Below are 57,671 nucleotides of genomic sequence, written 5' to 3' on the forward strand. Positions count from 1 at the left end.
CTCAATGAAAATGATAATTGTTATGCTAAAGTAGCCACTCTGTAAGCTGACAACACTCAATATGCAACGAATCATTTTAATCATCATTGGCTGGCTGGCGGTAGTGTTGGGTACGCTGGGCGTGGTATTACCGGTATTGCCGACTACGCCGTTTATCCTGTTGGCGGCCTGGTGCTTTGCGCGCTCTTCCCCGCGTTTTCACGCCTGGCTGTTGTACCGCTCATGGTTTGGCAGCTATTTACGTTTCTGGCAGAAATACCATGCAATGCCGCGTGGCGCAAAACCACGGGCGATTTTATTGATACTCGTGACTTTTGCTATTTCACTATGGTTTGTGCATATGGTGTGGGTACGCATTTTGTTGCTGGTGATCCTCACTTGTTTGCTGATTTTTATGTGGCGAATCCCGGTGATTGATGAAAAGCAAGAAAAGCACTGAAGCACAACAATCGCTGTTGCAATTATCGCGCACAGCCAGTACATTCTGGCGTTTTCGAGCACAGGCGCAGGCGGTCAAAGGTTAAACAAAAGTTACTTTTGATACGTTTAAAACGCGCCGTGAGTACCACCGTAACAAGCAGGCATACACTTATGACCGCGACTGCACAGCAGCTTGAGTATCTCAAAAATAGCATCAAAAGCATTCAGGACTACCCAAAACCCGGCATTCTGTTCCGCGATGTCACCAGCTTACTGGAAGACCCGAAAGCTTACGCTCTCAGCATCGACCTGCTGGTTGAGCGTTACAAAAATGCGGGTATTACCAAAGTTGTCGGCACCGAAGCACGTGGCTTCTTGTTTGGTGCTCCGGTAGCATTGGGTCTGGGCGTAGGTTTTGTACCGGTACGTAAACCGGGCAAACTGCCGCGCGAAACCATCAGCGAAACTTACGAACTGGAATACGGCACCGATAAGCTGGAAATCCACGTTGATGCCATTAAACCAGGTGACAAAGTATTGGTAGTCGACGATTTGCTGGCAACTGGGGGCACCATTGAGGCGACTGTGAAACTGATCCGTCGTCTGGGCGGTGAAGTCACTGACGCTGCATTCATCATTAATTTGTTCGACCTCGGCGGTGAACAGCGTCTCGAAAATCAAGGCATTACCTGTTATAGCCTTGTCCCGTTCCCGGGCCACTAATTTTCGACAGCCCGCGCCATGGGCAGCACAAGATGTACATTCAGCCTCGCCGTTCTGACGGGGCTGTGTTAGCATTACCCCTTCGTGAATCCACCTTCCAGCGTTTCAGAGCCTGCCAATGAGTTATCAGGTCTTAGCCCGAAAATGGCGCCCACAAACCTTTGCTGACGTCGTCGGCCAGGAACATGTGCTGACCGCACTGGCGAACGGCTTGTCGTTAGGGCGTATTCATCATGCTTATCTTTTTTCCGGCACCCGTGGCGTCGGAAAAACCTCTATCGCCCGACTGCTGGCGAAGGGGCTAAACTGCGAAACAGGCATTACCGCGACGCCGTGCGGCGTATGCGATAACTGCCGCGAAATCGAACAGGGGCGCTTTGTTGATCTGATTGAGATCGATGCCGCCTCGCGCACCAAAGTCGAAGATACCCGCGACCTGCTGGATAATGTTCAGTACGCGCCAGCGCGCGGTCGCTTTAAAGTCTATCTGATCGACGAAGTGCATATGCTGTCGCGCCACAGCTTCAACGCACTGTTAAAAACCCTTGAAGAGCCACCAGAGCATGTGAAGTTTCTGCTGGCAACCACCGATCCGCAGAAATTGCCGGTGACGATTTTGTCGCGCTGTCTGCAATTTCATCTCAAGGCGCTGGATGTCGAGCAAATTCGTCATCAGCTTGAGCACATTCTCAACGAAGAACATATCGCCCACGAGCCTCGGGCGCTGCAACTGCTGGCGCGCGCCGCTGAAGGCAGCCTGCGAGACGCGTTAAGTCTGACTGACCAGGCGATTGCCAGCGGTGATGGTCAGGTTTCGACCCAGGCGGTCAGTTCGATGCTCGGTACGCTCGACGACGATCAGGCGCTGTCGCTGGTAGAAGCGATGGTCGAAGCCAACGGCGAGCGCGTAATGGCGCTGATTAACGAAGCCGCTGCCCGTGGTATCGAGTGGGAAGCGTTGCTGGTGGAAATGCTCGGCCTGCTGCACCGCATTGCGATGGTACAGCTTTCGCCTGCTGCGCTTGGCAATGACATGGCTGCCATTGAGCTGCGGATGCGTGAACTGGCACGTACCGTGCCGCCAACAGATATTCAGCTTTACTACCAGACGCTATTGATTGGTCGCAAAGAATTACCGTATGCGCCGGACAGACGGATGGGCGTTGAAATGACGCTATTGCGCGCGCTGGCGTTCCATCCGCGTATGCCTCTACCCGAACCGGAAGTGCCGCGCCAGTCCTTTGCGCCAGTCGCGCCGACGGCGGTAATGACGCCAATGCAGGTGCCGCCACAGCCGCAATCAGCGCCGCAGCAGGCACCGACCGTACCGCTCTCAGAAACCACCAGCCAGGTGCTGGCGGCGCGCCAGCAACTACAGCGCGCACAGGGAGCAACCAAAGCAAAAAAGAGTGAACCGGCAGCCGCTACCCGCGCGCGGCCGGTGAATAACGCTGCGCTGGAAAGACTGGCTTCGGTCACCGATCGCGTTCAGTCGCGTCCGGCACCATCGGCGCTGGAAAAAGCGCCAGCCAAAAAAGAAGCGTATCGCTGGAAGGCAACCACCCCAGTGATGCAACAAAAAGAAGTCGTCGCCACGCCGAAGGCGCTGAAAAAGGCGCTGGAACATGAAAAAACGCCAGAGCTGGCGGCGAAACTGGCGGCAGAAGCCATTGAGCGCGATCCGTGGGCAGCACAGGTGAGTCAACTTTCGCTACCAAAACTGGTTGAACAGGTGGCGTTAAATGCCTGGAAAGAGGAGAACGGCAACACGGTGTGTCTGCATTTGCGCTCCTCTCAGCGTCATTTGAATAACAGCGGTGCACAACAAAAACTGGCTGAAGCGTTGAGTACGTTAAATGGCTCAACGGTTGAACTGACTATCGTTGAAGATGATAATCCAGCGGTGCGTACGCCGCTGGAGTGGCGTCAGGCGATATACGAAGAAAAACTTGCGCAGGCGCGCGAGTCCATTATTGCGGATAATAATATTCAGACCCTGCGTCGATTCTTCGATGCGGAGCTGGATGAAGAAAGTATCCGCCCCATTTGATCGTAAGCACAGCTTACGATCGTCATCCTTAACGTGATTGAGAGAGAAACCTATGTTTGGTAAAGGCGGTCTGGGCAACCTGATGAAGCAGGCCCAGCAGATGCAAGAAAAAATGCAGCAGATGCAGGAAGAAATCGCGAAGCTGGAAGTGACCGGCGAATCCGGCGCAGGTCTGGTGAAAGTGACCATCAACGGCGCACACAACTGCCGTCGCGTTGAGATCGACCCAAGCCTGCTGGAAGATGACAAAGAGATGCTGGAAGATCTGGTTGCTGCGGCATTCAACGATGCGGCGCGTCGTATCGAAGAAACTCAGAAAGAAAAAATGGCCTCTGTTTCCTCCGGAATGCAGTTGCCGCCAGGCTTTAAGATGCCGTTCTGATGCAAACCAGCCCGCTGTTAACACAGCTTATGGAAGCACTGCGCTGTCTGCCGGGCGTTGGCCCGAAGTCAGCGCAGCGTATGGCGTTCACGCTGCTTCAGCGCGATCGTAGCGGCGGGATGCGTCTGGCGCAGGCGCTCACCCGGGCGATGTCGGAAATCGGTCACTGCGCCGATTGCCGCACCTTCACTGAACAGGAAGTCTGTAACATCTGTTCAAACCCGCGTCGTCAGGAAAACGGTCAGATTTGCGTGGTAGAGAGTCCTGCGGATATCTACGCCATTGAGCAGACGGGGCAGTTTTCCGGTCGTTATTTTGTGTTGATGGGGCACCTGTCACCGCTGGACGGCATTGGCCCGGATGATATCGGACTTGATCGTCTGGAACAGCGTCTGGCGGAGGAAAAAATCACCGAAGTGATCCTCGCCACCAACCCAACGGTCGAAGGTGAAGCCACCGCTAACTACATTGCCGAGCTTTGCGCGCAGTATGACGTGGAAGCCAGCCGTATTGCCCACGGCGTACCGGTTGGCGGCGAACTGGAAATGGTCGATGGCACCACGCTGTCGCACTCACTCGCCGGGCGTCATAAGATTCGTTTTTAAGCAAACGAGAGCAGGATCACCTGCTCTCGCTTGAAATTACCCCCCCTTGTCCCCATCTCTCCCTCATCCTGTTTTTAACCTTAAAATGGCATCATTGAGGTAGACCTACATGAAAGGACAAGAAACTCGTGGTTTTCAGTCAGAAGTGAAGCAGCTTCTGCATCTGATGATCCATTCTCTCTATTCCAATAAAGAAATCTTCCTGCGTGAGCTTATCTCTAACGCCTCCGATGCGGCGGACAAGCTGCGTTTCCGCGCGCTCTCTAATCCGGATCTGTACGAAGGTGATGGCGAACTGCGCGTTCGTGTCTCTTTCGATAAAGACAAGCGCACGCTGACTATTTCCGACAACGGCGTGGGGATGACCCGCGACGAAGTGATCGACCACCTGGGGACTATCGCTAAATCCGGCACCAAATCGTTCCTCGAATCTCTGGGATCTGATCAGGCGAAAGACAGCCAGCTGATCGGTCAGTTTGGTGTTGGTTTCTACTCCGCATTTATCGTGGCCGATAAAGTGACCGTGCGTACTCGCGCGGCAGGCGAAAAACCAGAAAACGGCGTGTTCTGGGAATCGGCTGGCGAAGGTGAATACACCGTTGCCGACATCACCAAAGAAGATCGCGGTACTGAAATCACCCTGCATCTGCGTGAAGGCGAAGACGAGTTTCTCGATGACTGGCGTGTGCGTTCCATCATCAGCAAATACTCCGACCATATCGCGCTGCCGGTAGAGATCGAAAAACGCGAAGAGAAAGACGGCGAAACCGTTATCTCCTGGGAGAAAATCAACAAAGCGCAGGCGCTGTGGACTCGTAACAAGTCGGAAATCACCGATGAAGAGTACAAAGAGTTCTACAAACACATCGCCCACGACTTTAACGATCCGCTGACCTGGAGCCACAACCGCGTTGAAGGTAAGCAGGAGTACACCAGCCTGCTGTACATCCCGTCCCAGGCTCCGTGGGATATGTGGAACCGCGATCATAAACACGGCCTGAAACTGTATGTTCAGCGTGTGTTCATCATGGACGACGCAGAACAGTTCATGCCGAACTATCTGCGCTTCGTGCGTGGTCTGATTGACTCCAGCGATCTGCCGCTGAACGTTTCCCGTGAAATCCTCCAGGACAGCACGGTAACGCGTAACCTGCGCAATGCGCTGACCAAGCGTGTGCTGCAAATGCTGGAAAAACTGGCGAAAGACGACGCGGAAAAATACCAGACCTTCTGGCAACAGTTTGGTCTGGTACTGAAAGAAGGTCCGGCGGAAGATTTCGCTAACCAGGAAGCGATCGCCAAACTGCTGCGTTTTGCTTCTACTCATACCGACTCTTCTGCGCAGACCGTGTCTCTGGAAGACTATGTTTCCCGCATGAAAGAAGGGCAGGAGAAAATCTACTACATCACCGCAGACAGCTATGCGGCAGCGAAGAGCAGCCCGCACCTGGAACTGCTGCGTAAGAAAGGCATCGAAGTTCTGCTCCTTTCTGACCGCATCGATGAGTGGATGATGAACTATCTGACTGAGTTCGACGGTAAACCTTTCCAGTCTGTGTCCAAAGTTGACGAGTCGCTGGAAAAACTGGCTGACGAAGTTGATGAGAGCGCGAAAGAAGCGGAGAAAGCACTGACTCCGTTTATCGACCGTGTGAAAGCCCTGCTCGGCGAGCGTGTGAAAGATGTCCGTCTGACTCACCGTCTGACCGATACGCCAGCGATTGTGTCTACTGACGCGGACGAAATGAGCACTCAGATGGCGAAACTGTTCGCTGCGGCGGGCCAGAAAGTGCCAGAAGTGAAATATATCTTCGAACTGAACCCGGATCACGTACTGGTGAAACGTGCGGCAGATACTGAAGATGAAGCGAAGTTCAGCGAGTGGGTAGAACTGCTGCTGGATCAGGCGCTGCTGGCAGAACGCGGTACGCTGGAAGATCCGAACCTGTTTATTCGTCGTATGAACCAGCTGCTGGTGTCGTAAGCCTTTTACCCCCTTACCCTAACCCTCTCCTCAAAGGGGAGAGGGGATCGATCGTGCAGATATTAAAGAACTGCGCTGGTTTTCACCCTCGCCCCTTTGGGGAGAGGGCCGGGGTGAGGGGCTTCAACCGCACTTTCCCCCAAACTTTCTCCCCTTAACCGTTTCAGCCCCATGTGCCTTTCTTGAGGCAATTGCCTGTTGGTGGTATCGTTTATCGCTTTTTCAAAAAATTCGACACATTTTAAGGGGATTTTCGCAATGCGTATCATTCTGCTTGGCGCTCCGGGCGCGGGGAAAGGGACTCAGGCTCAGTTCATCATGGAGAAATATGGTATTCCGCAAATCTCCACTGGCGATATGCTGCGTGCTGCGGTCAAATCTGGCTCCGAGCTGGGTAAACAAGCAAAAGACATTATGGATGCTGGCAAACTGGTCACCGACGAACTGGTGATCGCGCTGGTTAAAGAGCGCATTGCTCAGGAAGACTGCCGTAATGGTTTCCTGTTGGACGGCTTCCCGCGTACCATTCCGCAGGCAGACGCGATGAAAGAAGCGGGCATCAATGTTGATTACGTTCTGGAATTCGACGTACCGGACGAACTGATCGTTGACCGTATTGTCGGTCGCCGCGTTCATGCGCCGTCTGGTCGTGTTTATCACGTTAAATTCAATCCGCCGAAAGTAGAAGGCAAAGACGACGTTACCGGTGAAGAACTGACTACCCGTAAAGACGATCAGGAAGAAACCGTGCGTAAACGTCTGGTTGAATACCATCAGATGACTGCGCCGCTGATTGGCTACTACTCTAAAGAAGCGGAAGCGGGCAACACCAAATACGCAAAAGTCGACGGCACCAAACCGGTTGCTGAAGTTCGCGCGGCTCTGGAAAAAATCCTCGGTTAATTCGAAAGCGCGCACGGATAGTCCCCTTGCCCTCGGGGAGAGGGTGAGGGTGAGGGGAACAGGCTCGCACAAGCAAACTTATCAGCAATCTCAGGCCGGATTTTCATTCGGCCTTTTACAAAAACCTCAATCTGCGTTATTCCTTTTTCTGATTTGACCTCTCACAGCAATTAGTTCTTCTTCCTCACTTTTCCGCTACAATTATCAACAAGTTGAATCGATAAGAGGCGGTAATGCGTCAGACAAAAACCGGTATCCTGCTGGCAAACCTGGGCACACCCGATGCCCCCACACCTGAAGCGGTAAAACGCTACCTGAAACAATTTTTAAGCGACAGACGCGTAGTCGATACTTCACGGCTGTTGTGGTGGCCATTGCTGCGCGGCGTGATTTTGCCGCTGCGCTCGCCGCGTGTGGCGAAGCTGTATGCCTCTGTCTGGATGGAAGGTGGCTCGCCGCTGATGGTTTACAGCCGCCAGCAACAACAGGCGCTGGCACAACGTTTACCGGAGACGCCCGTGGCGCTGGGAATGAGCTACGGCACGCCATCGCTGGAAAGCGCCGTAGATGAACTACTGGCTGAACATGTTGATCATATCGTGGTACTGCCGCTCTACCCGCAATACTCCTGTTCAACGGTCGGTGCGGTGTGGGATGAACTGGCTCGCATTCTGGCGCGCAAACGTAGCATTCCGGGGATATCGTTTATTCGCGATTACGCCGATAACCACGATTACATTAATGCGCTGGCGAATAGCGTTCGCGCCTCTTTCGCTAAACATGGCGAACCGGATCTGCTGTTGCTTTCTTATCATGGCATTCCGCAACGTTATGCGGATGAAGGCGATGATTATCCGCAACGTTGTCGCACAACGACTCGTGAACTGGCTTCCGCACTGGGGATGGCACCGGAAAAAGTGATGATGACCTTTCAGTCGCGCTTTGGTCGGGAACCCTGGCTGATGCCTTATACCGACGAAACGCTGAAAATGCTCGGAGAAAAAGGCGTAGGTCATATTCAGGTGATGTGTCCGGGCTTTGCTGCGGATTGTCTGGAGACGCTGGAAGAGATTGCCGAGCAAAACCGTGAGGTCTTCCTCGGTGCGGGCGGGAAAAAATATGAATATATTCCGGCGCTTAATGCCACGCCGGAACATATCGAAATGATGGCTAATCTTGTTGCCGCGTATCGCTAAAGCTGGGCGGTAAAGAACTGAGCGCCGTCGCGAAGAGCCTCGTCGGCGGTTTTCATCATCCGTGAATAATGCAAAAAGGCGTGCAGTGTGCCTGGGTAGAGTTTGAACTCACAGGGCTGCTGATGCGCCGCTAACGTCTGGTAAAGCAAGCGACTGTCATCCAGCAGCGGATCGAACTCTGCGCCGGCGATATAGCAGGGGGGCACATCGCGAGTGAGATCGTTATTAAACAGGCAGTAATACGGCGACTCGCGGTCTGCTTCGTTGTTTAAATATGCCTCTTCATACATCTGCAAATCTTGTTGCGTTAAGCCATCCCAGTCACCCCCCAACAGACGACGAGTCACGGAATCGCGTAATCCGTAAAGCCCATACCACAGCAAAACACCCACAACTTTGCCGCAATCGATCTGCTTTTCACGCAACCATAAAGCACTGGCGAGCGCCAGCATGGCGCCAGCGGAATCACCGGCAAAACCAATGCGTGACATATTGATCTGATAATCGCCCGCCTGCTGGTGGAAGTGACAACAAGACGCCACGATTTCCTCTATCGCTTGCGGAAAACGCGCTTCTGGCGAAAGGGTGTAATCAATGCCAATCACCGTACACTGGGTGTACTTTGCCAGCAGACGCATAATGCGATCGTGGGTATCGAGATTGCCGAGAATAAAACCGCCGCCATGTAGATAAAACAGCGTCGCCGGGCTATCCGGGTTCGGACAAAATTGCCGTGCTTCTACCTGACCATATTTTGTCGGAACCGCGTAAGCTCTGGTTTCCATTTCTGGAGCGTCAGCGTTCCAGAATCGGCGCTCAAGCGTATAATGCTGGCGTTGTTCGGCAATCGTTCCCGTTGCGGGCCAGGGCGGTAAATCGGGCTGATGAGTATTAACAACCGCCTTCATTTCGGCAGAGATTAGCTCCAGCACGGGTAGTTTGTTTTCCGGCTTCATGCAAAAACTCCTTTCAAATTGCGTCATTGTAAGGAACATCTCCCATGAAAATGCGATCCCGTCGGCTGATATTGAAACTGCCTGCGTCTCGCGCGTTCAGGCATGATTGTGTTAACATTCGCCGCTCAGTTAACCACCCGTAAAAACAACCATGAAATTTCCCGGCAAACGTAAATCCAAACATTACTTCCCCGTAAATGCACGCGATCCGCTGTTGCAGCAAATCCAACCAGAAAACGAAACCAGCGCAGCCTGGGTGGTCGGTATCGACCAGACGCTGGTGGATATTGAAGCCAAAGTGGAAGACGATTTTATTGAACGTTATGGATTAAGCGCCGGGCATTCACTGGTCATTGAAGATGATGTTGCTGAAGCACTTTATCAGGAGCTGAAACAGAAAAACCTGATTACTCATCAGTTTGCAGGTGGCACTATTGGCAATACCATGCACAACTATTCTGTACTGGCAGACGACCGTTCGGTGCTGCTGGGCGTGATGTGCAGCAATATTGAAATTGGCAGCTACGCCTATCGTTACTTGTGCAATACATCCAGCCGTACCGATCTTAACTATCTGCAGGGTGTGGATGGCCCGATTGGTCGTTGCTTTACGCTGATTGGCGAGTCTGGCGAACGTACCTTTGCTATCAGTCCAGGTCATATGAACCAGTTACGGGCAGAAAGCATTCCGGAAGATGTTATCGCCGGAGCGTCGGCTCTGGTATTAACGTCCTATCTGGTGCGTTGCAAGCCGGGTGAACCGATGCCGGAAGCGACCATGAAAGCCATTGAGTATGCGAAGAAATATAACGTACCGGTGGTGCTGACGCTGGGCACTAAATTTGTCATCGCCGAGAATCCGCAATGGTGGCAGCAATTCCTCAAAGAACACGTCTCCATCCTTGCGATGAACGAAGAAGAAGCTGAAGCGTTGACCGGAGAGAGCGATCCGCTGCTGGCATCTGATAAGGCGCTGAACTGGGTTGATCTGGTGCTGTGCACCGCCGGGCCAATCGGCTTGTATATGGCGGGCTTTACGGAAGACGAAGCGAAACGCAAAACCCAGCATCCGCTGTTGCCGGGCGCTATCGCGGAATTTAACCAGTATGAGTTTAGCCGCGCCATGCGCCACAAAGATTGCCAGAATCCGCTGCGCGTCTATTCGCACATTGCGCCGTATATGGGCGGGCCAGAAAAAATCATGAACACTAACGGTGCCGGTGATGGGGCGCTGGCGGCGCTGTTGCATGACATTACCGCCAATAGCTATCACCGCACTAACGTGCCAAATTCCAGCAAGCATAAATTCACCTGGCTGACTTATTCGTCGTTAGCGCAGGTGTGTAAATATGCTAACCGTGTGAGCTATCAGGTACTGAACCAGCATTCACCACGTTTAACGCGCGGTCTGCCGGAGCGAGAAGACAGCCTGGAAGAGTCTTACTGGGATCGTTAAGCCATTGAACCAATGACAGTCGGATGCGGCGTAAACGCCTTATCCGACCTACGGAAGATGGCACCTGTGGGCCGGATAAGATGCGGTAGCATCGCATCCGGCAATGGCGTCAATGTATTACCCCGTCACCACTTCACCCGCCGGTGGCGTTTCCAGCAGTTCCAGCATAGTACGGGCGATTTCACGTTCACCCATCACTACCTGATTCGCGCCACGTTCGGTGATATACGCCACCTCATCGTCATAATGGGCGCGGGCGATAATCTCAATATCCGGGTTTTTGGCGCGAGCAGAGGCCACAATCTCGCCAGCTTCGTAACCGTTAGGAATGGTCAGAATCAGCCATTTCGCGCACTCCAGATGCGCCAGTTGCATGATCTCTTCATTCGCCGCGTTGCCCAGTACCGCGCGAACGCCGCGCTCACGCAGTTCATCGACGCGGGTTCGTGATGTTTCAATCACCACTAACGGAATATCAGAGGCGAGTAATTTCTCCCCCAGCAGACTGCCTACACGACCGTAGCCCACCAGTAGCGCATGGTTGCAAATATCCACCGGGATCTGCTTCTCTTCTTCGATAGCTTCTTCCAGCGTCTGTTCTTCCAGCGTTTCGGTTTTTGCCAGATATTTCTCCAGCAGCGCGAACAGCACCGGGTTGAGCATAATCGACAGGATCGCGCCTGCCAGTACCAGGTTCTGTCCGGCCTGCGGCAGTAAATTCAATGCCATTCCCAGTCCCGCCAGGATAAACGCGAACTCACCAATCTGCGCGAGGCTGGCGGCGATGGTTAACGCCGTGCGCTGGGAGTGACCAAACAACCGAACGAGGAACAGTGCCGCGACAGATTTACCAAACAGAATAATTGCCAGCGTTGCCAGCACTGCCAGCGGTTGCTGAATCAGAATTAACGGATCAAATAACATCCCGACGGAGACAAAAAACAGCACCGCAAAGGCGTCGCGCAATGGCAGCGTATCGTGTGCGGCGCGGTGGCTAAGTTCGGATTCATTCAGCACCATCCCGGCGAAGAATGCACCGAGCGCAAAGGAGACGTCAAACAGTTCTACCGCACCAAAAGCAATGCCTAACGCCAGTGCCAGCACCGACAGAGTAAACAGTTCACGCGAACCGGTTGCCGCGCTGCGTGCCATAATCCACGGCACCAGACGGCGACCCACTAACATCATTATGGCGATAAATGCTACCACCTTGCCGATGGTGATCCCCATATCAACCGCCAGCGTCGCGAAGCCCACATCGCCCTGTTCCAGCATCCCTGCCACTGCGGGCAGCAACACCAGCGTCAGAACCATCACCAAATCTTCCACAATCAACCAGCCGATGGCGATTTGCCCGCGCTGACTGTCTATTAATTGCCGTTCTTCAAGTGCGCGCAGTAACACCACGGTACTGGCGGTGGAAAGACATAAACCGAACACGATACCGGTCATTAACGACCAGCCCAGCACGGCAGAGAGCGCCATACCCAGCAGCGTCGCCACGGCTATCTGGGCGATCGCGCCGGGAATGGCAATGGACTTTACCGCCATCAAATCCTTGAGCGAAAAATGCAAACCGACGCCGAACATCAGCAAAATAACGCCCAGCTCCGCCAGTTCCGGCGCAAGCTTGGTATCGGCAACAAACCCTGGAGTGAATGGCCCTGCCAGCACGCCCGCTAACAGATATCCCACCAGAGGAGAAATACGCAGTTTATTAGCAATCATGCCGAGGATAAAAGCGAGCACAAGGCCGCCAACAATGGTGGTGATAAGCGGGGTGGCGTGATGCATTCCGTCTCCTGTTCCTGGTGGTTGTTGTCCATTTTTGGCTGGGAAAACCAAAATTACAGGTAATAGTTTATGACAATTTCATGGTTGATGTTTATGAATAATTGTTGAATTTTGCAGAAAAATGGAATTAACCGCAAAAAAGGCACGGATCGGAAAAGTGATAAGGTGTATGAAGAGGAAAGGCTTATGGCTACTGCAAAATGAAGCAGCCAAAGTTTACCTTTGGCTGCATGGAAATCAGGATTTATGCCGGTTATCAGGCAGGAATATGGTCAACATACCAAGAAGTGGAAGGAAAGCACAGATTTTATAAACTAACTCGATACTGGTATGATCGGCGATAAGCCCCAGAACCGCAGCGCCCAGCCCCCCCATACCGAAAGCAAAACCGAAAAACAGTCCAGAAACCATGCCGATACGTCCCGGAAGTAGCTCCTGAGCGTAGACCAGAATGGCGGAAAACGCCGAGGCGAGGATAAATCCAATAATCACCGTTAAAACCCCCGTCCAGTACAGGCTGGCGTAGGGTAAAATCAAGGTAAATGGCGCAACGCCGAGGATAGAGCCCCAAATCACATATTTTCGACCGATTTTATCGCCTACAGGCCCGCCAATCACCGTACCCGCCGCGACGGCAAACAGGAAGGCAAACAGATGAAGCTGGGCATTCTGGATAGATAATCCGAATTTTTGCATCAGATAAAAGGTGTAATAGCTGCTGATGCTCGCCATATAGAAATATTTCGAGAAAATCAGCACTAACAGCACACAAACAGCCAGCACGACCTTATTACGCGGCAGTGGATTGATTATTATTGCTTTCGGTTTGCCTTTACTCATCCGATGCTGTGCAGAGTACCAACGGCTGATTTGCGCCAGTACCACGATAGCCAGCAACGCCGCCAGCACAAACCATGCAACGTTGCCTTTGCCGTAAGGGGCGATGATCACCGCCGCCAGCAATGGCCCCAACGAACTACCAAAGTTACCGCCTACCTGGAAGATAGATTGCGCCAGGCCATGACGTCCACCAGACGCCATACGCGCCACGCGGGAAGATTCCGGGTGAAAGACCGACGAACCCGTACCGACCAGCGCCGCCGCCAGCAGAACCGTGCCAAAACTACCCGCCAGCGCCAGCAGTATCAGGCCGCTCATGGTAAAGCACATGCCAATCGGTAATGACCACGGCATTGGGTATTTATCTGTCCAGTAACCGACTACCGGTTGCAACAGCGAAGAGGCGAGCTGAAAGGTGAGGGTAATCATCCCAATCTGCATAAATGTCAGAGAAAATTCAGACTGGAGCAGAGGATAAATCGCCAGAATCAGCGATTGGATCATGTCGTTCAGCAGATGCGAAAGGCTGATTGCGCCTAAAATACCAAATGATGTACGAGCCTTAGTGGTCGATGCAGCCGCGCCCGCCGCAGGCTGGGTTTGTTCACTCATTGCCATAGGAAAGTCACTTTTTCAGAGTTGCGATGTAAAGAATGATCTTATTTGTGATTATTACCCGACTAACATACCTGTATGCGCTGTCTGAAGGAAGTCTCAATGCTTAATACAGAATTTCCATTTTTGTATGTAGATTTACCATCACCGAACACAGACTTGTCTATTATGTCGCGTCATACTAATTTTCAACACGTTGATATCTGGTCAGGGAGAGAGAAATATGAAGTTTTTGCAGCGGGGTGTGGCATTAGCACTATTAGCCGCATTTACACTGGCGAGTGAAACCGCCCAGGCTTATGAGCAGGATAAAACCTACAAAATTACGGTACTTCATACCAACGACCACCACGGTCATTTCTGGCGTAATGAATATGGCGAATATGGTCTGGCGGCGCAAAAAACGCTGGTGGATGGTATCCGCAAAGAAGTCGCGGCTGAAGGCGGTAGCGTGCTGTTACTTTCTGGAGGTGACATTAACACTGGTGTTCCAGAGTCTGATTTACAGGACGCCGAACCGGATTTTCGCGGCATGAATCTGGTGGGTTATGACGCGATGGCAATCGGTAATCATGAATTTGATAACCCGCTCACCGTATTACGTCAGCAGGAAAAATGGGCAAAGTTCCCGTTGCTCTCCGCCAATATCTATCAAAAAAGTACCGGCGAGCGTTTGTTTAAACCCTGGGCGTTGTTTAAGCGTCAGGATCTGAAAATCGCGGTAATTGGTCTGACGACCGATGACACGGCGAAAATTGGTAACCCGGAATATTTCACCGACATTGAATTTCGTAAACCTGCCGACGAAGCGAAGCTGGTGATTCAGGAACTGCAACAGACAGAAAAGCCGGACATTATTATTGCAGCTACGCATATGGGGCATTACGACAATGGCGAACACGGTTCAAACGCACCGGGCGATGTAGAGATGGCGCGCAGCCTGCCTGCCGGATCGTTGGCGATGATTGTCGGCGGTCACTCGCAAGATCCGGTCTGCATGGCAGCAGAAAATAAAAAACAGGTCGATTATGTGCCGGGTACACCTTGCAAGCCGGATCAACAAAACGGCATCTGGATTGTCCAGGCGCATGAGTGGGGCAAGTATGTGGGACGAGCCGATTTTGAGTTTCGCAATGGCGAAATGAAAATGGTCAATTACCAGTTGATTCCGGTGAACCTGAAGAAAAAAGTGACCTGGGAAGACGGAAAAAGCGAACGCGTGCTGTACACCCCGGAAATCGCCGAAAACCAGCAAATGATCTCGCTGTTATCACCGTTCCAGAACAAAGGCAAAGCACAGCTGGAAGTGAAAATTGGTGAGGTTAGTGACCGTCTTGAAGGCGACCGCAGCAAAGTTCGTTTCGTACAGACCAATATGGGACGGTTGATTCTGGCAGCACAAATGGATCGCACCGGAGCCGACTTTGCGGTGATGAGCGGAGGCGGAATTCGTGACTCCATCGACGCGGGTAACATCAGTTATAAAAACGTGCTGAAAGTGCAGCCGTTCGGCAATGTGGTGGTGTATGCCGACATGAGCGGTAAGGAAGTGATTGATTACCTGACCGCCGTTGCACAAATGAAGCCGGATTCCGGTGCCTATCCGCAATTTGCCAACGTCAGCTTTGTGGCGAAAGATGGCAAACTTAACGACCTGAAAATCAAAGGCGAGCCGGTCGATCCGGCAAAAACTTACCGCATGGCGACGTTAAACTTCAATGCCACCGGCGGTGATGGTTATCCGCGCCTTGATAACAAACCGGGCTATGTCAATACCGGCTTTATAGATGCTGAAGTGCTGAAAGACTATATCCAGAAAAACTCGCCGCTGGATGCGAGCGCGTATGAGCCGAAAGGTGAGGTGAGCTGGCAGTAATCTGAAAGTGCCGGATGTTTGCATCCGGCACAATACTTAATCCCGGCGGGCGATATCGGCAAATTTCGCATCGAGGATCTTCGCCAGATCGCCTGCCGCAAGTTCAATATCCAGTCCGCGCTTGCCACCGGAAACATAAATAGTGGCAAATTCTTGCGCGGGGGCATCAATAATCGTCGGCAGACGTTTTTTCTGTCCTAGTGGGCTAATTCCCCCAACTAAATATCCCGTCGAACGCTGTGCCACCATCGGATCGGCCATCTCTACCTTTTTGGCACCCAGCGCCTTTGCCACCTTTTTAAGATCCAGTTGACCGGCGACCGGCGTAACGGCCACCGCCAGATGTTTCATATCGCCGTTCACTGCGACCAGCAGCGTTTTGTAGACCTGATCTGCATTCAAGCCTAATTTTTTGACCACTTCATCGCCAAAGTTGGTTTCAGCCGGATCGTGATCGTAGGTATGAATCTGGAATGAAATTTTGTTTTTTTCGAGTAATTTAACTGCGGGTGTCATCGTAATTTTCCTGCCTTAAACAAAAAAACGGAGAAAGCATACGCCTGATGGCGGCTCAAAAAAAAGAGTCATCTTGCCTAATAGTATTGGCAGGATGGTGAGATTGAGCGACAATCGAGTTACACCGTCGCTTAAAGTGACGGCATAATAATAAAAATATGAAATTCCTCTTTGACGGGCCAATAGCGATATTGGCCATTTTTTTTAGCGCAACATTTGTGGCAAATTCCCTTCTCCATACAGATGTAACGCACCGACCGCGACCACATAGCGCCCCGGTGGCATGGCCCGTAATTTATCCCGCCAGGCAAGATTTCGCTGATGCATCAACACGTCGTACAGCGACTGGCTGAACGTATTGGGCAGCGTTATTTCATTATTTTGCGGCGGCGCATTCAGCCACCAGCTCATCATTTGTTGTAGTAGCCGTGCGTTGGTATGCCAGTGGGTCAGCGTATCGTCCAGCAGCGCCAGTCCTTTGTCGGGGAGCTGGAGCAACATGGCAATCTGATTTTCTGCCCCTTCCAGTTCAATCACGGGCTTATGTTGTTGTTTCGCCGCCTGCAATAGCTGGTAATCGATACCATATTCTGCCCGCAGCCCCAGTTTTTGCGCCTGCGTCGCCTGGAGAACCATCGCGATTTGCCACAGTGGTTGGGTAGAAAAGAGCGACGGAGAAATGCCCATTTCCTGGCTGATGTGCTGCAGATTTTGTAATTGTTCTTCGCTGATGCGCTCTTCCAGCGCCTCGCAGGCAGGCAAATTAGCAAAAGGCGTATCGCTGGTGGAAACATCTGCCTCGACAATCAGCGCATCGGCTTGTTTGAGCTTTTTAAGCAAACGGGCGGGTAGAGGAGCCATATCGTGGCTACCCATATGAATACTGCCAATCAGATGAAAATGGCGATTGCCGGGGAGGGAGATATCGATGGCAGGCCAGGTGTAATGATTACCGCGCAGCGCGGCCCAAAGTGTTTTTACCCGGTACAACAGATCCATACGACCTCCCTTTGTGAAATATCATGCTAGCGCGCGGGGAGGGATGGCGCAAATGGAGTTGATTGTTGCACTTGTGCACAGTGCTTGTGTGCGTTGTAATGATTAAATAATGGACAAGGAGATGAGAATGGAATGGCTCAAAAAATCAACATAAGGAGTTTTCGTGATCCCTGGCTGGCTTTTTTGTCCACTCAACGCCACATCGAAAGATCCCTGCTGAAATCCATAACGCGTTATCAAGAAAATTGGACATCATTAATGCTGCCACTTCCCATCGGGATTTACGTTCCCCACCAGGGAACCGGTACGAAGAGTTATCGGGGAAATTGCAGGAATACTCCTCCATTAGAGTGAATAAACAGTACCGACTGATATTTAAATGGGTTAATGGCAAGGCCGAAGAATTGTTTTTAGATCCACACAACTACTAAAACATAGCTGTCGTATTGACGAGAAAGGTAAAACCATGAAACAGGCAACAAGAAAACCGACGACACCCGGAGATATTCTTCTCTATGAATATCTGGAACCGCTCGATTTGAAAATCAATGAGTTAGCAGAGTTGCTGCATGTTCATCGTAATAGCGTCAGTGCACTGATCAATAATAATCGTAAACTCACCACTGATATGGCATTTCGTCTGGCGAAAGTTTTTGATACCTCAGTCGATTTTTGGCTAAACCTCCAAGCGGCAGTTGATCTTTGGGAAGTTGAAAACAACATGCGCACCCAGGAAGAATTGGGACGGATTGAAACAGTGGCTGAATATTTGGCACGCCGTGAAGAGCGTGCAAAAAAGGTCGCGTAGAATCATTTCCCTATAACGGATGCGCCACCCTAAAGCAGCGCATCCGCAATGACATACTTATTCCTTCGGTTTAAACCGCAGCAATCGGTTAGCGTTACTCACCACCGTAATCGACGAGAGCGCCATTGCCGCTCCGGCGACCACCGGGTTAAGCAGTGTTCCGGTGAACGGCCACAAAATACCGGCGGCGACCGGAATACCGATACTGTTATAGATAAACGCGCCAAGCAGATTCTGCTTCATATTGCGTAGCGTCGCGCGGGAGATGGCGAGTGCGTCTGCAACCCCCATCAGGCTATGGCGCATCAGGGTAATCGCCGCTGTTTCAATGGCAACATCACTCCCGCCACCCATTGCAATACCGACATCCGCCTGGGCCAACGCTGGCGCGTCGTTAATGCCGTCGCCCACCATCGCTACCTGGCGTCCCTCGCTTTGCAGACGTTTAATCGCTTCGGCTTTACCATCCGGCAATACACCCGCAATCACTTCATCAATCCCTGCTTCTTTGGCGATCGCATTGGCGGTGGTTGGGTTATCGCCGGTTAACATTACCAGACGATATCCCGCTTTATGCAGACGTTGCAGCGCCGCCACGCTATCGCTACGCAATGGATCGCGTACCGCCAACAGAGCCACCGCTTTGCCATCAACGGCCAGTAACACCGGCGTTGCGCCTTGTGATGCCTGGGCTGAAATATCAGCTTCAATCGCTTTCGTATCGACTTGCTGGTCATTTAACAGAGCCTGATTCCCCAGCAGCAGTGAATGGCCTTCCGCTTCGCCACTTACCCCCAGTCCGCGCAATGTACGGAAGCTATTGACCTGTGGCAGCGTGATATCGCCTGCTTTATCGAGGATTGCCCGCGCCAGCGGATGGCTGGAACCTTGCTCCAGTGCCGCCGCCAGACGCAATGCCTGCGCTTCATCAATATCAGCAAACGTTTTTACTGCGACAACCTGTGGTTTACCTTCGGTCAGCGTCCCGGTTTTATCGAACACCACGGTGTCGAGCGTACTGGCGCGTTGCAGCGCGTCGGCGTCCCGCACCAGCACCCCAAATTCTGCCGCGCGCCCGACGCCGGAAATAATCGACATCGGCGTCGCCAGCCCCAGCGCACAGGGGCAGGCAATAATCAGCACCGTGGTGGCAATCACCAGGGTATAAACAATTTGCGGTGCGGGTCCAAAGAAATACCAGATTGCCGCACTGATCAACGCAATCACCACTACCACCGGCACAAACACGGCAGAGATTTTATCCGCCAGTTGACCGATTTCTGGCTTACTGCTCTGAGCCTGGCGCACCATGCGAATGATCCGCGACAGCGTGGTATGGCTGCCGACTGCGCTGGCGCGAAACAGCACACTACCGTCCTGTACCACTGTCCCGGCATGAACGCTATCGCCTTCGCCTTTTTGCTGTGGAATAGGTTCGCCCGTTAACATCGCCTCATCCAGCCACGCTTCGCCCTGAGTGATTTCGCCATCCACCGGCACACGGTCACCGGTTGTCAGGCGCAGCAACATACCTGGCTGAACGTCTGCCAGCGGCACACTCTTTTCACCTTCGTCAGTAACCAGTCGCGCCGTCGGCGGGGTTAAATCGAGTAATTTCTCCAGCGCCTTCGATGAACGCTGGCGCGCACGCGCTTCCAGCATATGACCGAGGTTGATCAGACCGATAATCATCGCGCTGGCTTCGTAATAAAGATGTCGCGCTTCCATCGGGAACCACTGCGGCCACAGGTTAACGCTCATTGAATAGAGCCATGCCACGCCAGTACCCAGCGCCACCAGCGTATCCATCGTCGCCGCGCCGTTGAGCAGGCTCTTCCATGCACTGCGGTAAAAATGTCCGCCAGCGAAAACCATAACCGCCAGGGTTATCAGCCCAATAACCAGCCACAGGCTGCGGTTGTCGGCGGTGACCATCATGTTATCGCCGATCATCCCCCAGACCATTACCGGGATACCCACCGCCAGAGCGACAATTGCCTGCCAGCGGAAGCGTTTCATGGTAGCGACGGCTGTTTCCTGCTGGCGCTCACGTCGTTTAGCGTCATCTTCAATCGCTTCTGCGCCGTAGCCCGCTTTTTCCACCGCCTGCACTAAATCTTGTGCGGAGGCACTGCCCATCACCAGCGCAGTGCGCTCCGCCAGGTTTACCCGTGCCTGGGTGACGCCCGGTACGCTTTGCAGCGCATTTTGTACGCGGGTGACACAACTGGCGCAGCTCATGCCGCTCAACAGCAACTGCTGGCTATCGTCGTCATCGGCGGTTGCTGCCGGAAGCTCATCAGAAACCGCTGTCAGTGCTTCCGACGGGATTGATGACTCCGCCAGCGGTTTAGCCTTTGGGTGGCTTACAGATGCGTCATAACCCGCTTGCTTGATGGTTTCGATAAGCTGTTCCGCGCTGGCAGTACCGGTGACGTGCGCTTCAGTAATTGACACATCTGCCTGCTCAACGTCCGGGCGCTGTTCGAGACTTTCTTTCACGCGTTTAACGCAGTGACCGCAGGACAGGCCGTCCAGGGTCAGGTCGATAGTTTGTGACATAACGTACTCCTTTAAGACAGTTTTGACTGACTGTGATAAAGGGTAAACCTTCCAGCAAGGGGAAGGTCAAGAAATTATTTCGTAGCGCAATGAAAACGCGGTGGAGATTAAAAGATTGGCTCAATTTGCATCAGGATTAGACATTTATCTCTTTGTTTTCCTTTGGTTAAGTTGCGGGTGCTAAGTTAAATCAGGATGCCTGAAAATTGGCATCGGGATGAGGAATAGCCTCCCGCATCTATAAAAAGGAGTTAACAACAGATGTCAGATGCAAAAAATTTACAGCAGGCAGTGGATCAGGCATATGTCCAATTTCACTCACTTAGCGGCGGGCAAAATGCCGATTACATTCCCTTTCTGGCGAATGTCCCCAGCCAACTGGCGGGGGTAGCTATTGTGACTTGCGATGGCAACGTCTATCGCGCGGGTGATAGTGATTACCGCTTTGCGCTGGAATCCATCTCGAAAGTCTGTACTTTAGCCCTCGCGCTGGAAGATGTCGGCCCGCAGGCGGTGCAGGACAAAATTGGCGCTGATCCGACCGGATTACCTTTTAATTCAGTCATTGCCTTAGAACTTCATGGTGGCAAGCCGTTGTCGCCGCTGGTAAATGCAGGCGCTATCGCCACTACCAGTCTGATCAAAGCCGATAATGCTGAACAACGCTGGCAGAGAATTTTACACATCCAACAACAACTTGCTGGTGAGCAGGTGGCGCTTTCTGAGGAAGTGAACCAGTCGGAACAGACCACCAACTTCCACAACCGGGCAATTGCCTGGCTGCTGTATTCCTCTGGATATCTCTATTGCGATGCGATGGAGGCCTGTGATGTGTACACCCGCCAGTGCTCCACGCTTATCAATACCGTTGAGCTGGCTACGCTTGGCGCGACACTGGCGGCGGGCGGTGTTAATCCGCTAAGCCAAAAACGCGTTCTCCAGGCTGACAATGTGCCGTACATCCTGGCCGAAATGATGATGGAAGGGCTGTATGGTCGCTCCGGTGACTGGGCGTATCGCGTTGGCTTACCCGGCAAAAGCGGCGTCGGTGGCGGCATTCTGGCGGTAGTGCCTGGCGTGATGGGGATTGCCGCGTTCTCGCCACCGTTGGATGAAGAAGGCAACAGTGTTCGTGGACAAAAAATGGTGGCATCGGTCGCTAAACAACTCGGCTATAACGTGTTTAAGGGCTGATCATGATGAACACGGAAGGTAATAACGGTGACAAACCTCTGGGACTATGGAATGTGGTTTCCATAGGTATCGGGGCGATGGTGGGGGCGGGGATCTTTGCCCTGTTGGGGCAAGCGGCGTTGCTAATGGAAGCCTCGACCTGGGTCGCTTTTGCTTTTGGCGGCATTGTGGCGATGTTTTCCGGATATGCCTATGCGCGCCTTGGTGCAAGTTATCCCAGCAATGGCGGGATTATTGACTTCTTTCGCCGGGGGTTAGGCAACGGTGTTTTTTCGCTGGCGCTCTCGTTGCTGTACCTGATGACGCTGGCGGTGAGTATCGCGATGGTTGCCCGTGCCTTTGGTGCTTATGCTGTGCAGTTTTTGCATGAGGGCAGCCTGGATGAGCATCTTATTTTGCTCTACGCGCTGGCGATCATTGCCCTGATGACGCTGTTCAACTCCTTAAGCAACCATGCGGTAGGGCGACTGGAAGTGATCCTTGTCGGCATCAAAATGATGATCCTGTTGTTGCTGATTATTGCGGGCGTCTGGTCGCTGCAACCGGCGCATATTTCCGTCTCTGCGCCCCCCAGCTCCGGCGCATTCTTCTCTTGTATCGGGATTACCTTCCTTGCTTATGCGGGCTTTGGCATGATGGCAAACGCGGCGGATAAAGTGAAAGATCCGGCGGTCATTATGCCGCGAGCATTTTTGCTGGCGATAGGCGTTACCACACTGCTCTATATTTCCCTGGCACTGGTGCTGCTTAGTGATGTTTCGGCATTAGAGTTAGAAAAATATGCCGATACCGCCGTAGCGCAGGCCGCTTCTCCACTGCTTGGGCATGTGGGTTATGTGATAGTGGTGATAGGTGCTTTGCTGGCGACGGCATCAGCCATCAACGCAAACCTGTTTGCGGTGTTTAATATCATGGACAACATGGGCAGCGAGCGTGAACTGCCGAAGCTAATGAATAAATCCCTGTGGCGGCAGAGTACGTGGGGCAACATCATCATAGTGGTGTTGATCATGCTGATGACGGCGGCGCTTAATTTAGGTTCCCTGGCCAGTGTTGCCAGCGCCACCTTTTTGATCTGCTACCTTGCGGTGTTTGTGGTGGCGATCCGTCTGCGTCATGATATTCACGCCTCGTTGCCAATCCTCGTTGTCGGTATGATGGTCATGCTATTGGTAATCATCGGTTTTATTTACAGTCTATGGTCCCAGGGCAGCAGCGCACTGATGTGGATTATTGGCGCACTATTACTAAGCCTTATTGTGGCAATGGTAATGAAACGGAATAAAACCATATAAAATCTACCTGCGCGCAGTGCTTTCTGTGCTGCGCCTTTATTTTTTTCTTAATCAAATCCTCCGTCTTATACTTTTAATAAATAAGTCACAAAAAAATGGTATATACACGATAAAACTGTGATTCTTATCACTTCTTACTATGGATTATTCTCAATGCGGATGATGGTAATCTAAAACTCGTAGTGTATTCTTAATAAATAACGTATAAGCTTTTTAGCTGCATTTCTTTTAATAGGGGGAATAAAAACGAAAGAGATGCACAAGTTATTACCCTTCTTAAATAAAATGAGGCTGGTTATAAAAACCAGTTAAAATAATGACCTGGAAGGAAGTGACTTATCTATGGCGCGATTACAATTAAAAAACCGTAAAAATAAATGCCTGATATTTTTAATAAGTTTTATTGTGATGGGAGAAAACGCGCTTGCAGCGCCATTACCACAATGGGCTAACGCCCCTGCGGTTACGTCGGTTGCCAGTTTATCCTTACAGGAGAGTATATTACGCGCATTTGCGCGAAACCCCGACGTCACCCAACAGGCGGCGCAGATAGGTATTGGCGAAGCGCAAATCGATGAAGCCAAAAGTGCCTGGTATCCGCACGTTGGCTTAACCGGTAACGCGGGGCCGTCCCGACAAACGGACTCCAGCGGCAGGCTTGATAACAACGTTTCGTATGGCATAACCCTGACGCAGTTGGTGTATGACTTTGGTAAAACGAACAACGATATCAAACTGCAAACTGCCGCTCGTGACAGCTACCGCTTTAAATTGATGGCAACCCTAACCGATGTCGCAGAGAAAACGGCGACCACCTATATGGAAGTTAGCCGTTATCAGGCTTTGTGCGATGCGGCTCAACGTAATATCCACTCGCTGGAAAATGTCTACAACATGGCGGCACTACGCGCCAACGCCGGCCTGAACTCATCTTCTGATGAATTGCAGGCTCAGACACGCATTGCCGGAATGCGCTCGACGCTGGAGCAATATCAGGCGCAAATGGCGAGCGCCAAAGCGCAACTGGCGGTGCTGACTGGCGTACAGCCGGAGGCGATAGCCGCGCCACCTGCGGAATTAGCCGAGCAGCCGGTATCGCTAAAAAATATTGATTACCAGTCCATTCCGCTGGTGTTGGCGGCAGAAAATTTACGCCAGTCGGCACAGTACGGCGTGGAAAAAACCAAAGCGCAATACTGGCCGACGCTTAGTATTCAGGGAGGCAAAACGCGCTACCAGATCAGCGATCGCTCGTACTGGGACGACCAGTTACAGCTGAACGTTAACGCGCCGTTGTATCAGGGCGGTGCGGTTTCTGCCCAGGTACAACAGGCCGAAGGGCAACAAAAAATCTCCGCCTCGCAGGTCGAACAGGCAAAACTGGATGTATTACAACGGGCATCAGTGGCGTATGCCAACTGGACTGGCGCACGGGGGCGCGAAGAAGCCGGTTTAGCGCAATCCGAAAGTGCACACAAAACGCGAGATGTGTATCAAAATGAATATAAATTAGGTAAACGCAGTCTGAATGATCTATTAACCGTCGAGCAAGATGTCTTTCAGGCGCAATCGGCTGAAATAAATGCCAGTTATGATGGCTGGGTTGCCGCAGTAAATTATGCCGCTGCGGTTAATAACCTTATTCCATTAGCGGGAATTAAACAGGGCTTATACAACGACTTACCCGATTTAAAATAATCCTGCCATTATTAATATCAGGTAGGCATCGTTGTTGAGTTATTACCTTTGTCTTATTTAGATAAATGGACTCGCTAAGGATGTGCGCCATTTATCAGGAATGCCATTATGAGCCTGATTATTGATGTTATTTCGCGTAAAACATCCGTCAAACAAACGCTGATTAATCCTGGCGGCGTTACGGTTGTTATTTATGAGCCCTCTGTGGTGCAGGTTCATGCTCAGGCATCTGCCGTTGCGCGTTACGTTCGCGAAGGAAATGATCTGTTGATCTATATGCAGGATGGCACGGTTATCCGTTGCAACGGCTATTTCCTGCAAGCGGCAAATACCACTGAACAATCGGAACTGGTCTTTGCCGATGGACAACAGCTAACTCACGTAACGTTTGCCGATGCCGCAGCGGGGGGATTAGCCCCCGTAGAACTGAGCGCCCAGACCACCGCTATTGAAAGCATTGCGCCATTTCTTGATACCGTTGCTCAGACCAGCACCTTCCCGTGGGGATGGTTAGCCGGTGCGGCGGTAGGTGGCGGTGCGCTTGGCGCTTTACTGGCAAGCGGTGGCGATGACGATTCAAAAACTGAAGTGGTTAACAACCCTCCGCCACCCGCCGAGCCAGGCAATGCGACCCCATCATTTTTAGTCACCGATAATCAGGGCGATCAGCGCGGTATTCTTGCCACCAATGACATCACCGATGACACCACGCCAACCTTTAGCGGTAGCGGGCAGGCGGGTGCGACCATCCAAATCAAAGACAGCAACGGCAATACTATTGCCAGTACTCAGGTAGACAGCAACGGGCACTGGAGCGTCTCTTTACCCACGCAAAGTGCAGGTGAACATACCTGGTCAGTGGTGCAAATTGTCGGCAGCACCATCACTGACGCTGGTTCGATAACGTTAACCATCGACGACAGCCAGGCCAGCGTGCAGGTCGCCACCACCGCAGGCGATAACATTATTAACGCCAGCGAACAGGCCGCCGGATTTACGCTTTCAGGCACGACGAGCAACTTGCCGCAGGGAACAGAACTCAGCGTCACGCTAAACGGTAAAACCTACACGACCAGCGTAGGTGCTAACGGCGCGTGGAGCGTGCAGGTGCCGACCGCTGACGCCCAGGCGTTAGGCGAAGGGAATCAGGCGGTGCTGGTCAGTGGGAAAGACGCCACAGGCAATACCGTCACCGGCGCGCAGCTGCTAACGGTCGATACCCAACCGCCAACGCTTGCCATCAACACCATCGCCCAGGACAACATTGTCAGCGCCGCAGAACATAACGCCGCGCTGGTACTGAGCGGGACTTCGAATGCTGAAGCCGGGCAAATCGTTACACTGACAGTAAATGGTAAAAGCCATACAGCAACCGTCGGTAGCGATGGCACATGGCAGGTGGCGCTGCCTGCCGCAGAAGTGCAGGCGTTGGCAGATGGTAACTACGCCGTAAATGCCAGCGTCAGCGACCGGGCAGGAAACACCACCAGCAACAGCGCGAATTTCGTGGTAGATACCAGCGCGCCGACGATTAACGTCAACACCGTGGCGGGCGACGATATTCTTAATAATGCCGAACAGGCCGTCGCACAGATCATCTCCGGAAATGTCAGCGGTGCTTCTCCTGGCGATACGGTGACTGTGAAATTGGGCGCTCATGCCCTGACGGGCGTCGTGCTGGCAGACGGTAGCTGGAATGTGGCGCTGGATCCGGCGGTAACCCGCACGCTGGATCGCGGAGCCAATACGATTTTCGTCACCGTGACAGATGCTGCAGGAAATACCGGCGCGGCGTCTCGTGCAATCACGCTGGTAGGTGTTTCTCCGTTGATCACCATTAACACCGTCTCCGGCGATGACATTATCAGTGGCGCAGAAAAAGGTGCGCCACTGACCCTTACCGGTAGCACTCAACAGGCCGAGACAGGACAAACCGTCACAGTAACCCTGGCTGGACAGAGTTTTACCACTACCGTGCAGGCCGATGGCTCCTGGAGTCTGACAGTACCCGCTGCCAATATGGGTGATCTGCCTGACGGTGCGGTAGCGATTACCGCTTCTGTGACGGATCTCAGCGGTAATACCGGCAACACCTCCCGCACCATTACCGTCGATAGCCAGGCGCCGGCCTTAAGCATTGATCCACTGACCGCCGACAACATCATCAACGCCGCCGAAAGCGGGCAGGATCTGCCCATCACTGGCACCACTGACGCCCAGCCGGGGCAGACGGTAACGGTGACGCTTAACGGGCAGACGTATCAGGGCATCGTGCAACCAGATGGCACATGGAGTGTGACGGTTCCCGCCGCCAACGTTGACGCACTGGCTGACGGCAACGCCACGGTCACCGCCAGCGTGAACGATGTTGCTGGTAACCCGAGCAGCGTTTCACGCGTGGCGCTGGTCGATGCCACGCCGCCTGTGGTGACCATTAATCCGGTGGCGACTGATAACGTCATTAACACGCCGGAACATACCCAGGCGCAAATCATCAGCGGCACGGTTACCGGCGCGCAGGCTGGCGATATTGTCACCGTGACGCTGAATAATGTGGATTACACCACGGTGGTGGATGCTTCCGGCAACTGGAGCCTGGGCGTTCCGGCTTCCGTTGTCAGCGGGCTGGTGGACGGCAGTTATCCGATCAACGTTTCAGTGACTGACCGCGCCGGAAACAGCGGCAGCCAGGCACTCACCGTCACGGTTAATACCGCCGCGCCAGTGGTTGGAATTAATACCATTGCTGGCGATGATGTGATTAACGCCAGCGAAAAAGGAGCCGATGTTCAAATTACCGGCACCAGCGATCAACCTGTTAATACCGCCATCACCGTGACGCTGAACGGGCAAAATTACACCACCACGACCGACGCCTCCGGCAACTGGAGCGTCACCGTTCCGGCGTCGGCGGTAACCGCATTAGGCCAGGCCAACTACACGGTGACGGCAGCGGTGACCAGTAGTATTGGCAACAGCGCCACCGCCAGCCATAACCTCCTGGTCGACAGCTCACTGCCCGGCGTGACCATTAACCCGGTAGCAACCGACGATATTATTAACGCCGCCGAAGCGGGCGCTGCGCAAACCATCAGCGGGCAGGTGACGGGAGCCGCCGTTGGCGACACGGTAACTATTACGTTGGGCGGTAATACCTACACGACTACCGTCCAGGCTGGTTTAAGCTGGAGCGTGAGCGTTCCGGCAGCAGATATTCAGGCGCTGGGTAATGGTGATTTAACGGTTAATGCCTCGGTCACCAATCAAAACGGTAACACCGGCAGCGGCACGCGGGATATCACCATCGACGCCAATCTGCCCGGTCTGCGGGTCGATACGGTGGCGGGCGATGATGTGGTCAATATCATCGAACATGGGCAGGCGCTGGTGGTTACCGGCAGCAGCTCGGGGCTGGCTGAAGGCACGCCGCTAACCGTCACAATTAATAACGTCGAATACACTACTGCGGTGCAGGCCGATGGTAGCTGGAGCGTGGGTGTTACAGCGACGCAGGTTAGCGCCTGGCCTGCGGGGACGGTGACGGTTGCCGTGTCCGGGGAAAGTAGCGCCGGAAATCCGATAAGCATCACCCATCCCGTTACGGTCGATCTCACTCCGGCGGCGATCACCATCAACACCATCGCCACGGACGATGTGATTAACGCCGCAGAAAAAGGCGCTAATTTAACTCTTTCCGGCACCACCACTAACGTAGAACCCGGTCAAACCGTCACCGTTACCTTTGGCGGGAAAAATTACACTGCCAGCGTGGCGAGCGATGGTAGCTGGACTGCCACCGTTCCTGCCGCCGATTTAGCGGCATTACCCGAGGGCAGCGCCTCCGCGCAGGCCAGCGTCAGCAACGTCAACGGCAATAGCGCCTCGGCGGTGCATAACTACAGTGTTGATAGCAGCGCGCCAACCATCATTATCAATACCGTTGCCAGCGACAATATCGTCAACGCCAGTGAAGCCGACGCGGGCGTGACGGTGAGCGGCAGCACCACCGCCGAAGCGGGGCAGATTGTTACGGTAACGCTTAATAGCCCGACCGTGCAGACGTATCAGGCAACGGTACAGGCCGACGGCAGTTGGAGCATTAACGTTCCGGCGGCAGATCTTGAGGCATTGACGGATGGCAGCCACACCCTGACCGCGACGGTCAATGACAAAGCGGGCAACCCGGCGAGCACCACGCATAATCTGGCGGTGGATCTCACCGTTCCGGTACTGACTATCAACACCATTGCGGGCGACGATATTATTAACGCCGCCGAACACGGGCAGGCGCTGGTGATTTCCGGTTCCAGCACCGGCGGGGAAGCGGGGGATGTCGTTACCGTCACGCTAAACAGTAAAACCTATACCACGACGCTGGATGCCTCCGGCAACTGGAGCGTCGGCGTTCCGGCAGCGGATGTCACCGCGCTGGGCAGCGGTTCACAAACCGTAACGGCGAGCGTTACCGATGCGGCGGGCAATAACGATATTGAGACGCACACGGTCACCGTTAACCTTACCGCGCCGACCATTGGCATTAACACTATCGCCACCGATGACGTGATTAACGCCACGGAAAAAGGCGCGGATCTGCAAATCAGCGGCACCAGCAACCAGCCCGCAGGCACCGCAATTACGGTGACGCTTAACGGGCAAAATTACACCGCCACGACGGACGCAGCAGGTAACTGGAGCACCACGGTGCCCGCTTCCGCAGTAGGTGCGCTGGGCGAAGCCAGCTACACGGTGACGGCGAACGTCACCGACAGTGCAGGTAACAGCAATTCCGCCAGCCATAACGTGCAGGTCAATACCGCGCTGCCTGGCGTCACCATTAATCCGGTGGCGAGCGACGATATTATTAACGCCGCCGAATCGGGCGTGGCGCAGACCATCAGCGGCCAGGTGACGGGCGCGGCGGCGGGCGATACCGTCACCGTAACGCTTGGCGGGAAAACCTACACCGCCACCGTGCAGGGCAATTTAAGCTGGAGCGTGGACGTTCCGGCGGCGGATATTCAGGCCATCGGTAATGGCGATCTGACGGTTAACGCTTCGGTGACCAACGGCGTTGGCAACACCGGCAGCGGTTCGCGAGATATTACTATCGACGCCAATTTGCCAGGTCTGCGCGTTGATACCGTGGCGGGCGATGATGTGGTCAACAGCATCGAGCACGCTCAGGCGCTGGTGATCACCGGTAGCAGCAGTGGGCTGGCGACGGGCGCGGCACTGACGGTGGTGATTAACACGGTCACTTACGCTGCAACAGTATTAGCCGATGGCACATGGGGCGTTGGCGTTCCTGCGGCAGATGTGGGCAACTGGCCTGCGGGGACGGTGAATATCACGGTTTCAGGTGCCAGTAGCGCCGGAAACCCGGTCACTATTACCCACCCGGTCACCGTCGATCTGGCGGCGGTGGCGATCTCCATTAACACCGTTTCCGGTGATGATGTGATTAACGCCGCCGAAAAAGGGGCAGATTTAACCCTGTCCGGCAGCACCTCTGGCGTGGAAGCGGGGCAAACGGTCACCGTCACCTTTGGCGGAAAAACCTATACCGCGACCGTAGCGGGCGATGGTAGCTGGACAACCACCGTGCCTGCCGCCGATCTCAACGCGTTACGCGATGGCGACGCCACGGTACAGGCCAGCGTCAGCAACGTTAACGGCAACACGGCTTCGGCGACACACGCCTATAGCATCGATGCCACGGCACCGACGCTTGCCATTAACACCATCGCCACTGACGATATTCTTAACGCCGCCGAGGCGGGCAATCCGTTAACCATCAGCGGCACCACTACCGCCGAAGCGGGGCAGATGGTCACCGTTACCCTTAATGGCGTGACTTATACTGGCACCGTCCAGGCGGACGGCAGCTGGAGCGTCAGCGTACCGACGGCGGATCTCAGCAATCTGACCGCCAGCCAGTACACGGTCAGCGCCTCGATAAGCGATAAAGCGGGTAACCCGGCGACCGCCACTCACGGCCTGGCGGTGGATCTCACTGTTCCAGTGCTGACCATCAACACTGTCTCCGGCGATGACATAATTAACGCTACCGAGCACGGGCAGGCGCTGGTGATCTCCGGTTCCAGCACTGGTGGCGAAGCGGGCGATGTCATCACCGTCACGTTAAACAGTAAAACCTACACCACCACGCTGGACGCTTCCGGCAACTGGAGCGTCGGCGTTCCGGCGGCAGATGTCACTGCGCTGGGCAGCGGCGCACAAACCATCACCGCGACCATTACCGACGCGGCAGGCAACAGCGACGACGCCAGCCGCACGGTTACTGTGAATCTCACCTCGCCGACAATTGGCATCAACACCATTGCTACAGATGACGTGATTAACGCCACGGAAAAAGGTGCGGATCTGCAAATCACCGGCACCAGTAATCAGCCAGCGGACACTACGGTTACGGTGACGCTAAACGGTCAAAATTACACTGCCACTACCGATAGCAACGGCAACTGGATCGCCACGGTGCCAGCCTCGGCGGTTAGCGCGCTGGGTGAAGCCAACTACACGGTAACCGCGAACGTCACCGATACGGCAGGCAACAGCAATTCCGCCAGCCATAACGTGCTGGTCAATACCGCGCTGCCTGGTGTCACCATTAACGCGGTGGCGACCGACGATATTATCAACGCTGCCGAAGCGGGCAACGCGCAAACCATCAGTGGCCAGGTCACGGGTGCGGCGCAGGGAGATACGGTCACCATTACGCTGGGCGGCAATACCTACACCGCCACGGTGCAGGCTAATTTAAGCTGGAGTGTCAGCGTTCCGGCGGCGGATATTCAGGCGCTGGGTAACGGCTCCTTGACGGTTAACGCCTCGGTGACCAACGTCGTCGGCAACACCGGCAGCGGCTCGCGAGACATCACTATCGATGCCAATCTGCCTGGCCTGCGTGTCGATACCGTAGCGGGTGATGATGTTATTAACAGCATTGAGCACAATCAGGCGCTGGTGATCACCGGGAGCAGCACCGGATTAACGGTGGGAACCGCGTTAACGGTCGTTATCAATAACGTCACTTACGGCGCGACAGTGTTAGCCGACGGCACATGGAACCTCGGCGTTCCGGCGGCAGACGTCAGTAACTGGCCTGCGGGAACGGTCGATATTACGGTAAGCGGCACCAACAGCGCCGGAACAACCTCCACCATTACCCATCCAGTCACCGTCGATCTGGCGGCGGTCGCTATCACCATTAACACCCTTTCCGGCGATGATGTGATCAACGCCGTCGAAAAAGGCGAAACGCTGGTCGTAAGCGGCAGCACCAGCGGCGTGGAAGCCGGGCAGACGGTGACCGTGACCTTCGGTGGCAAAAATTACACCGCTACCGTGGAAGCCAACGGTAGCTGGACGGTGAATGTGCCGCCTGCCGATCTCGCTGCGCTGCCGGACGGCGCGGGCAACGTGCAGGCGAGCGTCAGCAACATTAACGGCAATAATGCCCAGGCGGATCGCGCGTACAGCGTCGATGCCACCGCGCCGCTTGTGACTATTAACACCATCGCCAGTGACGATATTCTCAACGTGAGCGAAGCGGGCGCGGGAGTAACCATCAGCGGCACCACCACGGCGCAGGCCGGGCAGACGCTGACCGTCACGCTCAATAACAACACTTACCAGACCACCGTCCAGGCCGATGGCACCTGGAGCGTGAACGTTCCGGCAACGGAATTAAGCGGATTAACCGCCAGCAGTTATACCGTGACTGCGACGGTGAGCGACAAAGCGGGCAACCAGGCAAGCGCCGACCACGCACTGGCGGTGGATGTCACCGCGCCGGATCTCACCATTAATACCGTCGCGGGCGATGACATTATCAACGCCATCGAACACGGTCAGGCGCTGGTGGTGAGCGGCACCAGCACGGGCGCGGCGGCGGGTGATGTGGTAACCGTCACGCTGAACGGTAAAAACTACACTACCACGCTGGATGCCTCCGGTAACTGGAGCGTGGGTATTCCGGCGGCGGATGTCACGGCGCTGGCAACCGGAAGCCAGACGATCACCGCCAGCCTGAGCGATCGCGCGGGCAACAGCGACAGCACGACTCACGATGTGACCGTTGATCTCAGCGGCCCGACGTTGACCATCAACACCGTCTCCGGCGATGACATCATTAACAATACCGAGAAAACCCAGGATCTGACCATCAGCGGCGGCTCCAGCGGTCTGGCGACCGGCACCACGGTCACCGTGATGTTGAACGGCCTGGCGTACAGCGCCACCACCGATGGTTCTGGCAACTGGAGCGTTACCGTGCCGGCTTCGGCAGTCGGCGCATTGGGCGAGGCTGTGTACCAGATTAGCGCCAGCGCCACCGACAGCGCGGGCAACAGCGGTGCTACCACCCATACGGTGAATGTCGAATCCCTCCTGCCTGGGGTAATCATTAATACCGTTTCGGGCGATGACATTATCAACGCCGCTGAAATCGCCGTTAACCAGACGATTAGCGGTCAGGTAACGGGAACGGCGCAGGCGGGGAATACGGTGACGGTCACGCTTGGTGGCAACCAGTATACCGCTACCGTGCAACCAGATTTAAGCTGGAGTGTCAGCGTGCCGGCGGCAGATTTGCAGGCGTTGGGTAACGGTGAGCTGACCATCAGCGCCTCGGTGACCAACACCACAGGCAATACCGGCACCGCCACGCACGACATCGTGATAGACGCCAACCTGCCTGGTCTGCGCGTCGATACCGTGGCAGGCGATGATGTGGTCAATATTATCGAACACGGTCAGGCGCTGGTTGTCACTGGTAGCAGTACCGGACTGGCGGTGGGGACGCCACTAACCGTGGAAATCAACAGCGTCACCTATGGCGCAACGGTATTAGCCGATGGCACCTGGAGCGTGGGCGTTCCGGCGACGGATGTCGCTAACTGGCCTGCGGGGACAGTCGATATTACGGTTACAGGCACTAACACTGCCGGAACAACTACCAGTATTAGCCATCCGGTCACGGTCGATCTCGCTGACGTGGCGATTACCATCAATACACTTTCCGGCGACGATGTGATTAACGCCGCCGAAAAGGGCAGTGATTTGCAGCTCTCCGGCACCACCTTCGGCGTGGAGGCGGGGCAGACTATTACCGTTATTTTTGGCGGCAAAAGCTACACCACGACGGTTGCTGCGGATAATACCTGGGGGATGACAATCCCAGCCGTCGATCTCTCGGCTTTACCAGACGGTGCAGCAAACGTACAAGCCAGCGTCAGCAACGTAGCAGGCAACATCGCCCAGACAACACATGCTTACAGCGTTGATGCCACCGCGCCCTCTGTCACCATCAACACCATCGCCACGGACGATATTCTTAATGCCGCCGAAGCCGGAACGGCGCTGACCATCAGCGGCACCAGCACGGCAGAAGCCGGGCAGATGGTGACCGTGACGCTAAACGGCGTCAATTACAGCGGCAACGTACAAGCAGACGGAAGCTGGAGCATCAGCGTACCAACTGGCGATTTAGCGAATCTCACCGCCAGCTCGTATACCGTCAACGCGGCGGTCAGCGACAAAGCCGGAAATCCGGCCTCGGCAACGCATAATCTGGCGGTGGATCTGATTGCCCCAGTCGTCACCATCAACACGGTGGCGGGCGACGACATCATTAACGCCACGGAACACAGCCAGGCGCAGATTATCAGCGGCTCGGCAACGGGCGCGACCACAGGTAACACGGTTTCCGTGACGATTGGCACGACCACCTACACCACCGTGCTGGACGCCAACGGCAACTGGAGCATCGGCGTGCCTGCCAGCGTGATTTCCGCACTGGCGCAGGGCGATGTGACCATTACCGCCACGGTCACCGACTCCGCAGGCAACAGCGGCACAGCCTCGCACATCGTCAGCGTGGCGCTCGGTGCTCCGGTACTCGGCATTAACACCATCGCCGTCGACGACATCATCAACGCCACGGAGAAAGGCGCGGATCTGGCGATTTCCGGCAGCAGCAACCAGCCTGCGGGCACGCAGGTAACAGTGACGCTTAACGGGCAAAATTACACCACCACAGCCGATGCTTCCGGTAACTGGAGCGTGACCGTTCCGGCGTCTGCGGTTGGTACGCTTGGTGAAGCGACTTATACCGTGACCGCCGCCGCTACTGACTCCGCTGGCAACAGCGGTTCCGCCAGCCATAACGTACAGGTCAATACCGCGCTGCCTGGCGTCACCATTAACGTTGTGGCAACGGACGATATTATTAACGCCGCCGAAGCTGGGGTAGATCAAACTATCAGCGGTCAGGTTACAGGCGCAGCGGCGGGCGACACGGTAACCGTCACGCTGGGTGGCGAGACTTACACGGCGACAGTGCAGGCCAATTTAAGCTGGAGTATTAATGTTCCGGCAGCCGCTTTACAGGCGTTGGGCAACGGCGAGTTGAGCATTTCGGCTTCGGTGACGAACAGCGTGGGCAATACTGGCAGCGGTACGCGTGACATTACCATTGACGCTAATCTCCCTGGTCTGCGGGTCGATACCGTCGCTGGCGATGATGTGGTGAATATCATCGAGCACGGTCAGGCACTGGTGGTAACCGGCAGTAGTTCTGGTCTGGCAGCGGGTGCCGTACTCACGGTTTCGATTAATAGCCAGAACTATAGCGCAACGGTTTTAGCTGATGGTTCATGGAGCGTCGGCGTTCCGGCTGTGGATGTCAGCGCCTGGCCTGCGGGGACGGTCACGATTACGGCGAGTGGTAGCACCACCGCCGGAAATCCGGTCAGCGTCACGCACCCGGTCACCGTCGATCTCACGGCGATCGCTATCAGCATTAACACCATTACCGCCGATGATGTGATAAACGCCGCTGAAAAAGGCGCGGCGTTAACGCTCTCTGGCAGCACGTCCGGCGTGGAGGCCGGGCAAACGGTCACCGTGACCTTTGGCGGCAAAAACTACACTGCAAGCGTCGCGGCAGATGGTTCGTGGAGCACCACGGTTCCGGCGGCGGATATGGCAACCCTGCGTGATGGCGACGCCAGCGCACAGGCCAGCGTCAGCAACGTTAACGGCAACAGCGCCACCACCACCCACGCTTACAGCGTCGATGCCAGCGCGCCAACGGTCACCATCAACACCATCGCCACGGACGATATTCTTAATGCCACCGAAGCCGGTACGGCGCTGACCATCACCGGCAGCAGCACGGCGGAAGCGGGGCAGACGGTGACCGTTACGCTCAATGGCGCAAATTATACCGGCACCGTACAAACGGACGGTAGCTGGAGCGTCAGCGTGCCGCCAGCAGCGTTAAGCGCGCTGACCGCCAGCAACTATACCGTCAGCGCGGTGGTGAGCGACAAAGCCGGTAACCCGGCCTCGGTTAACCACAACCTGACGGTGGATACTTCCGTTCCGGTTGTCACCATCAACACGGTGGCGGGTGATGATGTGATCAACGCGACGGAACACGCCCAGGCGCAGATTATCAGCGGCTCCGCCACGGGTGCGGCAACCGGTAGCACCGTGACGGTGACTATTGGCACCAATACCTTCACCACCGTGCTGGATGCCAGCGGTAACTGGAGCGTCGGCGTACCGTCGAGCGTCGTTTCGGCGCTGGCAAACGGCACGGTCACCATCAACGCCAGCGTCACCGATGCCGGGGGCAACAGCGGCAGCGCCACGCATCAGGTGACGGTCAATACCGGCCTGCCAACCATTACCTTTAACGCCATCAGCGGCGATAACGTGCTGAATGCCGATGAAAAAGGTCAGCCGTTGACCATTAGCGGTAGCAGTACGGGGCTGGCGACGGGCGCGCAGGTCACCGTCACGCTCAACGGTCATAACTACAGCGCCACCACCGACGCGGCGGGCAACTGGACGTTAACCGTACCGGTGAGCGATCTGGCGGCCTTAGGCCAGGCCAACTATACCGTCAGCGCCAGCGCCACCAGTGCGGCAGGCAACACCGCCAGCAGCCAGGCGAATTTACTGGTCGACAGCGGCCTGCCGGGCGTCACCATCAACACCGTGGCGGGCGACGATATTATCAACGCCGCTGAAGTGGGCGCTGATCAAACCATCAGCGGGGTGGTGACCCGCGCCGCCGCAGGCGATATGGTGACCGTCACGCTGGGCGGCAATACTTATACTGCACAAGTTCAGGCCGATTTAAGCTGGAGCGTCAGCGTTCCGGCAGCCGATTTACAGGCGTTGGGTAATGGTGATTTGACCATTAACGCCTCGGTCACCAACGCTAATGGCAATACTGGTAGCGGCACGCGGGATATCACCATTGACGCCAACCTGCCAGGTCTGCGCGTGGATACCGTCTCGGGCGATGATATCGTCAACAGCATAGAGCACGGACAGGCGCTGGTGATCACTGGTGGCAGCAGCGGTTTGAATACCGGCGCCGTGCTGACGGTCACCATCAACGGCACGGCCTATGCCGCCACGGTACAGGCAGACGGTAGCTGGAGTGTCGGCATTCCGGCGGCAAACGTCAGCGCCTGGCCTGCGGGGCCGTTAACCGTTGAGGTAGCAGGGCAGAGCAGCGCCGGAAACCCGGTCAGCGTCAGCCATCCGTTCACCGTCGATTTAACAGCGGTGGCTATCAGCATCAACACCGTTGCCAGCGACGACGTAATTAATGCCGCTGAAAAAGGTGCCGATCTGACCCTTTCCGGCAGCACCAGCGGGATTGAAAGCGGGCAAACCGTCACCGTCACTTTTGGCGGCAAAACCTACACCGCAAGCGTCGCCGCCAACGGAAGCTGGAGCGTAACGGTTCCGGCGGCAGATCTGGCAACTCTGCCAGACGGCGCGGCGAACGTGCAGGCCAGCGTCAGCAGCGCGAGCGGCAATAACGCTTCGGCAACCCATGCGTATAGCGTTGACGCCAGTGCGCCGACGCTCACCATAAACACCATCGCCAGCGATGACATTCTTAACGCCACGGAGGCCGGAAGCCCACTCACCCTCAGCGGCACCAGCACCGCCGAAACCGGGCAGACGGTGAGCGTCACCCTTAACGGCGTAACCTACACCGGTAATGTACAGACGGACGGTAGCTGGAGCGTCAGCGTTCCCACTTCAGCCCTGGGCGCGCTCACCGCAAGCAATTACACCGTCAGCGCCACGGTCAACGACAAAGCGGGCAACCCCGGCAACGCCAGCCATAATCTGGCGATAGACACCACCGCGCCGGTTCTTACCATTAACACCGTGGCAGGCGATGACATCATCAACGACGCCGAGCACGCGCAGGCGCTGGTGATCTCCGGCACCAGCAGCGGCGGGGAAGCGGGCGATGTGGTGAGCGTTGTGCTCAACGGCAAAACCTACACCACCACGTTGGACGCCTCCGGTAACTGGAGCGTCGGAGTACCGGCGGCGGATGTGACGGCGCTGGGTAGCGGTGCGCAGACGATCACTGCCAGCGTCAGCGATCGGGCAGGCAACAGCGATGACGCCAGCCGCACCGTTACCGTCAGCCTCACAGCGCCAGTGATTGGTATCAACACCATCGCGGGCGATGATGTGATCAACGCGACGGAAAAAGGATCTGATCTGGCGCTTTCCGGCACCAGCGATCAGCCTGCGGGTACGGCGATCACCGTCACGCTGAACGGACAAAACTACAGCGCCACCACCGACGCCTCCGGCAACTGGAGCGTCACCGTTCCTGCCTCGGCGGTCAGTGCGCTGGGTGAAGCCACCTACAGCGTCACGGCGAGCGTCACCAACGCTCAGGGCAACAGCAGCACCGCCAGCCATAACGTACAGGTCAATACCGCGCTGCCGGGCGTCACCATCAATCCGGTGGCGACGGACGATATTATCAACGCCGCCGAAGCAGGCAGTGCGCAAACCATCAGCGGCCAGGTCACCGGGGCGGCGGCGGGCAGCACCGTCACCGTTGAACTGGGCGGTAAAACTTACACCGCCACCGTCCAGCCAGATTTAAGCTGGAATGTGAGCGTACCTGCCGCCGACTGGCAGGCGTTGGGTAACGGTGAGTTAACGGTTAACGCCTCGGTGACCAGCGCCGTTGGCAACATCGGTAGCGGCACGCGCGATATCACCATCGATGCCAGTCTGCCCGGTCTGCGGGTCGATACTGTCGCTGGCGATGATGTGGTCAATATCATCGAACACGCTCAGGCACAGGTGATCACCGGCAGCAGCTCCGGCTTTGCCGCAGGTACGGCGTTGACGGTGGTGATAAATAACCAAACTTACGCCGCCACGGTGCTGGCGAACGGCACCTGGAGCGTCGGCGTTCCGGCGGCGGATGTCAGCAACTGGCCTGCGGGAACGCTGAATATTACCGTTAGCGGCGCGAACAGTGCCGGAACGCAAACCAGCATTACCCATCCGCTGACCGTTGATTTCACTGCTGTCGCTATCAGCATTAACGCCATCACCGCCGATGATGTGATAAACGCCGCCGAAAAAGGTGCAGCGTTAACGCTCTCCGGCAGCACCTCCGGCGTCGAAACGGGGCAAACCGTTACCATTACCTTTGGCGGCAAAACCTACACCACCACGGTGGCGGCAAACGGTAGCTGGAGCACCACCGTTCCGGCAGCGGATATGGCGGCTCTGCGTGATGGCGATGCCAGCGCCCAGGTGCGGGTGACAAACGTTAACGGCAACAGCGCCACGGCAACGCATGAATACAGCGTCGATAGCGCCGCGCCAACGGTGACCATCAACACCATTGCCAGCGATAACATCATCAACGCCAGCGAAGCGGCGGCAGGTGTGACGGTTTCCGGCACCAGCACGGCGGAAGCGGGGCAAACGCTGACCGTCACGTTTAACGGCAGTAACTACCAGACCACGGTGCAGGCAGACGGGAGCTGGAGCTTAACGCTGCCTGCCGGCGACTTAACCGCGCTTGCCAATAATGGCTACACCCTGACCGCTACGGCCAGCGATCTGGCGGGTAACCCTGGCAGCGCCAGTAAAGGCGTGACCGTCGATACCACCGCGCCGGTGATCAGTTTTAACACCGTGGCGGGCGATGATGTGATTAACAACGTCGAACACACCCAGGCGCAGATTATCAGCGGCGCCGCCACGGGCGCGGTAGCTGGCGACCGCCTGGTGGTGACCATCGCCGGGCAGCAGTATGTCACCAGCACCGATGCCAGCGGCAACTGGAGCGTCGGCGTGCCTGCCAGCGTGATTTCCGGCCTTGCGGATGGCACGGTGACTATCAGCGCCACCATCACCGATAGCGCAGGCAACAGCAGCACCCAAACGCATAACGTGCAGGTCAATACGGCGGCGGTATCGCTTTCGGTCAGCACCATCAGCGGCGATAACCTCATTAACGCCGCCGAAGCAGGCAGTGCGCTGATCCTTAGCGGCACCGGCACCAATTTTGCGACAGGCACAGTGGTGACCGTGTTGCTTAACGGCAAAGGCTACAGCGCCACCATTCAAAGCAACGGGAGCTGGAGCGTGAATGTGCCAGCGGCAGACGTTGCGGCGCTTGCGGATGGCACCAGCTATACGGTTAGTGCCTCCGCTCAGGACAGCGCCGGAAACAGCGCCACGGCCTCGCGCAGCGTGGCGGTGGATCTCACCGCACCGGTTATCAGCATCAACACCGTTTCAACTGACGACCGACTCAACGCCGCCGAACAACAGCAGCCGTTAACCCTTAATGGATCGACCAGCGCGGAAGTGGGGCAGACGGTCACCGTGACCTTTGGCGGCAAAACCTATACCGCCACGGTTGCCGCCAATGGCACCTGGGCGCTGAACGTACCTGCGGCGGATCTGGCAACGCTCGGGCAGGGCGCGCAGACCATCACCGCCAGCGTGAACGATCGCGCCGGTAACCCCGGTCAAACCACGCACGCCCTGACCGTCGACACCGCTGCGCCGACGGTGACCATCGCCACGGTAGCGGGCGACGATATTATCAACAACGCCGAGCAGCTTGCCGGGCAGACCATCAGCGGCACCACCACCGCCGAAGTGGGACAGACGGTAACCGTCACCTTTAACGGTCAGAGCTGGAGCGCAACGGTTGGCAGCGGCGGAAACTGGTCGGTATTTATTCCGGCGCAGCAGTTTGCCGGATTAAGCGACGGCAGCTACACCATTAGCGCGTCGGTCAGCGATCAGGCCGGAAACCCCGGCAGCGGCAGCCGTGGCGTCACGTTGAACGGCGACGTCCCCACCGTCACCATCAACACCTTTGCGGGCGATGATGTGGTGAACGCGGCGGAACACGGTTCGTCTCTGGTTATCAGTGGCACCACCACCGCGCCGGTCGGGCAGACGCTGACCCTGAATTTAAACGGCAAAACCTACACCACCACAGTACAGACCGGCGGTAGCTGGAGCTACACCCTCGGCAGCGCCGATGTCACCGCGCTGGCGGACGGCAATGCCTACGTGATTAACGCCTCGGTGAGCAACGCCATTGGCAACACCGGCAGCAGCAATCACACCATTACCGTCGATCTCAGCGCCCCGGCGATGGGCATTAATATCGATTCCCTGCAAGCCGACACCGGCCTTAGCGCCAGCGACTTTATCACCAGCGTCAGCCCGGTGGTGGTCAATGGCTCACTCACCGCCGCGCTTGCCAGTAACGAGACGGCGCAAATCAGTATCGACGGCGGCGCAACCTGGAGCACGCTCACCGTGACCGGCACGACCTGGCGCTATAACGACAGCCGCACGCTGACTGATGGCAACTATCTCTATCAGGTGCGGGTGATTGATGCGGCGGGCAACGTCGGCGCGACTGACAGCCAGAACGTGGTGATCGACACCATCGCGCCAGATCCAGCGGTGAAAACCATCGCCATCAGCGCGATCACCACCGATACTGGATTAATCACTAACGATTTTATCACCAGCGACACGACGCTGGCGGTGAGCGGCACGCTGGGCGCGGCGCTTTCTGCCGGCGAGTTCGCGCAAATCAGTATCGATGGCGGCACCACCTGGCAGAATCTTTCGGTAAGCGGTTTGACCTGGACGTACCTTGATGGGCGCACGCTGACTGACGGCAACTACAACTATCAGGTGCGGGTTATCGACACCGCCGGAAATATCGGCGCGACCGCCAGCCAGATTGTCACCGTTGACACCAGCGCGTCGCTGGCGAGCAAAACCATCGTCATTGCGGGCATTAGCGATGACACCGGCTTAAGCAGCAGCGATTTTGTTACTCGCGACACGACGCTGACCGTGCGCGGTACACTCGGCGCGGCGCTGGCGGCAGATGAACGGGCGCAAATCAGCCTCGACGGTGGTGTTACCTGGAGCACGTTAACCGTTATCGGCACCAGCTGGAGCTATGCCGATGGTCGCACGCTTACCGACGGCACCTGGAACTACACGGTGCGGGTGGTGGATCTGGCGGGGAACGTCGGGCAGACCGCGACGCAAAACGTGGTGGTCGATACCACCAGCCCGGAAGCGGCGAAAAGCATCACCATTACCGGTATCAGCGATGACACCGGAGCCAGCAGCAGCGACTTTATTACCAGCGATACTACGCTTACCGTGCGCGGCGTGCTGGGCGCGGCGCTCGGCGCTAACGAATTCGCGCAAATCAGTACCGACAACGGCGCAACCTGGGTGAACGTGACGCTGGCGGCAGACGGCCTGAACTGGACATACGCTGATGGGCGCACGTTGACTAACGGCACGACAACCTGGCTGGTGCGGGTGGTCGATCTGGCGGGCAACGTTGGTGCCACCGGAAGCCAGTCGGCGCAGATTGATACCGTTAACCCGGCGCAGGTGTTGACCATCGCCAGCATCAGCACCGATACGGGGAGTTCGGCAACCGACTTTATCACCAGTGATACCACGCTCACGCTGACCGGCTCGCTGGGCGCGGGGCTTGCCAGCGGCGAAGTAGCGCAGATTAGCCTTGATGGCGGCGCGACCTGGACTACGCTCACCACCAACGGCACGCAGTGGACTTACACCGACAGCCGCACATTGACCGACGGCAGCTATGTTTATCAGGTGCGGGTGCTGGATCTGGCCGGGAACACCGGTCCGGTGGTGTCGAAAACGGTGGTGGTCGATACGATTAACCCCACCGCCACGCCAGGTATTGTGTCGTATACCGATGATGTCGGGCAGCGGCAGGGGACATTAAGCAGTGCGCAGGCTACCGACGACACCACGCCACTGCTGAACGGCGTGCTCTCCGGCCCGCTTGCCAGCGGTGAAGTCGTTTACCTCTACCGCAACGGCCTGCTGTTAGGCGCGGTAACGATGGTCGGCGCACTGAACTGGACCTACAGCGACAGTGGTCTGGTCAGCGGTGCCTATACCTACAGCGCGCGAGTGGTGGATCTGGCGGGGAATATCACCTCCTCCAGTGATTTTATCCTGACGGTTGATACCTCTATTCCGACGACGCTGGCGCAAATCACCAGCCAGACCACGCGTGACACCACGCCAATTATCAGCGGCGTAATCACCGCTGCGCTTGCCAGCGGGCAGTACGTCGAAGTGGTGATCAACGGCAAAACCTACACCTCACAGCCGGGCGGTGCGGTAGTGGTCGATCCGGCGCACAATACCTGGTATGTGCAACTGCCGGATACCGACGCGCTGGCAGCGTCCGCAACTGCTTATAACGTCACCGCGCAGGTGAAAAGCTCGGCGGGCAACGGCAACACCGCCAACGTCAGCAATGGCACGGTGACAGTCAACGCGGCAATTGATTACACGCCAGCCTGGACGACCGCCAATAAAACAACGGCCTGGGGGCTGACCTACGGCCTCGACACGCACGGAATGTGGACGGTGCTGGCCAACCAGCAGGTGATGCAATCTACCGACCCGCTTACCTGGTCGAAGACCGCCCTGACGCTGTATCAGAGCGGCAACAACTACGCCACCAGTTCCATTGCCGATTACGACCGTAACGGTACGGGTGATCTGTTTATTACCCGTGATGATTACGGCACGGGCTATATCAACGGCTTTACCAATAACGGCGACGGCACGTTTTCCAGTGCCATTCTGGTCGCCGTTGGCACTCTGACGTGGTATGGCTCGGTAGTGGCGTTTGATAAAGAGGGCGACGGCTATCTTGATTTCTGGATTGGCGACGCCGGGGGGCCAGACTCCAATACCTTCCTGTGGAATAACGCGGGCACCCTAGTAGGCAACTCCACTGTTGCCAACAACGGGGGGAGCGCCACGGTCGGTGGGGCGGTGACGGGGTATCTTTCGCTCAACGAGGGTTCTGGCGTTGATCTTAACAACGACGGCAGGATTGACCTGGTTCAGCACACTTTCAACCTGAATAACTATTACACGCTGTCCTCGCTCATCAGCCAGGGCAACGGCACGTTTGTCTGGGGGCAGAACACCATCAATACCTTCCTCAGCACGGCGGGCAGCGGCGGCAACTCGACGTCTGTCTCCATGACCTGGGCGGATTTCGATGGCGACGGCGATATGGATCTCTTCCTGCCCGCCAGCCAGGGAAGAGCTAACTACGGCTCCCTGTTATTCAACACCAACGGCGTGCTGGGAAGTCCGGTGGCGGTGGGGGCAACGGCGACGACCTACGCCAGCCAGTTTAGCCTGGCGGTGGACTGGAACCACGACGGTCTGATGGATATCGCCCGTATTGCCCAGACCGGACAATCCTACCTTTACACCAACGTTGGCGGAGCCAGCAACTGGACGCAGTCGGTACTCGGCGGCAGCCAGAGCGGCACCACCAGCGGCGTGGCGGCAATGGACTACGACTGGGACGGCGCGGTGGATGTACTGGTGACCAAACAGTCGGGCAGCGTGTTCCTGATCCGCAACACCAACACGGTGAGCTACGGCACTTCGCTGCACCTGCGCATTACCGATCCCAACGGCATTAACGTTTATTACGGCAATACCGTAAAACTGTACAACTCGGCGGGAGTGCTGGTCGCCACGCAAATCATCAACCCGCAGTCGGGGATGGGGGTTAACGACACCTCGGCGCTGGTCAATTTCTACGGGCTGAATGCCGGAGAAACCTACAACGCCGTGCTGATCAAATCCACTGGCGCGACTGCCAGCAATATCGATCAGACGGTAAACACCACCTGGGGCGGCTTACAGGCTACCGATGCCACTCACGCTTACGATCTCAGCGCCGAAGCCGGGACGGCGAGCAATAACGGCAAGTTCGTCGGCACCGGTTATAACGACACCTTTTTTGCCACCGCAGGCACCGACACCTACGACGGTTCCGGCGGCTGGGTGTACAGCTCTGGCACCGGAACCTGGCTGGCAAACGGCGGGATGGACGTGGTTGATTTCCGGCTTTCGACGGTGGGCGTGACCGCTAACTTAAGCAGTACCGCCGCGCAGGCCACCGGTTTTAACACCTCGACATTTACCAATATTGAAGGCATTTCCGGCTCGAATTTTAACGACACTCTGACCGGCAGCACGGGCGATAACCAACTGGAAGGACGCGGCGGTAATGACACGCTCAACATCGGCAACGGCGGGCACGACACCTTGCTCTATAAATTGCTCAACGCCAGCGACGCTACCGGGGGCAACGGCTCAGACGTGGTGAATGGCTTTACGGTAGGGACATGGGAGGGCACCGCCGACACCGATCGCATTGATATTCGTGAACTGTTACAGGGCAGCGGCTACACCGGAAACGGCAAAGCCAGCTACGTCAACGGTGTGGCAACGCTGGATGCGCAGGCCGGAAACATCGGTGATTTTGTCAAAGTTACCCAGAGCGGCAGCGACACCATCGTGCAGATCGACCGCGACGGCACAGGTGGCGGCTTTGCGACAGCTAACGTGGTCACGCTGACGGGCGTGCATATCGACCTCGCCACTTTGCTGGCGAATCATCAGTTGATGGTGGTGTAGATAATGAAAAAAAATGCCCAGTCCGTGGAAGCCTGGCTGGAGGCGATGATCGCCGTGGCGCGTTATTACCGTCTCGATTTTTCTCAGGAGAACGTGCGCGCAACCGTCAACTGGGAGCGCGACAGTAAGCGGGAGGAGTTACTCACCGACATGGCGCGGCAGTTGGGAATGGGGCTGCGGCTGGTGGAGTTCTCCGCCGATTCGCTTAACCCCTGGCGACTGCCGCTGATCGCAGTGTTTGATAATCAGCAGATTGGCGTTATCACCCGCCGCGATAATCATGACAATATTAGCGTTCAGTTCAGCGGTGACGAAGGGCTGGAAACCACGCTTAACGTCGCGGATGTCGAGGATAAAATCGTTGAACTGGCGCTACTGCGCCCGCTCAGCGCCATCCCTGACGCGCGGGTGGATGACTATATTCGCCCGTATCAGGCGAACTGGTTCTGGAATCTCTCGCTGAAAGACTGGCGGCGCTATGGCGATATTATGCTGGCATCACTGGTGGCGAACGTGCTGGCGCTGGCGGCGATGGTGTTCTCGATGCAGGTTTACGACCGGGTAGTTCCGGCGCAGTCCTACCCGACGCTGTGGGTACTGTTCGCCGGGGTGATGATGGCGATCCTGTTTGAGTTCTGTATGCGCATGGTGCGCACGCATCTTTCCGATGTGATTGGTAAACGGGCGGATTTACGCATTTCGGATCGCGTTTTTGGTCATGCGTTACGGCTGAAAAATAACGTGCGCTCAAAATCCACCGGATCGTTTATCTCGCAGATCCGCGAGCTGGAATCGGTGCGGGAGCTTATTACTTCCACCACCATCGGCGCGGTGGCGGATCTGCCGTTCTTCCTGCTGTTTGTCTTTATTCTGTGGATGATCGGCGGCTGGCTGGTGCTGGTGGTTTTGCTGGCGCTGCCGTTATTAGTGATCCCCGGCCTGCTGGTGCAACGCCCGCTGGCGCGGCTGGCGAACGAAGGGATGCGCGAGTCGGCGGTACGCAACGCGACGCTGGTGGAAGCCGTGCAGTCGATTGAAGACATTAAACTGCTGCGCGCCGAACAGCGTTTCCAGAATCAGTGGAATCATACCAACGACGTGGCATCTTCCATCAGCATGAAGCAACGTTTTCTCACCGGGCTGCTGCTCACCTGGACTCAGGAAGTGCAATCCATCGTCTATGTGGTGGTGCTGCTGGTGGGCTGTTTTATGGTGATGAACGGTGACATGACCACCGGCGCATTGGTCGGGACGACGATCCTGGCTTCGCGCACCATTGCGCCGCTGTCGCAGATTTCCGGCGTACTCTCGCGCTGGCAGCAGGCGAAAGTGGCGCGTAATGGCCTTGATGAACTGATGAAGCGCCCGGTGGATCAGCCCGAGCACGGCAAACTGGTGCATAAAGCGGTACTGCACGGTAATTATCAGTTCAGCAACGCGGTGTTTTATTACGACGAAGAAGAGAAGATTGCCGATGTGGCAATTGGCAAACTCAACATTCAGGCCGGTGAGAAAATCGCCATTCTTGGGCGCAACGGCGCGGGTAAATCAACGCTACTGCAAATGCTCGCCGGAATGCGTATCGCCCAGCAGGGGCAGGTGCTGCTGGATAACATCAGCATCGGGCAACTTGATCCGGCAGATCTGCGCCGCGACATGGGGCTGCTGAGCCAAACCGGACGACTGTTTTTTGGTTCGCTGCGGGAAAACCTCACTATGGGGATGCCGGAAGCCAGCGATGAAGATATCGAACGCGCATTAATCCTCAGCGGGGCGCTGCCCTTTGTGCAGAAGCAGAAAAACGGCCTCAACTACATGATTCAGGAAGGGGGATTTGGTCTTTCTGGCGGTCAGCGGCAAACGCTGCTGCTGGCGCGGCTGCTCATCTCTCAACCCAATATCGTGCTGCTCGATGAACCCAGCGCCTCGCTGGACGAAATGGCGGAAGCGTATTTAATCGAACAACTGAAACAGTGGATTGGGCATCGCACGCTGGTCATCGCCACTCACCGCACGGCGATGCTGCAACTGGTGGACAGGATAATCGTGATGGATCAGGGGCGCATTGTGATGGACGGCGCGAAAGAGACTATTTTGCTTGAACAGGGCGAACCCACGGCGCGACGCGTGGTGTTGCAGGAGAAGAATAAGGGGTCTGCCGCATGAACGGACAACTGCAATACAACCGTGGCCTGACTGAACCTCGCCTGCCACGTTCGGCGCTGGCGGTACGCGTGACTGCCGTAATGCTGCTCTGTTTTCTCGGCTGGGCGTGGTACTTCCAGCTTGATGAAGTGACCACCGGCAGCGGCACGGTAGAACCCTCCGGGCGCGAACAGGTGGTGCAGTCGCTGGAAGGCGGAATTCTGTATCATCTCGACGTCAAGGTTGGCGATATTGTTGAACAGGGCCAGCCGCTGGCGCAGCTTAACCGCACCAAAACGGAATCTGACGTTCAGGAAGCGATGTCGCGCTTGTACGCGGCGCTGGCAACCTCGGCGCGGCTGCGGGCGGAAGTGAGTAATAAACCGCTGGTCTTCCCTGACGAACTGAATAAATTCCCCGAACTTATCGAGTCGGAAACGGCGTTGTACAACACTCGCCGCGACGGGTTGAACAAAGCCACTACCGGGCTGACGCAGGGGATTAGCCTGGTCAACCGCGAACTGGCGATGACCCAGCCGCTGGTAAAACAGGGGGCGGCGAGCAGCGTTGAAGTGCTGCGCCTGCAACGCCAGGCCAATGAACTGGAAAACAAACTTAGCGACGTGCGCACGCAATACTACGTACAGGCGCGGGAAGAGTTAGCGAAAGCCAATGCGGAAGTAGAAACCCAGCGTTCGGTGATCCGTGGGCGTGAAGACTCCCTCACCAGGCTCAACTTTACTGCGCCAGTTCGTGGCATTGTTCAGGATATTGATGTCACCACGGTTGGCGGCGTCATTGCCCCCGGTGGTAAACTGATGACCATTGTGCCGCTGGATGAGCAATTGCTGATTGAGGCAAAAATCTCCCCGCGCGATGTGGCGTTTATCCATCCTGGGCAAAAATCGCTGGTGAAAATAACCGCTTACGATTACTCCATTTATGGCGGTCTGCCGGGAGAAGTGGCGGTGATTTCACCGGATACCGTGCAGGATGAAGTGCGGCGCGATGTTTATTACTATCGGGTGTACATTCGCACTTTCAGCAACCATCTGGAAAATAAAAGCAAACAGCAGTTTCCGATATTTCCCGGTATGGTGGCGACGGTCGATATCCGCACCGGCAAAAAGAGCGTGCTGGATTATCTGTTGAAACCCTTTAACAAAGCACAGGAGGCGTTGCGCGAACGATGAACATTAGCGATGTAGCAAAAATTACCGGCCTGACCAGCAAAGCCATTCGCTTCTATGAAGAGAAGGGGCTGGTGACACCACCGATGCGCAGCGAAAACGGTTATCGTACCTACACGCAGCAGCATCTCAACGAACTGACCTTACTGCGCCAGGCGCGCCAGGTGGGCTTTAACCTGGAAGAGAGCGGCGAGCTGGTGAATCTGTTTAACGACCCGCAGCGCCACAGTGCTGATGTAAAACGGCGCACGCTGGAGAAGGTGGCGGAGATCGAGCGACATATCGAAGAACTGCAATCCATGCGCGACCAGTTACTGGCGCTGGCGAATGCCTGCCCCGGCGATGACAGCGCCGACTGCCCGATTATCGAAAATCTCTCCGGCTGCTGTCATCATCGGGCGGGGTGAAAAATCAGTTAATCCCCGTTTGCACCGAAAGAATATGCTGCAAACTTTCTACCATAATGCGTCCCGTCTGAAATAAGCCTTCCTGTATTGCGTTGCTGGCATTAACCGCGTGAACCAGGGAGGCTAATAATACTACTTGCAAGAAGGCAAAAATAAACGCACCGATAATCAGAATATGTGTCAGGGATATTTTCTTTTCATCCTTCATTTTAAATAGCCCACAAACTGGCCTTCCTTCATTAATGCGACTTTTCCTGTGTGATGATAAACAATCACGTTATACAGGCCCGACTGATAAACTGTGGCATCGGCATTATCTTCATCAATCGCACATAATGAATCATTGAGATAAGCAAAGTTCTTACTGCTCATTCTAAAGGTCATGCCAAATCCTTTATAAATGGCTTTCTTTGTCGCCTGGGCATGTTGTGCGGCTTCTGCATTTTTAAATGCCTGCGCTTCGGATGCACTTAAAATAGCCGCCTGACGCTGTTGTTCGGCAAGATAACAGGTGTCATGAGATACGCCTTGCGCCTGGCAGTCTGCAATGCGAGACGCGGGAGAGCTACAACCAGCCAGCATGATTAACGCCAGCAGTGAAATCGATTTAATGGTGCTATTCATCATTGTTAACCTTAAATAATATGAGAATTAATGAAGGGGTGATATTAGGAAAACGTCCTTGCTCTAATTTATTCAATAGTTCTGTTTTTTATTGGTATTTATAAGGTGTCTGGTAAAATTTTAGAACGAATATCCCACACCGACACCAGCACCGAAATCAGATTGCGTATCCGCAGAAACACCCGCTTTAAGCACTGTATGCGTTCCGGCATTAAAAGACGTGCCGACAGATACCGCTGATTCACCATTAAACGTTCCCGCGCCCGCAGACACCATCATTAAATCACCGGTTTTTACCTGCGGCTGTGAGGCAATGGCAATAGCTGACGCAATCCCCGCATTGGCATCTTTACGGTTGTCTTCAACTTCGTTTTTCAGTGAGCTGAAATGGTTATTGAGCGTATTAATTTGCTGGCTGTTATCCGCTACTCGTTTTTGCGTGGTTGATAACTGCTGATGTGTATCGGTGGAATCCTGCACCAGATTTTGAATTTGTTCACCGTAATGAACGCTATCAATCTGTTGTTGTGCCGCCAGCTTACTTATCGCAGTGTTGGTTTTTGTTATATCGCCATGAATTTCTTCCAGTTCTTTTGATTGGTTCTCGGTGGCAACACTTTGAGATACCGTCGTCATGGTAGAAGAAAGAGCGTCAATTTTTTTCCCTTGCTCCGCAGAAGCGCGCGTGCTGGCTTCATTTTCCGCAGCCAGTTTAGCGTTGACCATACTCTGATAACGGGCGGCGGTCTGAACATCACTGGTGGCAGCGACCGTTTTTTGTGTGGCTTCGATTTGCTTTTGTTGCTCGGTAATCTGCGTTTGTTGGGCTTCGGCTTGTTGCTGCTGTGCGTTATCCGCAGCCTCCTGACGGGCGTTTACCATACTCTGATAACGGGCTGTGTTCTGGACATCACCGGTAGCAGCAACCGTTTTTTGCGTATCGTTAATTTGGTCTTGTTGAGCTCTAAGAATGTTCTTCTGTTCGATAATGTCGTCAGTATTTTTATGAATAGCCGCTTTGCTGGCGTCAATCTCGGTTTGTGCTGACGTAATGGCCTGGTGCGCTTCATTGGCGGTCGACACTGCTGTGTTAGCGGTGGTTTGCGCATTCTGGATGGCGGTATCTTGTGCCGCATCGCGGTCTGCCTGGGTCTGTTCCTGGGAGATATTTTCGCCCGTCTCTGAAGATATATACCCATGCGAAAACAGATAGTCTTGCGCGGCTTCTGTATTTCCAGTACGAATCATGAAGCGTCCAATTTTCTGGTCAACTTCTTCATGTGACATCCCTGGTTGGATTGCCTCCAGTTCTGTCGCTGCCGCCTCAATCGTATCACCCGCAAAGGCAGATGGACTGACAGCAGTAGCAATAACGACAGCCAGTAAAGATATCTTTACAGTTTTCATTCATTTTTTCTCAATCAAAGTAAGTCGCATTTATGTTTCTTATAGCAACATTAATTGTTGTTATAAGAAATGTTATGCGTTTCGTATTGATCGAAATCTACGCTGGCATTTGTGTGATGTAAAGCGCGTTTTTATACGATGTAAGCGTAAACACCGACTAATAGAAACTAAAAAAGTTTCCATTAGAAATAAAATGGAAAATCATTTTGTGCTATTTCTCAGTAACAAACCGTAAAGACTTGTTTTGATAAGCGAAATAAATGCTGTTTCTGCACTAAACGTGATGCTGTTGCTGATGTATGTTAGAATGCGTTTCTTTGATAAATCTCAATTTTTAAGAGGTTTACGCCAGGCAGGAAAATTAAATGAATGAATTTGAGAAGATTTTTAATGAAATGAATCTGGACAGGGCGTTACTCCCTATCCTTTTTCGTTCGAATCGCTCCACGGTGTGGAAGTATTTAAGCGGCGATAGTACGGCTCCTGCCTCTGCCATGTCGCTGATCATGCTGTTGCAGTTGATCCAGAAGAGAAACCCCGATTTGTTAGCCGAATGGTTAACGCTTTCTGATTTCACCATTCCGCCAGAAGTTTACCTGGATCAGCCCGATTACTGGAAAGGGTGGGTGTATACCCAACATAAGGTCAATAAAAACGTCCTGGAATATTTAAAAAAACATTATCCGGATGAAGACCAGAAAAGTATGGGTAAAACCACAGAAGAGTAAATTGCCATTCCCCGCCCACATGCCGGATGCGGCGTAAACGCCTTATCCGGCCTACGTTCGCGCATAGACTGGCAGGTTTTGATGGCCTGATAAGACGCGTCAGCGTCGCATCAGGCGATGACCGCACGGATGATCAACGTTATCCCTTCAATCGCAATTACTTCAACATGCGTACCTGCGCCGAGATCCTCGCTGGCGCTGACTGGCCATGAACTGTCGCCGACGCGCATATGACCGCGCCCGTTGACCAGCGGAGATTCCAGCACAAAACGTCGGCCAATCAGCTGCTGCCCGCGCTGGTTTAAATGACTGTCGCTGTGCTTTTGTTCGCGCACCCGCCGCGACAACCATTTCCACCACAGCCAGGCGGCGAGCAGCGTCAGGATGGCAAAGATCACCCCTTGCCACTCCCAACCCAGCGGCAGCAGCCAGACCACCAGGCCAGTAATCACCGCCGCGACACCGCTCCACAACAGATAACCGTTTCCGCCCAGCATCTCGGCAGCCAGCAATAAACCGCCGAGACTCAGCCAGAAAATATGCGGGTGTACTACCAGCAGCTCGATCATGATTTATTTCGCTCGTTGGCGCTGTCTTTCACCAGTTCGGCAATCCCGGCAATCGACCCCATCAGGCTGCTGGCGTCTAATGGCATCATCACCACTTTGCTGTTACTGGACGAACCGATTTGTTGCAACGCTTCGGTGTATTTCTGCGCTACGAAGTAGTTCACCGCCTGAATATCACCGGAGGCGATGGCTTCAGACACCATTTGGGTCGCGCGAGCTTCCGCTTCGGCGGAACGTTCTCGCGCTTCAGCCTGTAAAAACGCCGACTGACGTTCGCCTTCCGCTTTCAGGATTTGCGACTGTTTTTCACCTTCGGCTTTGAGGATTTCCGCCTGACGGATCCCTTCCGCCTCAAGGATGTAAGCGCGTTTGGTACGTTCCGCTTTCATCTGCGCGTTCATCGAAGAGATAAGCTCTGCCGGTGGGCGCACATCACGAATTTCAATACGGGTGACTTTAATCCCCCACGGGTTGGTGGCTTCATCGACAATATGCAGCAGGCGCGAGTTAATGCTGTCGCGCTGGGAGAGCATTTCGTCCAGTTCCATTGAGCCAAGCACGGTACGGATGTTGGTCATGGTCAGGTTGATGATTGCCAGCTCCAGATTGCTGACTTCATAAGCGGCGCGCGGGGCATCAATCACCTGAATAAAGCACACGGCGTCGATGGTAACGTTGGCGTTATCTTTCGAGATAACTTCCTGGGAAGGGATGTCGAGCACTTGCTCCATCATATTGATCTTGCGACCAATGCGATCCATAAAGGGCACCACCAGGCTTAGACCTGGCTGTAACGTTTTGGTATAGCGACCAAAACGTTCTACTGTCCACTGATAGCCCTGCGGCACGATTTTGACGCCCGCGCCGACAATCACCAGCGCGACAAAAATGAGAATCGGGATAAAAATAAGCATCGGAAAAACCTCCTGTTGTACCGTCCATAAAGAGCAAAATTGCTGCTTGATTAAACAAATTATACCTGATTACTGAAAGAGAGTTCCCCCTTATTCTTGCGGAGGATAAACTGTTTTTAGTAAAAATCAGAAAAAGGGATGGGTAATGCAGGAAAATAGTCTTTTGCTCCAACTGCAAAATGTTGGATATCAGGTGGGCGATACGAAGATTCTCAATAACATCAATTTTTCGCTGCGTGCTGGCGAATTTAAGTTAATTACCGGCCCTTCCGGCTGCGGCAAAAGTACGCTACTAAAAATTGTTGCTTCATTAATCAGTCCGAGTAGTGGAACGTTACTATTTGCAGGCGAAGATATATTCACCCTGAAGCCAGAGGAGTATCGCCAGCAAGTCTCCTACTGTGCCCAGACACCAGTGTTGTTTGGCGACACGGTATACGATAACCTGATTTTTCCCTGGCAGATCCGTAACCAGCAGCCTGACCCGGCCATTTTTCTCGATTTTCTCGAACGCTTCGCTTTGCCGGACAGCATTTTGACGAAGAATATCGCCGAGCTATCTGGTGGTGAAAAACAACGCATCTCATTGATTCGTAACCTGCAATTTATGCCGAAGGTTTTATTGCTGGATGAAATCACCAGTGCGCTGGATGAAAGTAATAAACATAACGTTAATGAGATGATCCACCGGTATGTGCGCGAGCAAAATATTGCCGTGCTGTGGGTGACACACGATAAAGACGAAATTAATCATGCGGATAAAGTGATTACGCTGCAACCGCATGCCGGAGAAATGCAGGAAGCACGCTATGAACTCGCATAATATTACTAACGAATCATTGGCACTGGCATTAATGCTAGTGGTGGTGGCAATCTTAATTAGCCATAAAGAAAAACTGGCGCTGGAGAAAGATATTCTCTGGAGCGTCGGGCGAGCGATAATTCAGCTGATTATTGTTGGCTATGTGCTGAAGTATATTTTCAGCGTGGATGATGCCAGCCTGACATTATTGATGGTGTTATTTATCTGCTTTAATGCGGCGTGGAACGCGCAAAAACGCAGTAAATATATTGCTAAAGCTTTTATCTCATCGTTTATTGCCATTACGGTCGGGGCGGGAATTACCCTGGCGGTGCTGATTCTCTCAGGGTCGATTGAATTTATCCCGATGCAGGTGATCCCTATCGCCGGGATGATTGCCGGTAACGCCATGGTAGCGGTGGGGTTGTGTTACAACAATTTAGGGCAACGGGTGATTAGCGAACAGCAACAGATTCAGGAGAAACTGAGTCTTGGCGCGACGCCGAAGCAGGCTTCAGCGATATTGGTTCGCGACAGTATTCGCGCGGCTTTAATTCCGACGGTCGATTCAGCAAAAACGGTTGGCTTAGTGAGTTTACCAGGAATGATGTCCGGGCTGATATTTGCCGGGATTGATCCGGTGAAGGCGATTAAATATCAGATTATGGTGACCTTTATGCTGCTCTCAACCGCCAGCTTGTCGACCATTATTGCCTGCTATTTAACCTATCGTAAGTTTTATAATTCGCGCCACCAGTTGGTGGTGACGCAATTGAAGAAGAAATGATGCGATGCCGGATGCGCAGCATCGCATCCGGCGTTGTGGTTCATGTGCCGATCAACGGAATATCAATACAACAATGCATACAGCTGGCGGCGATACTTTGACGCCAGTGCATCACCCGTACCCAGCGCAGCGAGGATCTCCTGGAACGTTTTACGCGTCTGACCGTCTGCGGCAGTGAGATCTTTACGCAGATGCCCAAACAGTAACTCCAGCGCCTCTTCATTGCGCCCAACCTGATGCAGTTGCAGCGCCAGTTGCGTCGCCAGTGCGGCATCTTCTGGATTCTCCGCCACCTGCTGTTGCAACTGTTGAATTTCCGGCGTATCAGCCGCCTGCTTCAGCAGTTCGATTTGCGCCACCAGCCCCTGGTAGCGGGTGTCCTGATCCTGCAATGGAATGGTTTTCAGCACGGCTTCTGCATCTTCAGAACGGTTCAGCGCAATCAGCGTTTCTGCCAACAGCAGGCCGATTTCCCCGTTCTGATTCGACAACTGCCAGGCGTCTTTCAGCAATGGCAGGGCGTCGGTGTAATTGCCTTCCTGCATCAGTTGCATCGCCTGCTGCGCTTTCAGCTCTTCTTCGCGCGGCAGCACTTTATCCAGCAGGGCGCGGATCGCCTCTTCCGGTTGCGGCCCCTGGAAGCCGTCTACCGGTTGCCCGTTCTGGAACAGATATACGGTCGGAATCGCGCGCAGACCAAACTGCGCGGCAATCATCTGCTCCGCATCGCAGTCCAGCTTCGCCAGAATAAATTGCCCGTTGTACTGCGCCGCGAGGTTTTCCAGAATTGGGGTTAACTGCAAACAGTGCTGACTACGTTCAGACCAAAAATAGAACAGCACCGGTGTGGTCATCGACTGTTCAAGAACCTGTTGCAGGTTAGATTCGTTAATGTTGACAATATTTTCTACGGACATGGAGTCGCTCTCTGTTGTCGATATTTTCTTTGACATGGGGGCTTAAGCGCGCGCTTCAACTCACCCCTGCAATATTTTGTCCATCACGCGCCCCGGCAGCAGGCGTTTGAGCACCATTACCGCCCAGGTCACCAGCGTCACCGGATAGCGCATCTTCGGCTTCTCGCTAATAAAAGCGTGGCGCACTTTGGCGACCACCGCTTCCGGCCCCAACGTAAAGCGGGCAGCAATGCCAGGGTTTTCGACCGGTTTATCACTTTGCGTCTGGTTGACGTTGTCGGTAAAGCGAGTACGAATGGGCCCCGGCTCAATCAGGCTGACTTTAATTCCGCTGTGGCGCAGCTCCATGCGCAGCGCGTCTGACCACGCCTCCAGCGCATATTTACTGGCTGCGTAAGCGCCACGACCCGGCGTGGAGATTAATCCCATCACCGATGAGGTCATCACAATACGCCCTTCACCGTGCGGTAACATCGCAGGTAACAGGCGCATGGTGAGCTGATGCGCGCCGAAAAAGTTGGCGGAAAACTGCTGTTCCATCTGCGCGCGGCTGATGGTGGAAAGGGGGCCATACATGCCGAATCCGGCATTGTTAAAGATCCCATACAGACAATTATCGGTCAGGGCGATCACTTCGTCGGCAGCGCGATCAACACTTTCTGGCGAATCCAGATCGATCAACACACCGGTGAATCCCATGCTGTTCATGCGCTCAACATCATCCGGCTTCCGGCAACCTGCCAGCACATGAAAACCCTGGCGTTTTAATTCGAGCGCGCTTTCCAGGCCAATTCCACTGGAACATCCGGTAATTAAGACCGATTTTTGCATAACTTTACCTGTCAGGATCTCCGTTGCTTTATGAGTCATGATTTACTAAAGGCTGCAACTGCTTCGCCATCCAGTCGGCAATAAACGGCTGGGCGTCGCGGTTGGGATGAATACCGTCATCCTGCATCCATTGTGGCTTGAGGTAGACCTCTTCCATAAAAAAAGGCAGCAGCGGAACATCAAACTCTTTGGCGAGTTTGGGGTAAATGGCGCTAAAGGCTTCATTATAACGGCGACCATAGTTTGCAGGCAGACGTATTTGCATTAACAATGGTTCAGCGTTGGCGGCTTTGACATCCTGCAAAATCTGGCGCAGCGTTTGCTCGGTTTGCTGTGGCTGAAAACCACGCAATCCATCATTGCCGCCCAGTTCAACCAGCACCCAGCGCGGCTGATGCTGCTTCAGCAAAGCCGGAAGGCGCGCCAGCCCTTGTTGCGAGGTGTCGCCGCTGATGCTGGCATTAACTACCGACGTTTTACTCTGCCACTTATCATTCAACAAGGCAGGCCAGGCCGCGCTGGCAGACATTCGATACCCGGCGCTCAGGCTATCACCCAGAATTAATAACGTGTCCGCTGCGGCGGCACGGAA

At 54.8% G+C, this 57,671-nt stretch carries 35 protein-coding genes, 1 pseudogene and 1 other annotated feature (1 of these 37 only partly in view); of the genes and pseudogenes, 22 read left to right on the forward strand and 14 right to left on the reverse strand.

All coding sequences use genetic code 11. The features are described from left to right. Positions 1 to 61: 61 nt before the first annotated feature. From A7Z29_RS03330 to hemH, 8 genes are all read left to right on the forward strand, one after another. On the forward strand, positions 62 to 439 hold the full coding sequence (locus A7Z29_RS03330) for a DUF454 family protein (protein WP_001188910.1): 378 nt from the start codon (positions 62 to 64) through the stop codon (positions 437 to 439). A 152-nt stretch (positions 440 to 591) separates the two neighbouring features. After that, positions 592 to 1,143, forward strand: coding sequence for an adenine phosphoribosyltransferase (gene apt / locus A7Z29_RS03340; RefSeq protein ID WP_001515901.1), 552 nt, complete (start codon positions 592 to 594; stop codon positions 1,141 to 1,143). A 118-nt stretch (positions 1,144 to 1,261) separates the two neighbouring features. Further along, entirely contained in the window at positions 1,262 to 3,193 is a 1,932-nt protein-coding gene (gene dnaX, locus A7Z29_RS03345) for a DNA polymerase III subunit gamma/tau (protein WP_000122041.1), read from the forward strand. Beyond that, positions 2,526 to 2,590 (forward strand) — a sequence feature (DnaX frameshifting element). Its footprint overlaps the gene before it by 65 nt. Before the next feature lie 52 nt (positions 3,194 to 3,245). After that, positions 3,246 to 3,575: a YbaB/EbfC family nucleoid-associated protein gene (locus A7Z29_RS03350; protein WP_001515903.1), complete on the forward strand. Its 330-nt coding sequence runs from the start codon at positions 3,246 to 3,248 to the stop codon at positions 3,573 to 3,575. Further along, positions 3,575 to 4,180 (forward strand): recombination mediator RecR, encoded by a 606-nt coding sequence (gene recR, locus A7Z29_RS03355; protein ID WP_001195025.1) that lies wholly within the window; start codon positions 3,575 to 3,577, stop codon positions 4,178 to 4,180. Before A7Z29_RS03350 ends, recR begins: the two co-directional genes overlap by 1 nt. A 109-nt stretch (positions 4,181 to 4,289) precedes the next feature. After that, on the forward strand, positions 4,290 to 6,164 hold the full coding sequence (gene htpG, locus A7Z29_RS03360; protein ID WP_000678201.1) for a molecular chaperone HtpG: 1,875 nt from the start codon (positions 4,290 to 4,292) through the stop codon (positions 6,162 to 6,164). 258 nt (positions 6,165 to 6,422) lie between these two features. Beyond that, positions 6,423 to 7,067: an adenylate kinase gene (gene adk, locus A7Z29_RS03370; RefSeq protein WP_001313630.1), complete on the forward strand. Its 645-nt coding sequence runs from the start codon at positions 6,423 to 6,425 to the stop codon at positions 7,065 to 7,067. Between the two features lie 233 nt (positions 7,068 to 7,300). Beyond that, positions 7,301 to 8,263, forward strand: coding sequence for a ferrochelatase (gene hemH, locus A7Z29_RS03375; RefSeq protein WP_001250121.1), 963 nt, complete (start codon positions 7,301 to 7,303; stop codon positions 8,261 to 8,263). Here hemH and aes read toward each other — a convergent pair. Continuing rightward, a complete protein-coding gene (gene aes, locus A7Z29_RS03380; protein WP_105289779.1) occupies positions 8,260 to 9,219 on the reverse strand; it encodes an acetyl esterase in 960 nt (319 codons plus the stop codon). The two genes, hemH and aes, sit on opposite strands and share 4 nt — an antisense overlap. Positions 9,220 to 9,370: 151 nt before the next feature. On the opposite strand from aes, the gene gsk reads away from it, so the two are divergent. Further along, complete coding sequence (gsk, locus tag A7Z29_RS03385; protein WP_105289780.1) at positions 9,371 to 10,675, forward strand: inosine/guanosine kinase; 1,305 nt, start codon at positions 9,371 to 9,373, stop codon at positions 10,673 to 10,675. A 117-nt stretch (positions 10,676 to 10,792) separates the two neighbouring features. Here the strand turns inward: gsk and ybaL are convergent, their stop codons facing one another. Continuing rightward, entirely contained in the window at positions 10,793 to 12,469 is a 1,677-nt protein-coding gene (gene ybaL, locus A7Z29_RS03390) for a YbaL family putative K(+) efflux transporter (RefSeq protein ID WP_000546195.1), read from the reverse strand. Between the two features lie 237 nt (positions 12,470 to 12,706). Beyond that, on the reverse strand, positions 12,707 to 13,927 hold the full coding sequence (gene fsr / locus A7Z29_RS03395; RefSeq protein WP_001251623.1) for a fosmidomycin MFS transporter: 1,221 nt from the start codon (positions 13,925 to 13,927) through the stop codon (positions 12,707 to 12,709). Between the two features lie 220 nt (positions 13,928 to 14,147). On the opposite strand from fsr, the gene ushA reads away from it, so the two are divergent. Further along, positions 14,148 to 15,800 (forward strand): bifunctional UDP-sugar hydrolase/5'-nucleotidase, encoded by a 1,653-nt coding sequence (gene ushA / locus A7Z29_RS03405; RefSeq protein ID WP_000670591.1) that lies wholly within the window; start codon positions 14,148 to 14,150, stop codon positions 15,798 to 15,800. 36 nt (positions 15,801 to 15,836) lie between these two features. Here ushA and ybaK read toward each other — a convergent pair whose 3' ends face one another. Then, the gene (gene ybaK, locus A7Z29_RS03410) at positions 15,837 to 16,316 is read right to left on the reverse strand and encodes a Cys-tRNA(Pro)/Cys-tRNA(Cys) deacylase YbaK (RefSeq protein ID WP_000186623.1); all 480 of its coding nucleotides are present in this window, start codon (positions 16,314 to 16,316) and stop codon (positions 15,837 to 15,839) included. 204 nt (positions 16,317 to 16,520) lie between these two features. Next, entirely contained in the window at positions 16,521 to 17,315 is a 795-nt protein-coding gene (locus tag A7Z29_RS03415) for a TraB/GumN family protein (RefSeq protein WP_000365146.1), read from the reverse strand. A 132-nt stretch (positions 17,316 to 17,447) separates the two neighbouring features. On the opposite strand from A7Z29_RS03415, the pseudogene A7Z29_RS03420 reads away from it, so the two are divergent. Beyond that, positions 17,448 to 17,746: pseudogene (locus tag A7Z29_RS03420) on the forward strand (type II toxin-antitoxin system RelE/ParE family toxin). Positions 17,747 to 17,781: 35 nt separating this feature from the next. Beyond that, positions 17,782 to 18,123: a HigA family addiction module antitoxin gene (locus A7Z29_RS03425; RefSeq protein WP_105289781.1), complete on the forward strand. Its 342-nt coding sequence runs from the start codon at positions 17,782 to 17,784 to the stop codon at positions 18,121 to 18,123. A 57-nt stretch (positions 18,124 to 18,180) separates the two neighbouring features. Here A7Z29_RS03425 and copA read toward each other — a convergent pair whose 3' ends face one another. Beyond that, positions 18,181 to 20,685, reverse strand: coding sequence for a copper-exporting P-type ATPase CopA (gene copA, locus A7Z29_RS03430; RefSeq protein WP_000083930.1), 2,505 nt, complete (start codon positions 20,683 to 20,685; stop codon positions 18,181 to 18,183). Positions 20,686 to 20,946: 261 nt separating this feature from the next. On the opposite strand from copA, the gene glsA reads away from it, so the two are divergent. From glsA to cueR, 7 genes are all read left to right on the forward strand, one after another. After that, a complete protein-coding gene (glsA, locus tag A7Z29_RS03435; protein ID WP_085460466.1) occupies positions 20,947 to 21,879 on the forward strand; it encodes a glutaminase A in 933 nt (310 codons plus the stop codon). A gap of 2 nt (positions 21,880 to 21,881) precedes the next feature. After that, positions 21,882 to 23,174, forward strand: a complete 1,293-nt coding sequence (locus A7Z29_RS03440) for an APC family permease (protein ID WP_105289782.1) — start codon at positions 21,882 to 21,884, stop codon at positions 23,172 to 23,174. A 342-nt stretch (positions 23,175 to 23,516) separates the two neighbouring features. Then, entirely contained in the window at positions 23,517 to 24,872 is a 1,356-nt protein-coding gene (locus A7Z29_RS03445; RefSeq protein ID WP_105289783.1) for a TolC family outer membrane protein, read from the forward strand. A 108-nt stretch (positions 24,873 to 24,980) separates the two neighbouring features. After that, positions 24,981 to 45,758, forward strand: a complete 20,778-nt coding sequence (siiEA, locus tag A7Z29_RS03450; RefSeq protein WP_105289784.1) for a BapA-related adhesin SiiEA — start codon at positions 24,981 to 24,983, stop codon at positions 45,756 to 45,758. A gap of 3 nt (positions 45,759 to 45,761) precedes the next feature. Next, on the forward strand, positions 45,762 to 47,924 hold the full coding sequence (locus A7Z29_RS03455; RefSeq protein WP_105289785.1) for a type I secretion system permease/ATPase: 2,163 nt from the start codon (positions 45,762 to 45,764) through the stop codon (positions 47,922 to 47,924). Continuing rightward, a complete protein-coding gene (locus A7Z29_RS03460) occupies positions 47,921 to 49,096 on the forward strand; it encodes an HlyD family type I secretion periplasmic adaptor subunit (protein ID WP_001014327.1) in 1,176 nt (391 codons plus the stop codon). The genes A7Z29_RS03455 and A7Z29_RS03460 overlap by 4 nt, the downstream gene beginning before the upstream one ends. Continuing rightward, positions 49,093 to 49,500 (forward strand): Cu(I)-responsive transcriptional regulator, encoded by a 408-nt coding sequence (gene cueR / locus A7Z29_RS03465; protein WP_001026747.1) that lies wholly within the window; start codon positions 49,093 to 49,095, stop codon positions 49,498 to 49,500. The genes A7Z29_RS03460 and cueR overlap by 4 nt, the downstream gene beginning before the upstream one ends. A 4-nt stretch (positions 49,501 to 49,504) precedes the next feature. Here cueR and A7Z29_RS03470 read toward each other — a convergent pair whose 3' ends face one another. From A7Z29_RS03470 to A7Z29_RS03480, 3 genes are all read right to left on the reverse strand, one after another. Beyond that, positions 49,505 to 49,708 (reverse strand): hypothetical protein, encoded by a 204-nt coding sequence (locus A7Z29_RS03470; protein ID WP_000650964.1) that lies wholly within the window; start codon positions 49,706 to 49,708, stop codon positions 49,505 to 49,507. After that, positions 49,705 to 50,127 carry a hypothetical protein gene (locus A7Z29_RS03475; protein ID WP_016231612.1) on the reverse strand — a complete coding sequence of 141 codons (423 nt, stop codon included), beginning with the start codon at positions 50,125 to 50,127 and terminating at the stop codon, positions 49,705 to 49,707. Before A7Z29_RS03475 ends, A7Z29_RS03470 begins: the two co-directional genes overlap by 4 nt. 117 nt (positions 50,128 to 50,244) lie before the next feature. Further along, the gene (locus tag A7Z29_RS03480; RefSeq protein ID WP_105289786.1) at positions 50,245 to 51,531 is read right to left on the reverse strand and encodes a YadA-like family protein; all 1,287 of its coding nucleotides are present in this window, start codon (positions 51,529 to 51,531) and stop codon (positions 50,245 to 50,247) included. 365 nt (positions 51,532 to 51,896) lie between these two features. Between A7Z29_RS03480 and A7Z29_RS03485 the strand changes: the two genes are divergently transcribed. Then, a complete protein-coding gene (locus tag A7Z29_RS03485; protein WP_001001645.1) occupies positions 51,897 to 52,259 on the forward strand; it encodes a hypothetical protein in 363 nt (120 codons plus the stop codon). A gap of 110 nt (positions 52,260 to 52,369) precedes the next feature. Here A7Z29_RS03485 and A7Z29_RS03490 read toward each other — a convergent pair whose 3' ends face one another. Further along, positions 52,370 to 52,828 (reverse strand): NfeD family protein, encoded by a 459-nt coding sequence (locus A7Z29_RS03490; protein ID WP_000571572.1) that lies wholly within the window; start codon positions 52,826 to 52,828, stop codon positions 52,370 to 52,372. Next, a complete protein-coding gene (locus A7Z29_RS03495; RefSeq protein WP_000904498.1) occupies positions 52,825 to 53,742 on the reverse strand; it encodes an SPFH domain-containing protein in 918 nt (305 codons plus the stop codon). Before A7Z29_RS03495 ends, A7Z29_RS03490 begins: the two co-directional genes overlap by 4 nt. A gap of 145 nt (positions 53,743 to 53,887) precedes the next feature. Between A7Z29_RS03495 and fetA the strand changes: the two genes are divergently transcribed. Both fetA and fetB read left to right on the forward strand, forming a co-directional pair. After that, positions 53,888 to 54,565, forward strand: coding sequence for an iron efflux ABC transporter ATP-binding subunit FetA (fetA, locus tag A7Z29_RS03500; protein ID WP_105289787.1), 678 nt, complete (start codon positions 53,888 to 53,890; stop codon positions 54,563 to 54,565). Beyond that, the gene (fetB, locus tag A7Z29_RS03505; protein ID WP_105289788.1) at positions 54,552 to 55,331 is read left to right on the forward strand and encodes an iron efflux ABC transporter permease subunit FetB; all 780 of its coding nucleotides are present in this window, start codon (positions 54,552 to 54,554) and stop codon (positions 55,329 to 55,331) included. The genes fetA and fetB overlap by 14 nt, the downstream gene beginning before the upstream one ends. A 62-nt stretch (positions 55,332 to 55,393) precedes the next feature. Here the strand turns inward: fetB and cnoX are convergent, their stop codons facing one another. The 3 genes in view from cnoX to tesA are tightly spaced (at most 60 nt apart) and all read right to left on the reverse strand, a layout consistent with a single transcriptional unit that may run on beyond the window. Then, positions 55,394 to 56,248, reverse strand: coding sequence for a chaperedoxin (gene cnoX, locus A7Z29_RS03510; protein WP_065226311.1), 855 nt, complete (start codon positions 56,246 to 56,248; stop codon positions 55,394 to 55,396). 60 nt (positions 56,249 to 56,308) lie between these two features. Next, complete coding sequence (ybbO, locus tag A7Z29_RS03515) at positions 56,309 to 57,118, reverse strand: NADP(+)-dependent aldehyde reductase (RefSeq protein ID WP_000148958.1); 810 nt, start codon at positions 57,116 to 57,118, stop codon at positions 56,309 to 56,311. Next, positions 57,108 to 57,671, reverse strand: the 3' portion of a protein-coding gene (gene tesA, locus A7Z29_RS03520) for a multifunctional acyl-CoA thioesterase I/protease I/lysophospholipase L1 (protein WP_001295836.1). The gene runs 60 nt beyond the window's last position; only the last 564 of its 624 coding nucleotides appear in the window; its start codon lies beyond the right edge, outside the window; its stop codon occupies positions 57,108 to 57,110. Before tesA ends, ybbO begins: the two co-directional genes overlap by 11 nt.

Origin of the sequence: Escherichia sp. MOD1-EC6842 (assembly GCF_002965705.1) — a bacterium.
In the GTDB taxonomy this organism is placed as follows: Bacteria; Pseudomonadota; Gammaproteobacteria; order Enterobacterales; family Enterobacteriaceae; genus Escherichia; species Escherichia ruysiae.

Excerpts from the sequence above, each read along its gene's own strand:
- A7Z29_RS03330 (WP_001188910.1), top strand. The coding sequence starts at position 62 with ATGCAACGAATCATTTTAATCATCATTGGCTGGCTGGCGGTAGTGTTG.
- apt (WP_001515901.1), top strand. The coding sequence starts at position 592 with ATGACCGCGACTGCACAGCAGCTTGAGTATCTCAAAAATAGCATCAAA.
- dnaX (WP_000122041.1), top strand. The coding sequence starts at position 1,262 with ATGAGTTATCAGGTCTTAGCCCGAAAATGGCGCCCACAAACCTTTGCT.
- A7Z29_RS03350 (WP_001515903.1), top strand. The coding sequence starts at position 3,246 with ATGTTTGGTAAAGGCGGTCTGGGCAACCTGATGAAGCAGGCCCAGCAG.
- recR (WP_001195025.1), top strand. The coding sequence starts at position 3,575 with ATGCAAACCAGCCCGCTGTTAACACAGCTTATGGAAGCACTGCGCTGT.
- htpG (WP_000678201.1), top strand. The coding sequence starts at position 4,290 with ATGAAAGGACAAGAAACTCGTGGTTTTCAGTCAGAAGTGAAGCAGCTT.
- adk (WP_001313630.1), top strand. The coding sequence starts at position 6,423 with ATGCGTATCATTCTGCTTGGCGCTCCGGGCGCGGGGAAAGGGACTCAG.
- hemH (WP_001250121.1), top strand. The coding sequence starts at position 7,301 with ATGCGTCAGACAAAAACCGGTATCCTGCTGGCAAACCTGGGCACACCC.
- aes (WP_105289779.1), bottom strand. The coding sequence starts at position 9,219 with ATGAAGCCGGAAAACAAACTACCCGTGCTGGAGCTAATCTCTGCCGAA.
- gsk (WP_105289780.1), top strand. The coding sequence starts at position 9,371 with ATGAAATTTCCCGGCAAACGTAAATCCAAACATTACTTCCCCGTAAAT.
- ybaL (WP_000546195.1), bottom strand. The coding sequence starts at position 12,469 with ATGCATCACGCCACCCCGCTTATCACCACCATTGTTGGCGGCCTTGTG.
- fsr (WP_001251623.1), bottom strand. The coding sequence starts at position 13,927 with ATGGCAATGAGTGAACAAACCCAGCCTGCGGCGGGCGCGGCTGCATCG.
- ushA (WP_000670591.1), top strand. The coding sequence starts at position 14,148 with ATGAAGTTTTTGCAGCGGGGTGTGGCATTAGCACTATTAGCCGCATTT.
- ybaK (WP_000186623.1), bottom strand. The coding sequence starts at position 16,316 with ATGACACCCGCAGTTAAATTACTCGAAAAAAACAAAATTTCATTCCAG.
- A7Z29_RS03415 (WP_000365146.1), bottom strand. The coding sequence starts at position 17,315 with ATGGATCTGTTGTACCGGGTAAAAACACTTTGGGCCGCGCTGCGCGGT.
- A7Z29_RS03425 (WP_105289781.1), top strand. The coding sequence starts at position 17,782 with ATGAAACAGGCAACAAGAAAACCGACGACACCCGGAGATATTCTTCTC.
- copA (WP_000083930.1), bottom strand. The coding sequence starts at position 20,685 with ATGTCACAAACTATCGACCTGACCCTGGACGGCCTGTCCTGCGGTCAC.
- glsA (WP_085460466.1), top strand. The coding sequence starts at position 20,947 with ATGTCAGATGCAAAAAATTTACAGCAGGCAGTGGATCAGGCATATGTC.
- A7Z29_RS03440 (WP_105289782.1), top strand. The coding sequence starts at position 21,882 with ATGATGAACACGGAAGGTAATAACGGTGACAAACCTCTGGGACTATGG.
- A7Z29_RS03445 (WP_105289783.1), top strand. The coding sequence starts at position 23,517 with ATGGCGCGATTACAATTAAAAAACCGTAAAAATAAATGCCTGATATTT.
- siiEA (WP_105289784.1), top strand. The coding sequence starts at position 24,981 with ATGAGCCTGATTATTGATGTTATTTCGCGTAAAACATCCGTCAAACAA.
- A7Z29_RS03455 (WP_105289785.1), top strand. The coding sequence starts at position 45,762 with ATGAAAAAAAATGCCCAGTCCGTGGAAGCCTGGCTGGAGGCGATGATC.
- A7Z29_RS03460 (WP_001014327.1), top strand. The coding sequence starts at position 47,921 with ATGAACGGACAACTGCAATACAACCGTGGCCTGACTGAACCTCGCCTG.
- cueR (WP_001026747.1), top strand. The coding sequence starts at position 49,093 with ATGAACATTAGCGATGTAGCAAAAATTACCGGCCTGACCAGCAAAGCC.
- A7Z29_RS03470 (WP_000650964.1), bottom strand. The coding sequence starts at position 49,708 with ATGAAGGATGAAAAGAAAATATCCCTGACACATATTCTGATTATCGGT.
- A7Z29_RS03475 (WP_016231612.1), bottom strand. The coding sequence starts at position 50,127 with ATGATGAATAGCACCATTAAATCGATTTCACTGCTGGCGTTAATCATG.
- A7Z29_RS03480 (WP_105289786.1), bottom strand. The coding sequence starts at position 51,531 with ATGAAAACTGTAAAGATATCTTTACTGGCTGTCGTTATTGCTACTGCT.
- A7Z29_RS03485 (WP_001001645.1), top strand. The coding sequence starts at position 51,897 with ATGAATGAATTTGAGAAGATTTTTAATGAAATGAATCTGGACAGGGCG.
- A7Z29_RS03490 (WP_000571572.1), bottom strand. The coding sequence starts at position 52,828 with ATGATCGAGCTGCTGGTAGTACACCCGCATATTTTCTGGCTGAGTCTC.
- A7Z29_RS03495 (WP_000904498.1), bottom strand. The coding sequence starts at position 53,742 with ATGCTTATTTTTATCCCGATTCTCATTTTTGTCGCGCTGGTGATTGTC.
- fetA (WP_105289787.1), top strand. The coding sequence starts at position 53,888 with ATGCAGGAAAATAGTCTTTTGCTCCAACTGCAAAATGTTGGATATCAG.
- fetB (WP_105289788.1), top strand. The coding sequence starts at position 54,552 with ATGAACTCGCATAATATTACTAACGAATCATTGGCACTGGCATTAATG.
- cnoX (WP_065226311.1), bottom strand. The coding sequence starts at position 56,248 with ATGTCCGTAGAAAATATTGTCAACATTAACGAATCTAACCTGCAACAG.
- ybbO (WP_000148958.1), bottom strand. The coding sequence starts at position 57,118 with ATGACTCATAAAGCAACGGAGATCCTGACAGGTAAAGTTATGCAAAAA.